Annotated in this window: 45 protein-coding genes and 3 pseudogenes (2 of these 48 only partly in view); 33 read left to right on the plus strand and 15 right to left on the minus strand. The window is 41.3% G+C overall.

Translation table 11 applies throughout. From position 1 onward, the window contains the following. Nucleotides 1-466, minus strand: the 5' portion of a protein-coding gene (locus tag IGJ28_RS15665) for a hypothetical protein (protein ID WP_252711451.1). It extends 311 nt beyond the left edge of the window; 466 of the gene's 777 nt are visible here — the first part of the coding sequence; the start codon lies at nucleotides 464-466; its stop codon lies off the left edge, out of view. A 168-nt stretch (nucleotides 467-634) separates the two neighbouring features. Between IGJ28_RS15665 and IGJ28_RS15670 the strand changes: the two genes are divergently transcribed. From IGJ28_RS15670 to IGJ28_RS15685, 4 genes are all read left to right on the plus strand, one after another. Then, a complete protein-coding gene (locus IGJ28_RS15670; protein ID WP_438845479.1) occupies nucleotides 635-1,120 on the plus strand; it encodes a sigma-70 family RNA polymerase sigma factor in 486 nt (161 codons plus the stop codon). Between the two features lie 360 nt (nucleotides 1,121-1,480). Further along, nucleotides 1,481-1,639, plus strand: coding sequence for a hypothetical protein (locus IGJ28_RS15675; protein WP_311824627.1), 159 nt, complete (start codon nucleotides 1,481-1,483; stop codon nucleotides 1,637-1,639). A 26-nt stretch (nucleotides 1,640-1,665) separates the two neighbouring features. Beyond that, the gene (locus IGJ28_RS15680; protein WP_113849529.1) at nucleotides 1,666-2,487 is read left to right on the plus strand and encodes an ABC transporter ATP-binding protein; all 822 of its coding nucleotides are present in this window, start codon (nucleotides 1,666-1,668) and stop codon (nucleotides 2,485-2,487) included. Further along, nucleotides 2,484-3,281, plus strand: a complete 798-nt coding sequence (locus tag IGJ28_RS15685; RefSeq protein ID WP_252711450.1) for an ABC transporter permease subunit — start codon at nucleotides 2,484-2,486, stop codon at nucleotides 3,279-3,281. The genes IGJ28_RS15680 and IGJ28_RS15685 overlap by 4 nt, the downstream gene beginning before the upstream one ends. A gap of 90 nt (nucleotides 3,282-3,371) precedes the next feature. On the opposite strand, the gene add is transcribed toward IGJ28_RS15685, so the two are convergent. After that, complete coding sequence (add, locus tag IGJ28_RS15690; protein WP_176333464.1) at nucleotides 3,372-4,394, minus strand: adenosine deaminase; 1,023 nt, start codon at nucleotides 4,392-4,394, stop codon at nucleotides 3,372-3,374. Between the two features lie 336 nt (nucleotides 4,395-4,730). On the opposite strand from add, the gene IGJ28_RS15695 reads away from it, so the two are divergent. From IGJ28_RS15695 to IGJ28_RS15715, 5 genes are all read left to right on the plus strand, one after another. Beyond that, entirely contained in the window at nucleotides 4,731-5,237 is a 507-nt protein-coding gene (locus IGJ28_RS15695) for a hypothetical protein (RefSeq protein WP_252711449.1), read from the plus strand. Continuing rightward, nucleotides 5,221-6,567, plus strand: a complete 1,347-nt coding sequence (gene celB / locus IGJ28_RS15700) for a PTS cellobiose transporter subunit IIC (RefSeq protein ID WP_438845480.1) — start codon at nucleotides 5,221-5,223, stop codon at nucleotides 6,565-6,567. The genes IGJ28_RS15695 and celB overlap by 17 nt, the downstream gene beginning before the upstream one ends. Nucleotides 6,568-6,717: 150 nt before the next feature. Beyond that, nucleotides 6,718-7,449, plus strand: coding sequence for a GntR family transcriptional regulator (locus IGJ28_RS15705; protein ID WP_231437812.1), 732 nt, complete (start codon nucleotides 6,718-6,720; stop codon nucleotides 7,447-7,449). 700 nt (nucleotides 7,450-8,149) lie between these two features. Beyond that, nucleotides 8,150-14,413: an Ig-like domain-containing protein gene (locus IGJ28_RS15710; protein ID WP_438845481.1), complete on the plus strand. Its 6,264-nt coding sequence runs from the start codon at nucleotides 8,150-8,152 to the stop codon at nucleotides 14,411-14,413. Nucleotides 14,414-14,744: 331 nt separating this feature from the next. Continuing rightward, a complete protein-coding gene (locus tag IGJ28_RS15715) occupies nucleotides 14,745-15,458 on the plus strand; it encodes a demethylmenaquinone methyltransferase (protein ID WP_081131681.1) in 714 nt (237 codons plus the stop codon). A gap of 173 nt (nucleotides 15,459-15,631) precedes the next feature. Here the strand turns inward: IGJ28_RS15715 and IGJ28_RS15720 are convergent, their stop codons facing one another. From IGJ28_RS15720 to IGJ28_RS15740, 5 genes are all read right to left on the minus strand, one after another. Then, on the minus strand, nucleotides 15,632-17,440 hold the full coding sequence (locus IGJ28_RS15720) for an FtsX-like permease family protein (RefSeq protein ID WP_438845482.1): 1,809 nt from the start codon (nucleotides 17,438-17,440) through the stop codon (nucleotides 15,632-15,634). A 12-nt stretch (nucleotides 17,441-17,452) separates the two neighbouring features. Beyond that, nucleotides 17,453-18,205 (minus strand): ABC transporter ATP-binding protein, encoded by a 753-nt coding sequence (locus IGJ28_RS15725; protein WP_252711447.1) that lies wholly within the window; start codon nucleotides 18,203-18,205, stop codon nucleotides 17,453-17,455. Nucleotides 18,206-18,212: 7 nt separating this feature from the next. Then, the gene (locus IGJ28_RS15730; protein ID WP_003126104.1) at nucleotides 18,213-18,578 is read right to left on the minus strand and encodes a YxeA family protein; all 366 of its coding nucleotides are present in this window, start codon (nucleotides 18,576-18,578) and stop codon (nucleotides 18,213-18,215) included. A 242-nt stretch (nucleotides 18,579-18,820) separates the two neighbouring features. Beyond that, a complete protein-coding gene (locus tag IGJ28_RS15735; RefSeq protein ID WP_081131678.1) occupies nucleotides 18,821-19,168 on the minus strand; it encodes a hypothetical protein in 348 nt (115 codons plus the stop codon). Further along, nucleotides 19,165-20,466 (minus strand): DUF1576 domain-containing protein, encoded by a 1,302-nt coding sequence (locus IGJ28_RS15740; RefSeq protein WP_113849535.1) that lies wholly within the window; start codon nucleotides 20,464-20,466, stop codon nucleotides 19,165-19,167. Before IGJ28_RS15740 ends, IGJ28_RS15735 begins: the two co-directional genes overlap by 4 nt. Before the next feature lie 506 nt (nucleotides 20,467-20,972). Between IGJ28_RS15740 and IGJ28_RS15745 the strand changes: the two are divergent. Beyond that, a pseudogene (locus IGJ28_RS15745) lies at nucleotides 20,973-22,759 on the plus strand (oligopeptide ABC transporter substrate-binding protein). 257 nt (nucleotides 22,760-23,016) lie between these two features. Here IGJ28_RS15745 and IGJ28_RS15750 read toward each other — a convergent pair. Next, nucleotides 23,017-24,192: an AraC family transcriptional regulator gene (locus tag IGJ28_RS15750; RefSeq protein WP_208774104.1), complete on the minus strand. Its 1,176-nt coding sequence runs from the start codon at nucleotides 24,190-24,192 to the stop codon at nucleotides 23,017-23,019. 189 nt (nucleotides 24,193-24,381) lie between these two features. Between IGJ28_RS15750 and IGJ28_RS15755 the strand changes: the two are divergent. The 7 genes and pseudogenes from IGJ28_RS15755 to IGJ28_RS15785 all read left to right on the plus strand — a co-directional run bounded on the left by IGJ28_RS15755 (nucleotide 24,382) and on the right by IGJ28_RS15785 (nucleotide 33,983). Then, a pseudogene (locus IGJ28_RS15755) lies at nucleotides 24,382-26,582 on the plus strand (glycoside hydrolase family 3 N-terminal domain-containing protein). A gap of 20 nt (nucleotides 26,583-26,602) precedes the next feature. Continuing rightward, nucleotides 26,603-27,949, plus strand: a complete 1,347-nt coding sequence (locus IGJ28_RS15760) for a PTS sugar transporter subunit IIC (protein ID WP_438845483.1) — start codon at nucleotides 26,603-26,605, stop codon at nucleotides 27,947-27,949. A gap of 38 nt (nucleotides 27,950-27,987) precedes the next feature. Further along, nucleotides 27,988-28,869, plus strand: coding sequence for an ROK family protein (locus IGJ28_RS15765; RefSeq protein ID WP_171917363.1), 882 nt, complete (start codon nucleotides 27,988-27,990; stop codon nucleotides 28,867-28,869). A gap of 4 nt (nucleotides 28,870-28,873) precedes the next feature. Continuing rightward, a complete protein-coding gene (locus IGJ28_RS15770; RefSeq protein ID WP_176333471.1) occupies nucleotides 28,874-30,238 on the plus strand; it encodes a glycoside hydrolase family 1 protein in 1,365 nt (454 codons plus the stop codon). 3 nt (nucleotides 30,239-30,241) lie between these two features. Further along, nucleotides 30,242-31,222, plus strand: coding sequence for an alpha/beta hydrolase (locus IGJ28_RS15775; protein WP_103299601.1), 981 nt, complete (start codon nucleotides 30,242-30,244; stop codon nucleotides 31,220-31,222). After that, nucleotides 31,219-32,919: pseudogene (locus tag IGJ28_RS15780) on the plus strand (DUF4091 domain-containing protein). The gene IGJ28_RS15775 and the pseudogene IGJ28_RS15780 overlap by 4 nt, the downstream one beginning before the upstream one ends. 176 nt (nucleotides 32,920-33,095) lie before the next feature. Beyond that, entirely contained in the window at nucleotides 33,096-33,983 is an 888-nt protein-coding gene (locus IGJ28_RS15785; protein WP_003126107.1) for an SDR family oxidoreductase, read from the plus strand. Nucleotides 33,984-34,119: 136 nt separating this feature from the next. On the opposite strand, the gene IGJ28_RS15790 is transcribed toward IGJ28_RS15785, so the two are convergent. Continuing rightward, entirely contained in the window at nucleotides 34,120-35,640 is a 1,521-nt protein-coding gene (locus IGJ28_RS15790) for a helix-turn-helix domain-containing protein (RefSeq protein ID WP_252711445.1), read from the minus strand. A 216-nt stretch (nucleotides 35,641-35,856) separates the two neighbouring features. Between IGJ28_RS15790 and IGJ28_RS15795 the strand changes: the two genes are divergently transcribed. From IGJ28_RS15795 to IGJ28_RS15805, 3 genes are read left to right on the plus strand one after another with little or no spacing between them, the layout of a single operon-like run. Then, a complete protein-coding gene (locus tag IGJ28_RS15795; protein ID WP_081131666.1) occupies nucleotides 35,857-36,432 on the plus strand; it encodes a WxL domain-containing protein in 576 nt (191 codons plus the stop codon). A 14-nt stretch (nucleotides 36,433-36,446) separates the two neighbouring features. Then, nucleotides 36,447-37,469: a DUF916 and DUF3324 domain-containing protein gene (locus tag IGJ28_RS15800; protein ID WP_021149999.1), complete on the plus strand. Its 1,023-nt coding sequence runs from the start codon at nucleotides 36,447-36,449 to the stop codon at nucleotides 37,467-37,469. Nucleotides 37,470-37,474: 5 nt separating this feature from the next. Then, nucleotides 37,475-39,637 (plus strand): L-type lectin-domain containing protein, encoded by a 2,163-nt coding sequence (locus IGJ28_RS15805; RefSeq protein WP_438845484.1) that lies wholly within the window; start codon nucleotides 37,475-37,477, stop codon nucleotides 39,635-39,637. Between the two features lie 71 nt (nucleotides 39,638-39,708). Here IGJ28_RS15805 and IGJ28_RS15810 read toward each other — a convergent pair whose 3' ends face one another. Further along, entirely contained in the window at nucleotides 39,709-39,885 is a 177-nt protein-coding gene (locus IGJ28_RS15810; RefSeq protein ID WP_005471055.1) for a hypothetical protein, read from the minus strand. A 333-nt stretch (nucleotides 39,886-40,218) separates the two neighbouring features. Between IGJ28_RS15810 and IGJ28_RS15815 the strand changes: the two genes are divergently transcribed. The 3 genes from IGJ28_RS15815 (at nucleotide 40,219) to IGJ28_RS15825 (ending at nucleotide 43,424) form a co-directional block, all read left to right on the plus strand. Then, on the plus strand, nucleotides 40,219-42,051 hold the full coding sequence (locus IGJ28_RS15815; protein WP_252711443.1) for a heavy metal translocating P-type ATPase: 1,833 nt from the start codon (nucleotides 40,219-40,221) through the stop codon (nucleotides 42,049-42,051). A gap of 356 nt (nucleotides 42,052-42,407) precedes the next feature. Continuing rightward, nucleotides 42,408-42,797 carry a DUF7006 family protein gene (locus IGJ28_RS15820; protein ID WP_003126117.1) on the plus strand — a complete coding sequence of 130 codons (390 nt, stop codon included), beginning with the start codon at nucleotides 42,408-42,410 and terminating at the stop codon, nucleotides 42,795-42,797. Between the two features lie 249 nt (nucleotides 42,798-43,046). After that, entirely contained in the window at nucleotides 43,047-43,424 is a 378-nt protein-coding gene (locus IGJ28_RS15825; protein WP_021149994.1) for a hypothetical protein, read from the plus strand. A 109-nt stretch (nucleotides 43,425-43,533) separates the two neighbouring features. Here IGJ28_RS15825 and IGJ28_RS15830 read toward each other — a convergent pair whose 3' ends face one another. Continuing rightward, nucleotides 43,534-43,965, minus strand: a complete 432-nt coding sequence (locus IGJ28_RS15830) for a MarR family winged helix-turn-helix transcriptional regulator (protein ID WP_003126119.1) — start codon at nucleotides 43,963-43,965, stop codon at nucleotides 43,534-43,536. A gap of 57 nt (nucleotides 43,966-44,022) precedes the next feature. After that, nucleotides 44,023-44,433 carry an Ohr family peroxiredoxin gene (locus IGJ28_RS15835; protein ID WP_060814084.1) on the minus strand — a complete coding sequence of 137 codons (411 nt, stop codon included), beginning with the start codon at nucleotides 44,431-44,433 and terminating at the stop codon, nucleotides 44,023-44,025. 234 nt (nucleotides 44,434-44,667) lie between these two features. Between IGJ28_RS15835 and IGJ28_RS15840 the strand changes: the two genes are divergently transcribed. Together IGJ28_RS15840 and IGJ28_RS15845 are read left to right on the plus strand one after the other, a co-directional pair. After that, nucleotides 44,668-44,880: a hypothetical protein gene (locus IGJ28_RS15840; protein WP_060814083.1), complete on the plus strand. Its 213-nt coding sequence runs from the start codon at nucleotides 44,668-44,670 to the stop codon at nucleotides 44,878-44,880. Then, nucleotides 44,877-45,833, plus strand: coding sequence for an SPFH domain-containing protein (locus tag IGJ28_RS15845; protein WP_060814082.1), 957 nt, complete (start codon nucleotides 44,877-44,879; stop codon nucleotides 45,831-45,833). Before IGJ28_RS15840 ends, IGJ28_RS15845 begins: the two co-directional genes overlap by 4 nt. A 146-nt stretch (nucleotides 45,834-45,979) precedes the next feature. Here IGJ28_RS15845 and mprF read toward each other — a convergent pair whose 3' ends face one another. Beyond that, entirely contained in the window at nucleotides 45,980-48,526 is a 2,547-nt protein-coding gene (gene mprF / locus IGJ28_RS15850; RefSeq protein ID WP_003126123.1) for a bifunctional lysylphosphatidylglycerol flippase/synthetase MprF, read from the minus strand. Nucleotide 48,527: 1 nt separating this feature from the next. After that, nucleotides 48,528-49,253, minus strand: a complete 726-nt coding sequence (locus IGJ28_RS15855) for an alpha/beta fold hydrolase (protein ID WP_003126124.1) — start codon at nucleotides 49,251-49,253, stop codon at nucleotides 48,528-48,530. A 639-nt stretch (nucleotides 49,254-49,892) separates the two neighbouring features. Here IGJ28_RS15855 and IGJ28_RS15860 point away from each other — a divergent pair. Next, nucleotides 49,893-50,762 carry a cation diffusion facilitator family transporter gene (locus IGJ28_RS15860; RefSeq protein ID WP_003126126.1) on the plus strand — a complete coding sequence of 290 codons (870 nt, stop codon included), beginning with the start codon at nucleotides 49,893-49,895 and terminating at the stop codon, nucleotides 50,760-50,762. A 152-nt stretch (nucleotides 50,763-50,914) separates the two neighbouring features. Next, nucleotides 50,915-51,079 (plus strand): hypothetical protein, encoded by a 165-nt coding sequence (locus IGJ28_RS15865; protein ID WP_003126127.1) that lies wholly within the window; start codon nucleotides 50,915-50,917, stop codon nucleotides 51,077-51,079. A 253-nt stretch (nucleotides 51,080-51,332) separates the two neighbouring features. Here IGJ28_RS15865 and IGJ28_RS15870 read toward each other — a convergent pair whose 3' ends face one another. Next, a complete protein-coding gene (locus IGJ28_RS15870; protein WP_081131659.1) occupies nucleotides 51,333-51,653 on the minus strand; it encodes a DMT family transporter in 321 nt (106 codons plus the stop codon). A gap of 439 nt (nucleotides 51,654-52,092) precedes the next feature. Between IGJ28_RS15870 and IGJ28_RS15875 the strand changes: the two genes are divergently transcribed. From IGJ28_RS15875 to IGJ28_RS15900, 6 genes are all read left to right on the plus strand, one after another. After that, nucleotides 52,093-52,584 (plus strand): GNAT family N-acetyltransferase, encoded by a 492-nt coding sequence (locus IGJ28_RS15875; protein ID WP_081131658.1) that lies wholly within the window; start codon nucleotides 52,093-52,095, stop codon nucleotides 52,582-52,584. Between the two features lie 135 nt (nucleotides 52,585-52,719). Beyond that, entirely contained in the window at nucleotides 52,720-54,018 is a 1,299-nt protein-coding gene (locus tag IGJ28_RS15880) for a PTS sugar transporter subunit IIC (RefSeq protein WP_081131657.1), read from the plus strand. 271 nt (nucleotides 54,019-54,289) lie between these two features. Further along, a complete protein-coding gene (locus IGJ28_RS15885) occupies nucleotides 54,290-54,541 on the plus strand; it encodes a hypothetical protein (RefSeq protein WP_216661509.1) in 252 nt (83 codons plus the stop codon). After that, complete coding sequence (locus tag IGJ28_RS15890; protein WP_208774092.1) at nucleotides 54,538-55,632, plus strand: DUF871 domain-containing protein; 1,095 nt, start codon at nucleotides 54,538-54,540, stop codon at nucleotides 55,630-55,632. Before IGJ28_RS15885 ends, IGJ28_RS15890 begins: the two co-directional genes overlap by 4 nt. Nucleotide 55,633: 1 nt before the next feature. Continuing rightward, nucleotides 55,634-56,749, plus strand: coding sequence for an amidohydrolase/deacetylase family metallohydrolase (locus tag IGJ28_RS15895; protein WP_113849548.1), 1,116 nt, complete (start codon nucleotides 55,634-55,636; stop codon nucleotides 56,747-56,749). After that, nucleotides 56,730-57,671: the 5' portion of a DgaE family pyridoxal phosphate-dependent ammonia lyase gene (locus IGJ28_RS15900; protein ID WP_252711442.1), read on the plus strand. The gene runs 171 nt beyond the window's last position; the window shows 942 of its 1,113 coding nt (coding positions 1-942); its start codon is at nucleotides 56,730-56,732; its stop codon lies beyond the right edge, outside the window. Before IGJ28_RS15895 ends, IGJ28_RS15900 begins: the two co-directional genes overlap by 20 nt.

The raw sequence follows: 57,671 nt of genomic DNA on the forward strand, positions 1-57,671 counted from the left end.
AAGCGGACAAAGTCATGATTTTTCCAGGGTTCACCCAAATCGTGTCTTTTTTGGTCGCGTTTGTTAGGGGTAGCAAGCTATATTCACTAGTCGCACAAGGAATCTTGTATTGACGTTTGATATTCGACTGGCTGAATAAATGGTACAGTGTATCTTTGAAAAGCGCGTACTCATAAAAATGGAAATGGAGAAGAATCTGTTTGATGATAGGAAATGGCGGCTGTGGAAGAAGTGAACAATAGTCTTGATAATTGATCAAAGAATGCGTGCGATCATCACGAACAAAAGGCAGAATGGCAAAAATTTCTTTCTCGAAGTCAATTGTCATGGTTGGACGGATCAAAGCAGCAAGTTCCTGGCAAGTGGCCTGATCACTAGAATTGAGGAATCGTTTACATTTTGGATCAAAGGACAGACGATAAGGATCAAGTTTATTCGAACTTATAGGGGAGTAGCATCTCTTCATAGAAAAACTCCTTCATTTTAGATACTTCAACTATAAAATTATCTGACTATTTTTGCAATAAAAAGTGCACAATTCAAATGATTTATTGATTTTTGATAAAAATAGTCACTTCCTCTTTTTGCTATGGTTAATGTACCCGCGGGAACACCAAGCAAAAGGAGGAATACAATGAAAGAATGGCACACACTGATGGCTTCTTATGAGCGCCTCTTTTACAAAGTGCTGATTCGGGCGGGCATTTTCCCCAGTCATCCAGATTTTGAAGATTATTTGCAAGAGTTGCGACTCATGCTCTTTGAGCGCGCACGAAGGTATCCTGATGAAGGGATCTTTTGCAACGAAAATGAAGTGAATTATCTATTTGGCTTTTTGCTATGGCGAGTGATTGATTTACAACGAAAAAGTAATCGTCAAAAACAACTGATTCAAGCAATCGCATCAGAGCAGGAAGAAACGATTGATCTGAAAGAAGACATCGACAATCATCTATTGCTGATGCAATTCTGGGCATTTCTGAAACCGAAAGAACGACAAATGTGGCTTGATTGGGTCAATCAAGAGGGATCAAAACAGTCTCGCTATTATTATCGTCAGAAGTTGAGAGCCCGTTGGCAGCAATTTATTCACGAGGAGACGACAAACAGCAAAAAATAGGTGTTTTATTTAGTCAGAATAAAAGTGAAGGCCCCAGACAGGAGCTTTCTTACTCGTTCCTCTTGTATCGTGCAGCTTCTTTTTGTAAACTGAAATCAAGGAACAAAAGGCACCTTTTGTCTAAACTGTTTTCGCATTATCGACAGGTAATGACAGTTTTTCTTGGTACTTGATAAACTCCTTTTATGTTGACCATGATTTGGTGCCTTAAGTTCTAATTGAATGAGAAGCGTCTTTTTTTCAAATCATATTAACAGCAATCGTCGAATAAAGCGGTCTTCGAATGGAAGAGGCCGCTTTTTTTCGTCAATTCGCGACTTAAAAAGACGCTTTTTTTGGTCAGACTATTTCTAGAATACGGTGGATATTTTGGTAGTCAAAAACAGCAACATAGGCTATACTTTGGCTATCATCATACGATATGTATGGCAAAGACCGATTGCCTTGACTGATCACTTGCAAAGCGGGAGTATCAAAAAGCAAGTGGGGCAAACCAGCAAACGATTTGCTAGTGAATAGACGTTGGTCAATAGGAGGAATGAATGATGGGGAAAATTGATATTTCCAATCTGACACGAGATTATGGCAATGGCAAAGGAATTTTTGACCTGTCATTTTCTGTGGAAGCAGGAGCGTTTGGTTTTCTGGGTCCTAATGGCGCTGGGAAGACCACAACGATCCGTCATCTAATGGGGTTCATCAAACCTCAAAGCGGCAACTGTTTGATCAATGGGATGAATTGCTGGCAGCAACGAGAACAAATCCAAAGAAATTTAGGCTACATTCCTGGCGAAATGACTTTTTTTGATGATATGACCGGAAGCGAATTTATTAAATTTATCGCAAAGTATCGGGGAAATACTGAAAATGGACGGGCCAAAGAATTACTTGATCGATTCGAGTTAGATCCGAACGGCAAGATCAAAAAAATGAGTAAAGGGATGAAACAAAAAATTGGCATCGTTGTGGCTTTCATGCACGACCCAGAGATCTTGATTTTGGATGAGCCTACTAGTGGCTTAGATCCCTTGATGCAGTCACGTTTTATTGATTTAATCACTGAAGAAAAAAAGCGCGGCAAAACCATCCTCATGTCTAGCCACATGTTTGAAGAAGTTGAGCGGACCTGTGATCGAATTGGCATCATTCGTGCCGGAAAATTAGTTGCGTTGGATTCCACCGACACATTAAGAGAAAAACATCTGCATCGTTATACCGTCACTTTGCCAAATGAACAACTGGCGGCAGCCTTTGCAGCAGATTTCAATGGAGAAATCGATCCGGCACAACCTAGTCAAGTTCAAGTCAGTACGAGTCAAACATTGGAACAGATCTTTATGGATTATTATGGAGGTGAAGAGAAATGATCAATTTCACCCTTTACAAACGCGAATTACGCCGCAGCATCCTGACGCTTGTGATTTTTGGTGCCGTCATGACCCTCTACATCTCAATCATTGTCAGTATGTACAATCCAGAAATGATGCAGTCTCTTGAAGAAATGCGCAAGATGCTGCCAGAATTGATGTCGGCAGTCGGCATGAAAGCCGGCGCTAACTCATTATTGGGTTTCATGTCTTCTTACCTCTATGGTTTTATTTTGATCATTTTTCCAATGGTATTCTCGATTCTTCGAGGGAATGCATTGATTGCCAAATATGTGGACAGTAATGCGATGGTGGCCCTTCTGGCAGCACCCATCAAACGGAGAACGATTGTCATGACGCAGATGTCGGTTCTTTTAACGGGTATTTTCTTTTTGATCATCTATAGCACTGCATTAGAGATCCTTTGCGGATTACAATTTAAAGGAGAACTCGAGATTCCCAAACTGTTGCTGCTGAATGGTGGGTTGCTTTGTTTGCAGTTGTTTATCGCAGGAATCTCTTTCTTAGCTTCTTGTGTTTTTAATGATTCAAAATACAGTATTGCTGTCGGCGGTGGGATACCAGCATTAATGTACGTCTTACAGATGCTTGCCAACACCGGCGGAAATGCAGAAAAAGTAAAGTATTTTACTTTCTTTACATTGTTTGATCCAGATGCTTTGATCGCAGGAGATCGTAGTGGTCTCATCGGAATCTTTGTCCTATTGATTGGAGCGTGTATCCTGTTCGTGGCATCGGGCATGGTCTTTTGTAAGAAAGATCTTCATATTTAGTGAACAAGCAAAAAACAATCACTCCAATCCTGTATTTGGAGTGATTGTTTGTTTTACCCTTGTGCAGCTTTGCCTGTATAAGAATAAAAATTAATTGTTTTTCTCCGCGACAAAAGCATCGACTTCCGCTAGATACAACTTCTTCTCTTCTTCTGGTAACCAAGCAATCTCAAAGGCATTTCTGACCAATTGAATGATTTGGTCCTCTGTTAGCTGATAATTTTTGCTCAATGCATAAAGGTCGTCAGAAATATAGCTTTGGAAATAAGCTGGGTCATCTGAATTGATCGTCACTTTGACGCCTTTTGCCAATAACTCGATGATTTCTTTTCCCTTCATATCATCCACGACGAAACTGTTGGAGACAGGGCAACACGTCAATCCGATTTGGTGCGTCCGCACATAATCGACTAACCGTTCATCTTCTACGATATTTGTTCCATGATCGATTCGTTCCACTTGGATTTCTTCAATGACTTGGCGAATGTGTTCGATCGAATCTTCCTGATCAATGTCGCAGTGCATCGTCAAATGAAATCCAACGGCTTTTGCTTTTTCAAAGACTTTTTTGAACTTCAGTGGTGGATTGCCTTTTTCATCCGAATCAAGCCCGATCCCCAAAATCTTATCTTTAAAAGGTAGTGCTTGTTCTAAGGTTTCTGCTGCTGATTCAGCAGAAAAATCCCGTAAGAAGCACATAATTAGTGCACTTCGTACACCAATTTGTTCACTTTCTTGTGTCGCTCGATAATAGCCGTTGATGACGGTTTCAAAAGAAATACCGCGAGAGGTATGGGCTTGCGGATCAAAAAAAACTTCAGCATAAGTGACGTGATGTTCGGCAGCTTTCTTGAAGTAAGCCATTGCCAATTCATAAAAATCTTCTTCTGTTTGGAGGACATTCATCGCTGGATAATAAATGTTCAAAAAAGAAGGCAAGGAGTCGAACTGATAACTTGCTTCCACCTCTTCGATTGTTGATTGACCAATATCAATTTGATTTTTTTGTGCCAATCGTAATTTCAAATCAGGCTCCAATGTTCCTTCTAAATGCAGATGGAGTTCAGCTTTGGGAATTTCTTTGATAAATTCGTAGGTTACTTCTTTTGCCATAATTTTCGTCTTTCTCCTTTTAAAGTAAGTATTTTACACCAAAAACCTTTTTTTATAACTTGAAAAGCGAACATCTTGTTGAATCAACATTCCTTTTATTCATTTTTAACATAAAATCCCCGTTTTCACAAGAGCAAAACTTTGCTGGAAGATACCTGAATAGTCCTTAAAAAGTTGTGCGAATATAGACGATTTTCTTCAGGAGTTTATTTTTTACAACCAAACATCAAAAAGTAATCGCTTGCATGATTTTTGATTTATGCTAAAATTAACTTGTTCGAACAAGTTTGGTTATTATTCGCGATAAAAATGATGAGAGAGGAGTGGATCATAACTATGAGAGGACAAAATCAGTCGTCCGGTGCCAATGCGTACGCACAAAAAAATATGCGATTTAACCGCTATCTGATTTTTCGCTATATGACAGCAATTTTTTTCTTTATCAATCTTTATTGGGCGTTGTTTAGTCTGGCAAATTGGACAGTGATGGGTCTGGTACCGGTGTTCTTGCTTTTGGTCGATGGCGCCATCATCTTTGAGCAGACACAAAAATATTGGCAGACATCAAATCGATTGCACTTGACTAAAGTTGGTTATTGGATTCAAACAGGGGTCAACATTACTGGTATCCTTTTTATCCTGTTAGGGTGGCAAGACGGATTTTTCCCATTTTTGAATCTTGCGGCCAGACCGATTTTACTGGTTAGTCTGACTCTGGGATTGATTTGTTGTTTATATATGGAACGAAAAGCATGGTTGATCGAAAAAGATCGGGATAGTTACTTGAACTATCTGCGGACATTTGAGAATAAAGGAGGAAAAATAGATGAACACAGAAAATAGTAAAATGTTTACCTTTCTGGATAAGTACTTAATGGGACCAATGGGGCGAATCTCGCAATTTCGAATCGTCCGTGGGGTGATGGCGGCCGGGATGGCTTCGATTCCGTTTACGATCGTTGGTTCAATGTTCCTGATTATTAGTGTCTTACCTCAAAGTTTTCCAGCTTTAGCATCGATTTGGGCGGCTTCTTTTGATAAGATCCAAAGTTTATATATGCTAGGAAATACTGCAACAATGGGGATCTTGGCCTTATATTTCTGTATTGTTTTTGGTTATGAATATACCAAGATCCAAGCGCAGGAAGAAAAAATTTCGTTAAGTCCTGTAAACGGGGCTTTGTTGTCAATGATGGCATTCTTCATGTGTTTATCTCAATTAGTATTTGAAGGCGGAGTAGCGACTCTTGTGACCCTTATTTCCGATGATCAAAAAATCATTGATGGTTGGGAAATGGCGGGTGGTGTGACACGTTTAGGAACGACTGGTATTTTTACTGCAATTATTATGGCTATTATTGCAGTGAAAATTTACGCGTTTTGTGTCAAGAGAAATATCTACATCAAAATGCCTGATACTGTACCAACTGGTGTTTCAAGTTCATTTACTGCATTGATTCCGACTGCGTTGATTGCTTTAGTCGTGATCGTGATCAACGGTGCTTTAGTAGCTTTAGGGACCGATATCTTCAAAGTCATTGCGATTCCCTTTAGTTTTGTTTCGCAATTGACGAGTACGTGGGTTGGGTTGTTAGTCATCTATTTCTTGATGCATGCATTGTGGATCGTCGGGATCCACGGAGCAACGATCGTGACCTCATTCTTGACGCCCATCGTTCTTTCCAACATGGTTGAAAACCAAAGCGGTGCAAATATTGCTTTTGCCGGTGAATTCAATAATAGTTTCGTGACCATTGGCGGTTCAGGAGCGACACTGGGCATGGTGATCTTCATCGCCTTCTTTGCTAAATCGGCACAACTAAGTGCATTAGGTAAAGCCGCGATCGTCCCATCATTCTTTAACATTAATGAACCAATTTTGTTTGGGATGCCAGTTGTTTATAACCCATATACGGCAATTCCTTTCTTTTTGGCACCAATGGCCTCTATGTCGGTGGCATATTTTGCAATCAATTTAGGGTTTGTCAATCCACCGATTGCCCAAGTCGCTTGGCCAACCCCAATTGGTCTTTCAGGGTTTATTGGTTCAGGTGGTGATTGGCGTGCCTTTGTACTGGCATTAATTTGCGCTTTGGTCGCCTTTCTAATTTGGTTCCCATTCATCAAAATGTATGATGGCAAACTTTTTGCACAAGAACAAGGAAAAGCTTGACCGAAAGTGCAAGTTTGAATGAACAGACCCCAGCTAAGGCATGTTTAGCTGGGTTTTCTTTTGTCATCATGAGATGAAAGAAAGATTTCCACTAAGGCAGTGGCTTTTGCGGTAAAATAGGAATAGTACAACATTTGGGGGAGAAGTGGAATGACAAAACAATGGACGATCGATTTATTAGCGGCAGATTTAATTGCCCGAATCGAAAAAAAGAGTTTAGCTGATCGCAACGGAAAGTTACCTAGTGAGAAGGAAATGATGGAACACTATCAGGTCTCTCGGTATTCCTTAAGGCAAGCACTAAGCAGATTGAGTAAACGCGGCTATATTTATCAAGTTCAAGGGAGAGGCTCCTATGTCCACGATCAATTGACGCAAGAGCAAAAAGCAGTCCAAAGTGATCTTGGGTTTACCGAAGATCTTGCTAGAGAAGGAAAACTGATTCAAACCGTTCAAGCAACGCAGCGTTTGGTCTCGTACGCTGAGATCGACTTTTCGCCAAGCCACCAGCGATTTTCTGATAATCAGCTTTTTATTGAAGTTGAACGATTTCGCACACTGGATGATCAGCCGTATTTGATTGAGAAATCCTATTATCTGGCAGATATCGTTGGTCAGATCCCAGAATCTGCTATGTACGGTTCCATGTTTGAATATTTTGCACAAGAAAAGGGAGTGACTGTCAGTTTCATCGATAAATTTATCCGCTGTGAATTACTGACTGCTAAACAAGCTGCTTTTTTTGGCATGAACGCGGGGAGCCCTAGTTTGGTTGTTCGAGACGACAGTTACTTGCGAGAAGGTGATTTGATGGCCTTCTCAAAAATCTTCTATGACTATCGAGAAACAACGTTGTTTATGCATAAGAAATTACAAGATTGATCCTTTAGAAGTAGCTCATAAAATGGTCTAAGCCACCAGAAATCATTCACGATTTCTGGTGGCTTATTTGTTTGAAAATTGTTTTAAAAAGGAGAAAGCGGTGAAAATCGCCTTTTTTAAGGAGTTTTTTTCTGTTTTTTTTTAAAGATTTAAAAAAAACAGAATACTGTTCAGAAAATAATTCTTATTTCACTTTTTTACAAAATAAATATTAGAAGAAAAGATGGAAGCGTATTCTGAGAACATTAAAAAGTTTCTAATTTTTGTTAATAAAAAGGAGTAAAATCAAAAAAATCTCTTTTTAATGATTTTTTTGCGAAAAGAGGAGCACAAGTAATAAATAATTAACGATGGCGATAAAAATAAAAGGTTTTTGTTATTTTACTTCCAATAAAATGTTTTTTTAATTATTCATGGTGTTAATAATTTGTTGTATAAAAATAAAAATGCTAGAATTTGCTTAAATAACTGAATATTTTAGTTATTTAATCACAAAAAAGCACGGAAATCGTTCTGGTATGTTGAAAAATGTAATTGAGATTTTTTCGAGTATTTGAATGGGTGTTTTTTTATTTTGCAAACGTTTTTTGTTTGTGATCTCTTTCTCCGGATATGTGATCATAGCGAACATCAAAAGACGAATGCCAAAGTTGGTTGGTCACTTTTGTTGGTTGTATTTATTTGAATAGGAGGAGTAAGAATGAAGGGCAATGACTATAAAAAAATAATGAATTCAAGGAGAAAAAGACGCGCAATAAACAAAAAATCGCTACTAGCGAATTTAACGGTCAGCGGGATGTTACTGACGAGTTCTGTGGTTGTTCCCACTACGTTGTTATGGGCACCAAAGACCGCAGAAGCATCATTGGTTTCTGCTGAGATTTTTAGTAATGTCCAAGCATCAAATGATTCTGGAACAAGTGCTGCAACGCCATATTCAAATCCTGGAGATACCAACCCAGTCAACTTTACCATCAGCGGATCGAACGCGGTGACGCTTGACGTCTTAAACGGTGATAAAGTAGCAATCGTTGGTGTGCCAAAAGGGCTGACTGGCTTTGTACAACCAAATGGCAATGCCCGGGTATCAACAAATATCACTCTGCAACTTGAAGATATTGCCGCTATCCAAACACTGATTGGAACGCTTACGCCTGCTGTTGACACATTGGTAGGAACGGTGGATGCTCTTGTGAATCAGAACTTAGCGGATGCATTAGGGATTCCAGAAACGATTAATGGCTTTCCAAATTTATTGTATCAAGCAGCTTCCATCGTTGATATCAGTCAAGTAGTATCCGTCAATCTAGATGACATCTATGAACAATTGGATTTATTGAATCAGTTAGGACAATTTGGACAAGCCGATTTTGAAGTGCCTGCTGGATTGACAGATAATGAACGTGCCTTGATTGCCAATGTGGATGACGGCTTATTTATTGTGGTCAACCAACGCATCCAATCCATTTTGGAGAACTTGAAACAGGCGCAAATCCAAGTGAGCATCTTGGGCGGAGCAAGTAACATTCCTGGGATTGGCTCATTGATCGATGGCGTCAATACACTTGTCCAAGAAACAGTCAACACAGCTAAAGCCACTCTGAATGTTACCGTCGATGCTGCACAAGCTGTGTTGAATGGAACGACAGATCTTGCTGATCAAATCGCATCGGCATCTGTTTTAGGTCAAACGACAGTTGTGATGCCAACGACCGTGACGACACCAACGACTTCAGAGCTGATTGCAAATGGTATGACGAATCCGTCGAATCCATACGAAGCTCGATTTGCAGGTACTTTTTCTCAATCTAATCTACTCACACTTGATTTATTTACAGATGAGGATGGCAATAATTCCATCTGGTTAGCAGCAGAACCTGCAGCAGAACAAACGGAAACACCAACCATCGATCCTGTTGCGGCTGGTGATACCACTATCAGCGGAACAGCAGAACCAGATTCAACAGTAACAGTGACTATCGGAAATGAACAGCCAGTCACAGCAGTGGCGGATGCCCAAGGCAACTGGACAGCTGAGGTACCAGAAGTCTCTCAAGGGGAAACAGTGACCGTTGTGGCAGAAGCAGATGGCAAAGATCCAAGCGAGCCAGTGACAGTGAACGTCGCAGGTTTGACCGTTGCAGCCTCTACAGCCTCCATTAGTGGCAATGAAACAGATGGCTATCCAGTCATTGGGAAAGCAACACCGAATGCAGCGATTGAGATCACGAACGCTCAAGGAGACGTTGTCGGCAGTGGAACGATTGACAGTGATGGCAACTATCGCATCGTAATTGCCCCCGATCGAGTCGCCCCAGAAGAAAACTTGAATGTCAAAGCAATCGTGACGGCTGGTGGTCAAGACTACAGTAGTCCAGAAACAGCAATTACTGTTCCAATCGATGATACAGCGGAACAAACAACAGCGCCGGCGATTGACCCAGTGACGGCTGGCGATACTACGATCAATGGCACAACGGAACCTGGAGCAGCAGTCTCAGTCACAGTCGGCGAAGAAGACCCAGTGACAGCAGTGGCAGATGACCAGGGAAATTGGACAGTTGAAGTGTCAGAAGTGACGGAAGGTGACACGGTCACTGTAGTAGCCACAGCTGACGGAAAAACACCAAGTTCGCCAGTCAGTGTGAGCGTTAGCGGTTTGACGGTTGAGGCACCGACGGCAACGATTAGCGGTAATGAGACAGATGGCTATCCAGTAATTGGACAAACGGTTGCTGATGCTGCCATCGAGATCACGAACGCTCAGGGAGTTGTTGTCGGCAGCGGAACCGCAGATGGGGAGGGCAACTATCGGATTGTGGTTGCGCCAGATCAAGTTGCCCCTGAAGAAAACTTGAATGTTACAGCAATTGTGACTGCCGGAGGGCAAGACTATCGTAGTGGAGCAACACCGGTTGTTGTGCCAGCCGATACTCAAGAAAACCAAACTGAAACGCCGTCGATCGATCCGGTGAACGCCGGGGATCAAACGATCAGCGGTACAGCTGAACCGAACGCCAATGTAGTGGTAACTGTCAGCGGAGAAGAGTCAGTGACGGTCGTTGCGAATGACCAAGGTGATTGGACTGCGAATGTACCGGAAGTTTCTGAAGGCGAAACAGTGACTGTGGTAGCTACTGTTGGTGACAAAGAGCCAAGTACACCCGTCAGTGTCATCGTCAGCGGAATAAGTGTTTCTGCACCAACTGCATCAATCACTGGTAACCAGAGAGATGGTTATCCTGTAGCTGGTCGAACAACTGCGAATGCAGACATTGAAATCACCAATGCCCAAGGAGAAGTCGTAGGTAGTGGTACTGCCGACGGTGATGGCAATTACCGGATCGTGATTGCTCCAGATCAAGTGACACCTGAAGAAAACTTGAATGTGGCAGCAATCGTGACTGCTGGAGGTCAAGAGTATCGGAGTGCCAATACACCAGTGACGGTTCCAGCAGCCAGTCAAACAGAAATCCCAACCATTGATACGATAGCAGCAGGAGATACAGCAATCAACGGTACAGCAGAACCAGGGGCAAGCGTCACAGTGGCTGTGGATGGAGAAGAGCCATTAACAGTCGTTGCGAATGACCAAGGTGATTGGACTGCGAATGTACCGGAAGTTTCTGAAGGTGAAACAGTGACTGTAGTAGCTGCTGCTGACGGAAAAGAACCAAGTATACCTGTGAGCGTCACGGTCAATGGATTGACCGTCAATGCACCAACAGCCTCTATTAGCGGCAACACGTTGGACGGTTATCCGGTTACGGGTAAATCTGTGGCTGACGCTGCGATCGAGATTACCAATGCGCAAGGAGAAATCGTAGGTAGTGGCACTGCTGATGGGAATGGCAACTATCGCATCGTGATTGCACCGGATCGTGTGTCACCAGAAGAGGATCTGAATGTGGCAGCAGTCGTGACTGCCGGAGGCAAAGACTACCGCAGCGGCAATACACCAATCATTGTTCCAGCAACGGTTCTTACAGAAACACCGACTGTCGATCCAGTTAAAGCAGGAGATACAGTGGTCAGCGGGACAGCAGAACCTGGAGCAACAGTCACGGTCAATGTGAGTGGCGAAGGGCCAGTGACTGTCAATGCCAATGAAGAAGGCAATTGGACAGCAAACGTACCGGAATTGTCAGAGGGAGATACAGTGACCGTCGTAGCTACAGCTGACGACAAAGACCCAAGCGCACCAGTGACAGTAAGTGTTAGTGGTTTGACGGTCGCAACACCGACTGCAGCAATTAGTGGGAACGAAACCGATGGGTACCCAGTAGTTGGTAAAGCAGTAGCTAATGCAGCGATCGAAATCACCAACGCCCAAGGAGATATCGTGGGTAGCGGCACTGCAGATGACGATGGCAATTACCGTATTGAGATTGCGCCAGATCAAGTCACACCAGAAGAGAACTTGAATGTCACAGCAGTCGTCTCTGCTGGCGGGAAAGATTACCGTAGCGGAGCAACCACAGTAGTTGTGCCAGCCGATAATCGTGAAAATCAAACAGCAACACCAACGATTGATCCTGTTAGTGCTGGTGATACGACAGTCAGCGGAACGGCAGAACCGGGTTCAACAGTAACTATTACAGTCACCGGAGAAAACCCAATCACTGTCGAAGCAGATGATCAAGGCAATTGGACGACGGATGTGCCAGAGGTTTCCGAAGGTGATACTGTAACCGTTGTGGCAGAAACGGATGGGAAAGATCCAAGCGCACCGATCAGTGTCACTGTTGGAGGAATCACTGTTGCTTCACCAACCGCGTCAATTAGCGGCAATGAGATCGATGGTTACCCAGTGACTGGTAAAGCAGCAGCGAATACAACCATTGAAATCACCAATGCGCAAGGAGATGTGGTAGCTACTGGCACCACTGATGGTGATGGCAATTACCGGATCGTAATCGCTCCAGATCAAGTAGCTCCAGAAGAAAGTTTGAATGTGACGGCAGTCGTAACCGCTGGCGGGAAAGACTATCGCAGTGGAGCAACACCAATTACCGTGCCTTTAGCAAACCAAACGACCACGCCAACGATTGATCCCGTCACAGCCGGTGATGAGACAATCAGCGGAACGGCAGAACCAGGTTCAACCGTCACCATCACCAATGGCGACAAAGATCCCGTCGTCGTTGAAGCAGATGATCAAGGCAATTGGACTGCTGAACTACCTGAAGTTTCCGAAGGGGATACCATAACCGTTGTGGCAGAAACCGATGGGAAAGATCCAAGTGCACCAATCACAGTTACGGTGGATGGACTGACGGTTACCGCACCAACCGCATCAATCAGCGGCAACGAGATTGACGGTTATCCAGTTGTTGGTAAAGCAGCACCTGATGCCACAGTTGAAATTACTAACGCGCAAGGGGATGTGGTAGGGACTGGCACTACTGATGGCGACGGCAATTACCGAATCGTGATCGCTCCAGATCAAGTAGCTCCAGAAGAAAACTTGAACGTCGCAGCGATCGTAACAGCTGGTGGGAAAGACTACCGCAGCGCCAACACGCCGATCACTGTACCAGAAGACAACCAAACAGGAATCCCAACGATTGATCCTGTAACAGCCGGAGACGATACAATTAGCGGAACAGCAGAACCAGGTTCCACTGTCACCATCACCAATGGCGACAAAGATCCTGTAGTCGTTGAAGCAGATGAGGAAGGTAACTGGACCGCTGAAGTACCAGAAGTTTCGGAAGGCGACACTATAACTGTCGTGGCAGAAACCGATGGCAAGGATCCAAGTGCCCCAATCACAGTAACAGTGGATGGCTTGACAGTTGATGCACCAACCGCATCAATCAGCGGCAATCAGACCGATGGCTATCCAGTTGTTGGGGAAACAGTGGCTAATGCAGTGATTGAAATCACTAATGGACAAGGCGAAGTTGTGGGTACCGGCACAGCCGATGAAGAAGGCAATTACCGAATCGTGATTGCGCCAGAGCAAGTGGCCCCAGAAGAAAACTTGAATGTCGCAGCAATTGTGACCGCTGGTGGCAAAGACTACCGCAGTGGTAATACACCAATCACAGTACCTATGGAAAAAACGGCTACGCCACTCATTGATCCAGCGATTGCCGGGGATGAAACAGTCAGCGGAACCGCAGAGCCAGGTTCTTCAGTCATTCTGACCATCAATGAAGCAGCACCAGTGATGGCGCGAATTCTGGGTGGGTTGAACACCACCCGTGCCTTTGCCGCACCACTTGAATTAAGAGCGGATGAAGCTGGCAATTGGCGTATCAATGTAGCCGAGCTATCGGAAGGAGATGTGTTGACGGCTACTGCACAAACTGATGGGAAATATGTCAGTGATCCGATGAGTATCGTCGTTAGTCCCGTGACGGTTGCCGCACCTACTGCAACAATCAGCGGCAATGAATCATCTGGGTATCCGGTTACGGGGAAAGCTGATCCAAATGTAACCATTGAAATCTCTAATGCTCAAGGAGAAGTGGTGGGCACTGGTACGACAGACAGTGAAGGCAATTACCGGATCGTAGTAGCAGCCAATCGCGTCGAACCAAAAGATAATTTATATGTTGTTGCTAGTGTCGTTGCTGGTGGCAAAGAATACCGCAGTGCAGCTGCTACAGTCACAGTCCCGGTTGCTGGAGTTGACGGCGGTAATACTGGCGGCGGCAATACTGGCGGTGGTAACACTGGCGGTGGCAACACTGGTGGCGGTAATACCGGAGGTGGTAACACTGGTGGCGGCAATACCGGAGGAAATAATATCGGTAATGTCAATAACGGTGGAATCAATATCATCGGCAATGGGAACATCAGCGGTGGCAACAACATCAATAGTAATAATAGTGGAGGCAAATACTTGCCGCAAACTGGCAGTGAAAGTACTTGGTTTGCATCAATGATCGGTGCTGCACTGGTTGCGATCGGTAGTCTTGGTTTCTTCAAATCAAGAAAGAAAAAAAATCAGTAACTGCTGAAACTGGACCAAAGCAAATAATTGCTGATCTATAAGAGAAAGCTCTTGCGATGTGTCCATGTCGCAGGAGCCTTTTTTTAGAAATGTTCCTGAATCTATATAGCCTTTCTGCTGCGTTACCACCAATTCTACTAATGGTTTGAAGAGTTACGAAAACTGAGAGCGAAAAGAATAGAGACGTTAATAGAAAATATGCAGATTTAAACAGGAATTTTTTCTTTTTTGACTATCCATGCTACACTAAATTTTGTAGTAAATGGAAAAAGCTTTCAATCGTTTGGTTACGCAGGTTGCGTGATTGGAAGGCAAAAGGATGGTGTAGAGGTTGATAGGCGACAAAGGCAAGGAAGCACGTGTCCATCACGTTTTTGAGCGTGTTGCGGAGAACTATGACCAGATGAATACCGTGATTTCTTTTCAACAACATAAACGCTGGCGAAAAGATACGATGAAACGGATGCAAGTCCAAGCAGGTAATGATATCCTTGATGTCTGCTGCGGAACAGGAGATTGGACATTGGCACTGGCAGAAGCAACAGGATCTACTGGGAACGTGATCGGCATTGATTTTAGTGAGAATATGTTGGCTGTGGCAAAGAAAAAAGCAGCGGAGCAAAAGACAAAGATCGAATGGATGCAAGGAAATGCAATGGCACTTCCTTTTGCAGACAATACGTTTGATGTTGTGACGATCGGGTTTGGTCTGAGAAATGTTCCTGATCTTGTAACCGTTCTAAAAGAAATGCAGCGGGTCGTAAAACCTGGCGGAAAAGTGGTTTGTCTGGAAACATCACAGCCCACTTTAATTGGTTGGCGGCAGCTGTATTATGCGTATTTCCGATTCATTATGCCGCTGTTAGGAAAACTGTTTGCTAAAAGTTACCAAGAATATTCTTGGTTGCAAGAATCAGCTAGAGATTTTCCTGGCAAAGAAGAATTGTCTCACTACTTTCAATCAGCAGGACTGACTAATATAGTTGTCAAAAGCTATAGTGGAGGTACTGTAGCCATGCATCTCGGATATAAACCAACCAACTGAATCCAATAAAAAGCATGTGTTGACATAGAAGCTGTTAAAGGGATGTTGCTGAGAAAATCAGCTCATTTTCGAAAACAAAGACCAGTGCTTCAGATCAAAATAAAAACCAACGTCAGTTCACACTGGACGTTGGTTTTTTGCTGTCTATTTCACTGTGTTCATTTTGCGGGTGCTTATTGTTTTCTGGTATTTTTTAAAACGATATTGGTGTAGAGCCATACCGTTAAAAGATAATAAACGGCATAAAGGGCAACAAAGATCGCAAATGGTAACCAGATCTGATCATAGGGATCACTCAATAGCATTTTAAACATTTGCAGTCCGAATAGTACGTGAACGATTCCTAATAATCCTGGGACTAAGAAAAGCACGCCGATCTCTTTGCGGATCGATTTTTTCAGAAGCCCATTGCGAGCACCGATTTTTCTAAGCATGGTGTAGCGCATAATATCACTATTAGCCCCTGAAAGGATTTTGAACATCAAGCAACTAGCTAACATTGTTAGAAAGGCAATTCCTAAGAAGAAGCCCATGAATTCAAATCCTGAGAAAATGCCGTTGAATGTGTCATAAGCATCCGCTCGTTGCATAAGATTACTTTCTCCAGCGAGTGAGGGGTTGTTCTTTTGATTCAACTTAGCAAGTGCTGTTAATTTTGGTAAGATCGCTTGAAAATCTTTGACTTGAATCATTTGCAAAGTGGTTTCAGGTGCATTTACTTGGGCAAAGGCTGCAGCAGACAACAGTTTGATTTCTTTTGTCCGCTGTTCTGGTAATTCGAAGCTACGCAATTCATCCTGTTTCGCCACATCAGCGGCAATGGCTTGCCCATCCAATGTACGATAACCAGCCCTTTGACTAAGATCTCCCTGTTCTGTAACGATCAAAGGATCTTTGTCAAATTCTTCTTGAATGTAATAAACGGCTGTGTCATCCTCTTTTTGGCGATAGCTGACATTCAATGTTGGGTGTAAATCCGCAATTTTTTGTTGGTCGACAGTTTGGGCATTATTCAGAACCAAGTCATAAGAGGTCATCGCTTTGGCCATTTTAGGGATTTCATTTCTGAAACCAAGGCCAACGGTTAATGCGCCCAGTGCTAATGCGAACAGCATGGATACTAACGAAAGCATCTGCGTATAGTCACGGATACGGAAGTTTAACTGAGACAAAGTGAAATTATTCAATTTTTTCAGTGCGATGGCATCTGATTTCTTTAATAATGTCAAAATCAATACGATCACAGAGCGGAAAACTAGATAGGTTCCCAAAACGATCGTGACTAGGGCAATCGCAATACCCATAATTTGAAATTTCATTAGATCGCTCATAACATAATAACCGATTCCAAGAAAGATGATCCCCAAAAGGGTTTGAACCAATAAGAATGGGAATTTTTGCTTGATTTGTGCAGGTGTACTAGTTTCTCTCAATAAATCCAAGATGGCTTTTTTGGCAATGGCTGAAGCATTGACGATTGCTGCAATCAGGAAGAGAATGGCAAAAAAGACCAGTGTGATCACAAGTGCTTTTACATTGAATGGCGAAAAATGAGTAATCTTTATATTTAACTGTTGTACTAAAAGATCATTGACAATTTTCGTCAATCCGATACCTGCTAAAGCACCAGCAATGGTTGCAATAATCCCTACAAAAAATGTTTCGATGAAGATCATTTGGGCGATTTTTCGTCCTTTTGCTCCTAACATCATAAACATGGCATAATCCTTCTGCCGCATCGACATTAAGAAAGAATTGGCATAGAGAATGTAGGCAAATGTGATGATTCCTAGTAAGACCGTTCCAAAGTGAAAGATAATGACAACGACACCAATCGTCGAATTGTTTTTCAAGAATTCTTCATTACTAGCCATTGATTGAAACATATAAAAGATGGCAGAAGCCATAACCAGACCAGAAAACAAGACGATGTAGTCTTTTAAGCGGCCTTTGATACCAGTAAGTGATAATTTCCAAAGCATACCATTATCCTCCTACTGTTCCAGATTTCCTAAGATGACTAAGATCTGACGATAAAAGTCTTCTTGGGTTTGATTATTTCGTTTGATTTCTTGATGGATCTTACCATCTTTGATAAATAAGATTCGCTTGCAATAACTTGCCGAAAGGGGATCATGTGTTACGAGTAAGATCGATACTTGGTCATTTTTGTTTAAATCATCCATCATGTCTAATAAATCCTTGGCACTTTTTGAATCCAAGGCACCTGTTGGCTCATCCCCAAACAAGATCGTTGGTTCGGTGATTAATGCTCGCGCAGCGGATACCCGTTGCTTTTGACCACCAGAGATCTCGGAAGGATATTTATCCAAAATTTGGCTGATGGATAAGCGATTCGCGACTTGTTGAATGAGCTGTTTGATCTTTTTCGGCCGTACGCCTTGTAAAGAGAGAGGCACAGCAATGTTTTCGGAAGCCGTTAGATTTTCTAGTAGATTGAAATCTTGGAAGATAAAGCCGATTTCTCTACTGCGAAAATCTGCCAATGCATCACCGCGTAATTTTGTGATATCTTTTTCGTTGATGCGGATGTTTCCGGAAGATGGATGGTCCAATGTGGATAAAATATTCAACAACGTTGATTTACCAGAACCGGAAGCACCCATAATACCAATAAACTCGCCTTTATCAATCGCAAAGCTGATCCCTTTTAGGGCTTCGGTTTTTTTCTCATTATTTTTGCCGTAAACTTTCGTTAATTCGTTTGCTTCAATAATTTTTGCCATTTGTTCATCACCGTTCACTTTCTAATTGTTTCAACGCTTTTTCAGGAATAGCATTCTTTTGCACTTCTTCATAGGAAGTCACGCCCTTGTTTTGATTCCAGGTAATTTTTAAGTAAGCGTCTTTTTTCAAAGGACGATCTTTCATCCCTAAGAATTCCAGATTTTTCTTCTTTGCGTCTTTGTCGTAACCAGGTAGTTCATATTTATATTCGATCACTTGATTGCCTCGATCGTCTTCGGTTTCGATCTTTTCGCCATCGGTCGTGATCTGAACATAGTAACTTTGGCCGCCCATGATGACTTTCTCAGCAATTTGTAACCCGGCAAACAAAACGATTATTAGGATACCCAGGCCGATCCAAAATTTCTTCATCTATTCTCACTTCCTTTAATTTGTAAAGTCTAAAGAGAATTATAGCGGGCGTAAAAACAATTGTAGTGTGAAAAACCTATCAATAAACTTTCATTTTTGTCATGAAAGCAATTTCATGATGTCCTTCTTTGTATTGGGAACTGTTAATCAAAGGTTCACCTTTTCAACGCATTCCGTGTATCAAGAGACCGTTGTAAACGAAAGACCATGGCATCTCCTTCATCAAAGAGATCCCATGGTCTTTAATATTTTTTTCGAAACAATGTAATGATCAAACGATCCTTCTCGTAACTGATTGTTGCTTCATCGATCAACAATCCTAATAAATAAAAGTCTTTTTCTTCATGAATCGACTGGTGCCCGCCTAAAAGTTCAATATAATAACTTTCTAGCGCAATGTCTCGTGGGGTATTCAACATTTCCGCAAATTGGGCTAAATCACTGGGCTCTTCTGGACAGGTCCCAGCAATAATGGCTCGAAATCCTGTTTTTTCGAAAGACATCTCAGTAGTGATATGAGGGCAGTCGTGGGAAAGAAAGTAGGTGACCACTTCATCCACGATCCGCCGTGCTTGTTCCTTTTCTATCATTGGTTCATCCGCCTTTTGATTTGGTTGATCTCATCTAACAAAGGTACCATAGCTGCCGCCACAAAGCCACTGGAAAAACCATTATTATAAAGATTCAACCCGCCATGTAAGTAGGTAATATTGCTTACTAACGCCGCATGGGCAATACCGGCAAAGATTCCTGCAATTGGTCCATAGTAGCCGCTGATTGGTGCTAAACTTGTTCCAAAAATCGCAGTCAACAGCAATTGAAAGGTCGAAGTCTCAGTGGTAAAACCTAAACGTGTGGCAAGAACGACCCCAATCAAAATCGGCAGACTATTTTTCCAGTGATTTCCGAAAGCACTAAAGCCAACCACTGTCAGAATAGCACCAAGTAATGGGCCTGATAGCTGGCCCCCAAGCAAGTAGATGAATACAAGCAGCAGCATCCCCATGATCGCCATGTTCATCAGTGTGACCCCTAATGCAAAAATCGTGACGAAGTCTGTCACCAGTTTACCGGAAACATCGAATAGATGAGCCAATCCTTGGAAAGAACGGTGATTCAATAAATAACCGGTTAAAAAGAGCAACCCGCATAAGCCGCACAAAAAGAAGAGTAAAAAGGAACTGTACTCAGTCGTCAAATACGTTTGTTCGGTAATGTCACGTCCAAATAGACGCGTGAAACTTGTAAAGAACATGGTCACGATTCCGGTGGCAAAGCCAATGTTATACAAAGAGAAGCCTTGATGAAAGTGTAAGAATTGTGCGGCCAGAGGCGGCAATAAAATGCCTAAGATAATTCCAATAGTATAGCCTAATAGAACGCCGGTCATTAATGGGAAACCCATCCCAAAAGCCAAATAACTGATGACAGGTGAAGCTGCACTCCCGAATAGACCAACAATCGAGTACTGTCCAAAGGGCTTTTTTTGAATCCGTGCATAAAGATAAACGCCTAACGGGATCGGAATCGAATTGAATAAATTTTTCCCGAAAAAAGAAAATCCGGAAATGGTGAAAAAGGCAGCAATCATTGGTCCGGTGATACTGTTTCCTTTTGTTTTGGTGGTTAGGATACTTACCAAGGTCAACACGCCGCTATTTAAAAAGGCACTGCCTAAGTTGCCGATGGCAAAGTAATCCGAAACGAGATTACTAGGAGAAGTCAAAATCCGTAGTGAACCGAACCATAGATCACTTATCGGTGTACTCAGGACACCAATAGCAATCAAAAGGATGCTGTAAGCAATCAATAATCGTTGTGTCAACAATTGCGAAATCGGTGCAAAAGACTTATTCGTTGTTTGATAAAAGATTTTTTTATTTGCCATAAATCCTCCTTTTTTTTTATGTTAGCATAGATCGACTGGATTCGGGATACTTTCAGTCATTCAAAAAAGTTTTTTTGTTGTTTTTTGAGATTGGTTAGTGAATACGCTAAAAAGCGCTGTACATTTTTTATTTCTGAGAAAAGATAGGATAGACCTGGCACGGATTTGCATAAAGATGAGCTGCTCAATTTCGAAAGCTTATAGTGTTATTGAATGATTGGCAGAGCTAATTATGACTGAAAAAAAGCGCATCTTTCAATCAAATATTTCAGTGATCGATGAAAATAATGACATATAAAAAATGAGGAAACTTGCTATAATCAACACTAATCTCTCTTTATTTTTTAATTTATGCGCATCTAGAGAGCAATCTTATTGGTCGACGGGGAAAGTCGCCTTCTTTCACAGGTTAACTGTTTTAGCAGTATATGAATAAATAGAGATTAGTCTGAGAGAAGGAAAAACGAATAAGTGGACGATTATCGGGTAAGATTAAGGAGGAAGCTATGAAAAAATATCGGTTTGGCTTAATTACACTTATGTCAGTCTTTGTTCTGGGCGCCTGTAGCCAAGGAAATAACAAAACGGACTCGACAGGGGCACAGGGAACAGAGGATACAACAGCAAACAATGTAGAAAATATGCCACTAGAGGTCAAAAATGATGGTGATCCTATCGAAGGAGAAACCCTGGATGTGGCAGTTGTGATGGATACACAGTTTCAGGGCTTATTTCAATGGGAATTCTATCAAGATACCTATGATCGTCACTTTATGTCTCCAAGTCATGAATACTTATTTTTAAATGACGATGACTTTAAGATTGTGGACGGTGGCCCTGCGGATTTAGAATTGGATCAAGAAAACAAAATTGCCACCATTACACTAAGAGACAACTTGAAATGGTCGGATGGAGAAGAAGTAACTGCAGAAGATGTGATCTTTGCTTATGAAGTGATTGGCACGCAGATTACACAGGGATTCGTTATGACAATGATTTCACGAACGTGATCGGTATGGAAGAATATCATGCTGGTGAATCAGACACAATTTCTGGAATTACTGCTGTCAATGATAAAGTTGTTCAAATCGAATACAAAGAAGTTCACCCGGGTATGATGCAATCAGGCGGAGGCGTCTGGATGTCTGCATTAGCAAAGCATACCTTTGAAGGAATTGAAATCAAAGACATGGAATCAAGCGATCCGGTTAGGAAAAATCCTATTGGTTTTGGTCCGTATGTGATGAGCAATATCGTGGCCGGAGAAACAGTAGAATATGTTCCCAACGAATATTATTATGGGGAAAAACCAACTTTAGATAAGATCGTTCTTCGAGGTGTACCGTCTGCTTCCATCAATGAGGCACTGAATGCCAAGCAATATGATATAGCACTGTCGATGCCAACTGATACTTTTGATGCTTACAAAAATACTGATGGGTACCAAATGCTTGGTCGTTTACAGCAGTCTTACACTTATCTTGGCTTTAAACTGGGAACATGGGATGCTGAAAACAAAACGGTTGCTTATGATCCTAATTCTAAAATGGCGAACAAAGCATTGCGTCAAGCAATGGGTTATGCAGTAGACAACGATGCAATCGGTGAACGTTTCTATCATGGATTGCGCACCAACGCAACCACATTGATCCCGCCAGTTTTCGGTTCTTTGCATAACGAAGAAATCAAAGGGTATACGTTAGATTTAGATAAAGCCAATCAGCTACTCGATGATGCTGGCTATATCGATACCGATGGCGATGGGTTCCGTGAAGATCCAGACGGTAATAAACTAACGATCAATTTTGCTTCTATGTCTGGCGGAGAAACTGCTCAACCATTAGCCGATTACTATGTACAACAGTGGAACGAGATCGGTTTGGATGTTCAGCTTTCGACTGGACGCTTGATTGATTTCCAAGCATTTTATGACAAATTGGAAAATGATGATCCAGACATTGATGTTTTCATGGGTGCTTGGAACACCGGATCTGACCCTTCGCCAACAGGATTGTGGGGACCAAATTCGCCGTTCAATTATACGCGCTATCAGTCAGATAAAAATACCGAGTTGCTAGCTGCCATCGACTCGAATGCTTCGTTTGACGAGGACAAACGGAAAGAAGCTTTTGATGCATGGCAAGAATATGCCTTTGAAGAAGCATTTGCGATTCCAACATTGTTCCGAAGTGAGATCCTGCCGATCTCTGACCGCGTGACGAATTTTTCATGGGCTTACGATGTCGATCATAATCCATGGGCTGCGATTGGTGTGACGGATAGTTCTCGGTAAAGCAGAGTTAGAATAAATAGAAGGAAGTAAAAAGCAAAAAAGTAAAAAGGATTTCGCTATAAATGAATACCCGGAGGACTAAGTAGCCGTGTTCTGGCAATGCCAGAGCATCGTGGCGCAGACTGTAGGTTTGCGCTACTGCTACTAAGTCTTTCGGGTATGTTTGTTCATTATTCTGTTTAACGCTGAGAGAAGGTTTTCAATGGTTGAATGACAGGAAAGATCCTATCGATCTAGCTGATGCGATTTGAGTGAAGTCAGCTTAGGGCATGAGCGTAATGAATATTTTTAAATTCTTTTGGGGTTGTCCCAGTGATTTTCTTGAAACTTTGAATAAAGTGGCTTTGACTGGAGAAAGCCAATAATGTGCTGATTTTTTCATAAGAATGATCCGTAAATAAGAGTAAGTGTTTGGCTTCAGCAATTTTCTTTTCTTGGATATAGTTATGGATTGTTTTGTCCATTTCTTTTTTGAATTGACTGCAAAGATGGGTCTTATGCTTTTGAGTAATATCCGCTAAGTCATCGATGGTGATTTTTTCATAGAGGTGGCCATCGATATAGTTGACGATCGTTTTGACCAGCAACGATTTTTGGGCGAAAGGATAGCTGTGCAACAGCTCCATAAAACGATAGGTCGCTTCTTTGATATACCGCAGGCATTCATCCGCCGTGTGAATGTAGATCAATCCTTGGATCAATGAATCCGATAATCCGAATGCTTGATTGACTGGGACGCCTTCATCGATACTCATGCGGGTGACTACAGCCACAAAAGCAGAAAATTTTAATTTCAAGCCTTCCAATTCAAAAGGGGACAAAGAGACACTATAAGTTTCCTTCATCTTTTTAAAGACCCAAGCAACTTTTTCTGGTTCATTCCGCTTGATATAATCAAGATAGCGTAACTCAAAATGATAAGAGTCAAAAGTTGATTCATGGACACGCCGGTCGTACAGATTGGCTTCTAAATTGAAGTCTGTCTGGATCGATCGATTACCTGGCTCTGTTTGGTAATGCCAGCGCAATTGTTCTTGAGTTAAAGGCTGATTCGCAAACAAGGTATGCACTAATTGAATGTATTCTTCAAATGAATATTTGTCTTCTTTAGAGTAGTGAATATTGTAATGGTATTCGTGTCCTAGAAAAACACAGGAGTTTTCTGGTGTCCCGATCACGCCGCAAGGACCAACCATTAAGTAAAAACGCTGGCCTTCCAATTGAAATTGAAAACAACCTAGCATATATTTTCCAAAATGATAAAGCGTTACGGATTGTTCATCAGTTGCTTCTAAATAGCGACTGATGGGCTTTTTTGTCTGCCATGAACTTTCTGGATGCAACCAAGTACCATTTTCATCTAATAAGATCATAGGAATAAGATATTTCCGGTATAAAAGATCCATCGCAAGTTTAATGCTTTCTATATTCATGTGTTGACCACCTTATCTATTCGTTCTACATAATAGTTCTACCTAGTAGTTCTATCTCTACTCAAAGTATAATCAAAATTTTTTAGCATGCAACGAATATTTTGCTATGAACGCTATTTTTTTAGTATAAAATCTGTTGACTTCTTTTTATAATACATTATGTTAAAACGCTTACAGAAAGGAAACATAATGGACACAAGAGAATTAAGAAAGTTATTTATGCAATTATCACCTGAAGAAAAAGTTGCCCAGACAGTCCAGCTTAACGGAAGTTTGGTCGTGGAAAACGATGTAATGAATACAGGTCCGATGCAAGATTTGGGTTTACCAGAAGAGTTGAACTTTTACGAGGTTGGTTCGATTTATAATGTAAATGATTTTGCAAAATTAAAACGATTGCAAGAAGAAACACTGAAGAACAGTAAGCATAAAATCCCCTTACTATTCATGTCAGATGTGATCTACGGATTTCGGACGATCTTTCCGATTCCTTTAGCACAAGCTGGATCATATAATTTTGATTTGATTCAACAAGCCGCTGAAATGACAGCGAAAGAGAGTTATCTGAATGGATTGCACGTGATTTTCTCACCAATGTTGGACTTATCTCGGGATCCTCGATGGGGTCGAGTGATGGAATCGCCAGGAGAAGATGTGTATACCGCGAAACAATTTGCCAAGAGTGTTGTGACTGGCTACCAAGGAGATTGTAGCAAGGGTGTCCCTGAGAATCATGTCGCAGCTTGTATCAAACATTTTGCAGCTTACGGTGCTCCAGAAGGTGGTCGAGAATAAACACTGTCGATATGTCCAACCAGCGTCTATTCAATGAATACTTGCAGCCGTATCAAGCGGCGATCGAAGCGCAAACGATGTTAGTCATGACGGCTTTCAATGTGTTGAACGGCGAACCGTCAACTGGCAGTAAGTGGTTAAATCGAGAAATTTTGCGGGAACGTTTTGAGTTTGATGGTGTTCTTGTCTCAGATCACGCGGCAATCAAAGAACTAGTTCCACACGGCTATGCTGCGGATGACAGAGAAGCAGCCAAAAAAGGATTGGAAGCAGGCGTCGATTTTGATATGATGACTTCGGTCTACGCCACACATCTACCGGAATTAATTAAAGAGCCTGCCTTCGCAGAATTATTGGATGAAGCAGTTTGGCGTATTTTGGAATTAAAAAATAAATTGGGACTTTTTGAAGATCCTTACCGAGGCTTGCAGAGTGAGCAAACTGGTGAAATCTTAACAGAAGAAGCCAAAACTTTAGCAGTCAAGCTCGTTGAAAAAAGCAGCGTACTGCTGAAAAACAATGGCAGTCTTCCTTTACAAAAAGACCAAAAAATCGCTGTGATCGGACCTTATGGAGAAAGCCGATTGACTTTAGGCTTCTGGGCATCCGTCAGTGGAAAACCGCAAGATGCTGTTCCGTTAAAAGAAGGATTATTGAAGAACTTATCCACCGAGCAAGTTCAATTTGCTCGTGGCTACAATTTGTTTGACTCTTATGACGGGTTTGGTCTCCTCAAAGCTGGGATTGAGATGCTGAATGGTCCGATCGAGCCAGCTGATCAATTGTTGACAGAAGCCGTGACAGCCGCAGAAGCAGCCGATGTGATCGTCTTGACGTTTGGCGAACAGTTTTTAGAAAGCGGGGAAGGCGCTTCTCGAGCGAATCTGCACCTGCCGGAAAAACAAGTTCGCTTGATCAAAGCGCTGAAGGAAACAGGCAAACCAATCGTTGGTGTACTATACACAGGGCGCCCGCTGGTCTTGACAAATGTGGAACCACTATTCGATAGTTTGTTACTCGTTTGGTATCCCGGAATCATGGGGGGCATCGGTATCGCAAATCTATTGACAGGAAAAGCGAATCCCTCTGCACGGTTGACAATGACTTTCCCAAGAAGTGAGGGCCAGATCCCTATTTATGGGGCCCAGCTTCCGACAGGACGTCCCTTTAAAGCGGCTAATCCAACAGATCGCTTTATCTCTAAATATCGGGATGAGTCAAATGACCCATTGTTTGCGTTTGGTGAAGGGCTTAGCTATAGCTCGTTCCAAGGAAAATGGCTGGGCAGTGAAGTCAATGAGCAAACGATCAACTTAGAATGTCACATCAAGAATGATTCTGATCGCACGGCTGACACAGTTGTTCACGTTTATTTGAATCAACGACCAGCAACGATCGTACGTCCCATAAAACAATTGGTGGCTAGTGAATTTGTTTCGTTGGGACCACTGGAAGAACGTTCCTTAAATATCGAACTATCGCTGACAGATCTTGTCTTTTATGATAATCAAGGACAAAAACATTTTACTAAAGGAAACTATCAGCTCGTTTTAGCGATTGATGGAAAAGAAGAGTCACTAACTGTGACAGTATAAGAGAAGGAGTGTAAAAAAACATGGAAAAATTAGAAGCAATTTTAAGTAGCAAATTATTGCCAATGTCTCAAAAGCTACAACGAAATAAAGTGTTAGCTGCATTGATGGAAGGATTTATTCGTACCAGTCCGATTACGTTGGGGATCGCCTTCATTACGATCGTCGGGAACTTCCCAATTCCTGGTTGGACAGACTACTTAACGAAAATCGGTATTTTTCAACATGTCGAAGCCATCACTAATGGTGCTACTGGCGTCTTTGCATTGTATGTTGTCTATAGCTTAGCGTATTCATATGCCAAACAGTTAGGTTCCAATGAACGGAACTCAGCAATTATTTCATTAGCCAGCTTTATCATGCTGATGCCTCAAACGATCGCTACAACTGTGATGCAAGATGGTCAAGCCGTAGAACAAACGATTGGCTCATTGAAATTGGACTTCTTAGGAGGCCAAGGACTCTTTATTGGTATGTTGACGGCATTATTGGTTACTCGTTTCTATGCCTTTCTTTCTAAGAAAAACATCATGATCAAATTGCCAGACAGTGTACCACCAATGGTGACACAATCTTTGGCTCCAGTCTTTGTCGTTACGATCATCTTTGTTCTCGTCTTTATCATTCGCGTATTATTTGGCTTAACGGCGTCTGGATCAATCTTCCAATTCTTTATTGATGTGGTGAATGCGCCGTTGAATTCATTGGTCGCTAGTCCACTGTCCATCATCATTATTATGGAAGTTTTGGCGGTGCTTTGGTTCTTCGGTATCCACAATGCTGTGTTACAAGGACCTCTTGGGGCAATCAGTATGACAATGGTCGTTTCAAATATTGCGGCATACCAACAAGGACAAGAACTTCCTTATCTCGTTCCATCAGTTATCTACATGGGCATGTATGCGGCTGGGTTCATGGGCTTTGTCACATTCTTCATGATACGCAGCAAATCAGCAAAAATGAAACAATTAGGTAAATTATCCTTTATCCCATCGATTTTCAATATTACGGAACCAATCATGTTTGGAATGCCGATTATTTTGAATCCGATATTCTTTATTCCACAAGTATTTACTCAACTGATCGCTGGTTTTGTGACATGGGGACTAACTACAACGATTTTGCCGATCAATTTGAATCCAACAATGAGCTTATTGCCATGGACGACACCAACATTTATTAAAATGCCATTCTCAGGTGGCGTCAACTACACGATCTTGATGGTGATCTGTATGTTGATTGGTATCGTTATGTGGTATCCTTTCCTGAAAATTGCGGACAAGAAAGAATACGAATTAGAACTTGAATCAGAAAAGATGAAAGCACAAGAAACAGAAGCAGAAATGACTGCAGAAGAAATTCAAGCATAGTCAAGTTTGCTCAAGCGTAATATAAGGAAGTGGGAAGAATGAGTTATTTAAGTATCGATATTGGCGGCACAAAAATCAAATCAGGATTGGTCCAGCAAAATATCGTCATAGAAAAGAACAATTTCCCAACACCTCAGTCTCTCGAAGAATTTTCTGAATTGCTGGAAACGATCATCAACAGCTATTCAGAGAGCCACTCATTTAAAAAAATCGCTTTTTCAGTACCAGGTTCGGTCAACGAATCCGGTACTGTCTTCTTTGGTGGCGCATTGCCTTATCTAAATGAAGTCAACTTAGGTCAGCTAATTGGAAACTTCGATCTTACGGAAGATTACCAAGTATCCGTCGAGAATGATGCCAAGGCAGCCACATTAGGAGAAATGACTTGGGGGCATTTACAAAATGTATCCAATGGAGCAGCGATTATTTTAGGGACCGGCGTGGGTGTTGGACTGTGTATCAATGGTCAGCTTTACAAAGGGAGTCACTATCAAGCAGGAGAAGTCAGCTTTATGATCCGAGACCGGCGCATTACAGGTCCAGATTCATTTGTTGGCGTTGGATTGTCGGCGGTAGCGCTGATCCAAAAATTATCTGAAACCTTGCAAGTAGCTAACGACGGACCAATCGTGTTTCAGACACTGACAGATTCTGATAACCAAATGGCACAGGATCTCTTTCTTGGTTATTGCCATGAGGTCGCCGTTCTCTGTTTTGACATCCAATGCCTATTGGATATCGATAAAATCGTGATTGGCGGCGGGATCAGCCAACAGCCAAAACTAATTGAAACCATCCAAAGCTGCTATCAGCGGCTACTAAAAGCAGCACCAATCATTGAACAAACATTACGACCAATCAACATCGAAGCGGCCAAGTTTCAGGCAGATGCAAATTTGATTGGCGCGGTAAAGGGGTAAATGTATGAGTAAATTTCCAAATGATTTTTTATGGGGGGCATCAACCAGTGCCTATCAAATAGAAGGGGCTTGGGACACTGATGGAAAAGGTCCTTCTGTCCAAGATGTCAAAGAGATTCCTGCTGGAACCACAGATTTTAAAGTGGCTTCGGATCATTACCATCGCTATGAAGAAGATGTCAAATTGTTCAAAGAACTAGGCATGAAAGCCTATCGTTTTTCTATTTCATGGAGTCGTGTCATGCCAAATGGCGTCGTTAATCCAGAAGGTTTGGCATTCTATCAGAAATTGATCGATTTATTGCTTGAAAACGAGATTCAGCCGGTCGTTACTGTCTTCCATTTTGATTTACCGGTTTATATCGCAGAACAAGGTGGCTGGGAAAACCGGGAAACGATTCAAGCTTTTGCAGACTACTGCCAAGTGCTGTTTGAACACTTTGGTGACAAAGTACCATTATGGCAAACCATCAATGAACAAAATGTGATGGCATTAGCTGGTTCTGTCATCGGTACAAGCCAAAAGAGTATGAAAGAAAAATTCCAAGAAAACCATCATATGCTAGTAGCACAAGCGTTAGTCACGAAGCAATTCCATGCCGGCGATCACATTGGAAAGATTGGTCCAGCGCCAAATATTGCCAGTGTATATCCAGCTTCGGATAAGCCTGAAGATCAGATGGCCGCTTTATACATGAGTGCCTTGAGAAATTGGTTGTTCCTTGATGTGGCCGTTTTTGGGAAATACAATCACAATGCTTGGCACTTATTGGAAACCATTGGTGCCGCACCAGAAGTTACGGCAGAAGATCGTCAAATCCTTCTTGACGGCACTTGTGACTATATTGCATTGAATTACTACAACACGATGACCGTCAGCAGTTATTATCAGAAAGAAAATAAAATCGATCAGCAATCAGGCTTTGGAATTCCAGGGTTCTTCCAAGCAGTTGAAAATAAAAATCTGCCAATGACTGAATTTGGCTGGCCCATTGACCCAGAAGGGTTCCGTTTCACATTGAATGAAGTTTATTCTCGCTATCGGTTGCCGATTTTGATCACCGAAAACGGTATCGGTGCCAAAGACGTTTTAACAGAAGATGGACAGGTGCACGATCAATACCGCATTGATTATCTACAGCAGCATATTGCTCAAATGGAATTAGCCGTCAAAGATGGCGTCGAAGTGATTGGGTATTGTCCTTGGAGTGCGATCGATTTGATCAGTACCCATGAAGGCATCACGAAACGTTATGGCTTCATTTATGTCAATCGCACAGAAGATGATTTGTTGGATTTAGCCCGAGTGAAAAAAGATAGTTTTTACTGGTACCAACAAGTGATTGCACAAAATGGATTAGGAGAGTAAGTTATGTACATGCAAGAATACTCTTTCGATGAAGCAGCAGGGGCAGGATTAACCGTCTACCTTCATGAAGAAAAGCCTGAGTTTGCCCGCGTCGGCAAACGACCATTCATTTTAGTGATTCCCGGAGGAGGCTATTCCTTTTGTAGCGAACGGGAAGCGGAACCCATTGCATTGAATTTTCTTGCTCAAGGATACCATGCGGGGGTGCTTCGTTATCATGTCGGGGAGTTTCGCAGTTTTGACGCTTCCTTACAAGATGCGCAAGAAGCACTAGCTAAAATCACCGAATTGAGTGCTGGAGCATGGCCTTCGATCGATGCAGAGAAAATCGCCGTGATTGGTTTTTCTGCCGGTGGTCATCTGGCAGCTGCATTATCAACGCTTTCTGAGAGAAAACCGAGTCTTTGTATTTTAGGTTATCCTGCGATCTTACAATCTTTTGCAAAAGTCATGCAGATCAAGGCCCCGTCATTAGAAACTTGTGTGACGCCAGAAACGCCGCCTACTTTTGTCTTTTCGACGTTTGAAGACAATGTGGTACCAATTGAGAATTCACTTTTATATCTGCGGGCGTTGGAAGAAAATGATGTGCCTTTCGAAACGCATCTTTTTCAAAAAGGCAAACACGGTCTTTCATTGGCAACGGAGCGTTTCGGTAATCGAGAAGAAATGGTCGATCCCCGTTTTGGACGCTGGTTTAACGAGTGCGTAGAATGGATGGAGATCAACTGGGCGGAATCATCGACAGGTGAAATGCCAGCTGCGCTTGTTGAATGGCCCATTGCAGCCTTGATCAAAGAACCGAAAAATCGCGCCTTATTAGTCAACAGTTTTCCTAGTTGGCAAGAGAAGAGTACCTTCAAAATCGTAAAAAACTTCAGTTTGCAACAGTTGACTGCCATCATTCCGGAACGCTTCTCACAAGCACAATGTGATCAGTTAGTTGCGCAGCTGGTGGATCCAAGGAGAGGAGAAATAGAATGAAAGCCTGGCTCGTTCATGAAAGTTATAAAGCAGCCACGACACCTTTTGCTGAGGTGCCAGCTGAACTATCAACGGTGAAAGGGTGCAAAAATAGTTTTGCCGCTTGTCAACTGTTACTGCATGATGGCAAGCGAAACCACTTTGTTTTAGGACGTGAATTTGCGATCCCTGACGAAATCGAGATCCCTATGTACCGGATCGAAATTACTAGCGAATTGCCGGTTACGAGTCAATTTGTCGGCTATTATACTGGACAGCAGGAAATCGATTTTGCAGATAAATTGCTGGATCAAACAGCCAAAACCTATCCAGGAGATCGGATGGCTACAGTTTATTTAGAATTCCCATTGGATCAGTCCATTACAGCAGGCAGCTATCCAGTGGAGATCACTATTTACCGCGCCCAATTGGCCGGCGCTGATTCACTTGTTTTAAGCAAAAAAATCACGGTGGAAGTTTCCGCATTTGAATTTCCGGCAGATTACCGCGATGGCTTTAACTTAGATGTTTGGCAACAGCCATCGATTCTTGCGCGAACTTATGATGTACCGCTATGGAGTGAACAACACTTCTGTCTGTTAGAGGAAATGGCAGCAAGTTTGGCCAAAATCGGTCAAAAGGCGATTACTGTGATTGCCGGTGAAATTCCCTGGAAAGGTTGGTTTAATTATATCGTCAAAGACTATCCTGCGAATCTCTATGAGTATTCAATGATCAACGTCAATAAGACAGAATCAGGGGCTATCACCTGTGATTTTTCTGTCTTGGATCGGTATTTGAATTGTTTCTTTCAAGCAGGGATTGATCAAGAGATCGATGTTTTTGGTCTGTTAGGTGTTTGGCAGCCGCCTTTCTTCCCGGTAGTGCCTATTGATTATCCGGAGGCATTAGTGGTTCGTTACTTAGATGAAGCGACTGGCAAAATGATGTTTATTCAGCAGAAAGCAGATTTGCAAAACTACATTGGACAAGTTTTTGCCCACTTTAAAGAGCTGGGTGTCTGGAAAAAAGTCCGGATCGTTTCCGATGAACCAAAAAAACATCAGATCAACCTGTTCAAAGAGTCGCTTGCTGAATTAAAAGCAATCGATGAGACGCTGCAAGTCAAAGTCGCTTTTGACAAAGAGGATGTCTTGACGGAACTTTTGCCATTGGTTGATTATCCAGTGACTTCTTATTACTGTACCTGCAATCATTACCAAGAGTTGAGTCAAAGTCATTCAGGAAAAACCCAGTATTATGTCTGCAATTACCCAGACAAGCCGAATACATTCCTCCATAGTCCATTACTTGAAACTCGCGTTCAAGGGATCTTGGCCCACCATTTTAAAACCGCTGGGCTTTTACGCTGGGCTTTTAATTGTTGGCCGGAAAACGCGCGGGAAGATATTCGCTACAATACGAGTTCGCTGCCGATCGGCGATATGTGCTTGATCTATCCAGCTTACTCCGGACATTTTGCACTGTCGCTACGCTACAAACAGTTACAGCGGGGAATCGAAGATTTCTATCTAGTCAAACAAGCTGAAAGACAGCAGCCAGAACAGACAGCAGACTTACTGGATACTTTTTTGACAAATCCCAATAGTCAATAATGGATGGTAGATAGTCACCAAAGTCAGCCAGATCTGTTCCTACAAACAGCATCTGATTATGAGGCTCTCCGTGACTCGCTATTAACAATAATCGCAAAATAAATTAAAGGACCACGAATCCTTAAGGATTCGTGGTCCTTTTTTCAAAAATTGCAAGAAAAACGCATTTTTCCATGAAGTGAGCGTTTCGTTTTTCATTTCATGAACATTCCTCTACACTTTTAAGTAAGGTCATGTTTCTACATGACGAGCATGAAAAAAATAAGGAGGAAATGAACATGTCAAAAAAAATCAATGATCCATTAACGAAGTACTATAACGGCACATTTGAAAAGCAGGAACAGGAAGCACCAGCGGTCCAAGGAAAAATGCAGCCAGTACCAGATTGTGGTGAAACTAGCTACAATGGTTCAGGACGATTAGCAGGCCGCAAAGCATTAGTCACAGGCGGGGATTCTGGCATCGGTCGTGCAGCAGCCATTGCCTTTGCTAAAGAAGGCGCGGATGTGGCTATCAACTACTTGCCTTTTGAAGAAGAAGATGCCCAAGAAGTGAAGACTATCATCGAAGAAGCAGGTCAAAAAGCTGTATTGATTCCTGGCGATTTGAAAGACGAATCTTTTGCGCGTCAGTTGGTTCATGATGCAGCGAAAGCGCTGGATGGTTTAGATATTTTGGTCTTGAATGCAGGTATGCAACAAGCGGTCAAAGATATTAAAGATTTGACCACCCAACAAATCACGGACACATTTACAACGAATATCATCTCCATGTATTGGACAGTTCAAGAAGCCCTGGATTATTTACCGGCTGGCGGCAGTATCATTACCACTACTTCCATCCAAAGTGCAGAACCTAGTGCTCATCTGTTAGACTATGCAGCAACCAAAGGAGCGATCACTTCATTTAGTAAAGGATTGGCAGCACAATTGAGTTCAAAAGGTATTCGCGTGAATACTGTAGCACCAGGACCAATCTGGACACCACTACAAATTTCAGGAGGACAACCACAATCAGCGATCCCTGAGTTTGGACAAAAAGAATTATTAAAACGGGCTGGCCAACCCGTTGAATTAGCGCCAGTTTATGTTTTCTTAGCGTCAGATGAAGCCAGCTATGTCACAGGACAAGTCTATAGTGTAACAGGCGGAAGCTTCTTTGCTTAAAACCCGTTGTTAAAAAACGCTTACGACAATAAAAAATGCGAAGTAAGAAATACAGAGGCCTTGCATTGCTTTAGCAAGGAACCCATCTGATATTTCAGCTTCGCTTTTTTTATGGAATCATGATAAAAAATTTGTTTCAACAAGAGGATTTGCAAGTGAGGGCAAACATTTTTTTGGTAATTACTTGATTGATTTTTGCAAACAAAGATTCCCATTCATACATATTAAGTATATCTGAGAGTAGCAGAAGCTTTTCCGTTATCGCTACTTCTTCGTAATTGTCGGTAATAATCAAGTCCGCCCCTTCGATATCTTTAGTGAATGAGACCGACTTCTCTGAGTAGATGGATCGGATACGGGCTTCTATCAGCATTTTGGTTCGATATTGAATCGTTGTTCGAATGTAAATCCGAATAGTTGGACTTTCATGCATGGTGGTTTCCAGATAGAGTAGTTGGGCAAGATAGCGCAATTGTTTACGGTGAAAGAATTCTTTGTCTAAATCATTGTTTGGAAAGGTATTGACATGTTCTGTTAACAAGTGAGCAATTGCTGCATAAGTTTGACTATTGTTGTCAATCGAACTTTCATCGGGCAAGTTATAGTCTAAATTCCAAACTTTCAGCAAATCAACATCGATAAAAATCGATAGATTAAAAAATAAGAGACAACTGTTTAGAAGTTGGTCAAATGAATCTTGCTTCATAGTCGGCACAAATTTTTGTCGCCAATCTTCGATCATATCAATAAAAAAATGAACGAGAGGCTTTTTTGATTGGTAAACCAGCGCAATACTCTCTTGAATCTTTTGGCGATCAACAACTGCAGGAAGGAAAATATGCAAAAAGAAATTTAAATACAAGTATTCGGCTTGAGCGATCCGTTTATCTAAATTAGTTTTGGAGAAAAAGAACGAATCGAGAACTTCCATCGGCAAAAAGGAGTAAAAGTTCAAGAGTGCTTTAGCTTTTTTCTCGATTTCAGGCAAATATTTCTTTTGAGAAAGTCGGATGGTAATTGTTTTCCAAAAGGCAAACAATTTATTTTTAGTCAACTGATCTAAGAGAGTAGCATCAAAAAAGCTGTTGAATCGCTCGAATTCTGTTATATATTGATCAGATAAAAGCTGAAACTCGGTTGGTGCACTTTGCGTAAGAAAACTATAAATAAAGATGCGGATATCCAACTCTCTTCCAGCAAGTTCGACAATATTTTCTTCATTGGAATAGATTGAGAGGTGAAATTTCTTTAATATTAGACTGACTTTTTTTATCAGACGATACATGTGAGATTGGCTAACGTGAAGATCCGAACATAACTGGGACATTGAAGAATCTGTATGCCCAATAAGGTACTGAACCAGTTGATATTGTGGAGAACTGAGCAAGTAATGATAGACCAGCTGTGAATAAGAAGGTTCGGCACTATCTCCATTTCTTTCGATACAATATTGGTTGTAGGAATTTTTGGCGAGACAAAGGTTGACGGACAGATATTTAAAGTCTTCATTCAAAAAGTAGATATGTTTTTGTAAGCTTTTGATGGGGATTTTCAATACTCTTGATAATTTTAATAAGCTGATTCCATTGGTGTTACATACTGCTTTGAATATATCAAGCTTTTTTTCCTCTGCGGGAGAAATGAACTCTCGGTACATCAGTATTCTCCTTTTTTGCTCCATTTTTACGCAAAATATGAAGCCTATTTGTAAGGTTTTGTGATCCGTTTTTTTGGTACTTTTGATTATACTAAGTACAAATGAGAAGTCAATGTGAGGCGATGAAGAAACAATCATTTTTTTGTGGTTGAAAAAATGAAAGTATTGCCAGAAAATTGGCATCTTGTTTAATAAACAAAAAAGAAGGAATGACTTATGAAAAAAATGGTGTTGGCATTAGGTATTTTAGGAATAAGTAGTTTAGGGGTCCCAGTGACTGGTTTAGCTGCGGAAGCAAATCCATCTACTTCAATGACCAGTGAAGCATCACTAACCATCAATCCAGGGATTTTGTCCCTTGATAGTGTTTCAAATTTTGATTTTGGTACTGGGAATATCGCAGATTTCGCTCAACAAGAGAAAGTGATCACCACGGTATCAAATGAAACGTCATCTGTTTCTGATTTTCGTGGTCCAAACACAGTTGGTTGGCAATTAACAGCAAAATTATCAAAAATCTCGAATGCCGATCAAAAAGAATTAGCAAATGCAAAGATTACACTAAAAGGTACCGAAACAGCAGGAGATGCAGCTTTATCAGCAAATGCTGAATTGGTTGCTGGAGCTACCGATCCTACTTCAGTAGCAACCGCAGATGGCGCAACTGGGTTAGCAATCAATACCTTTGATTTTTCGACCACAACGTTGACCGTTCCCCAACAAAATGTTTATGGTGGTGACTATACAGGAACGATTACGTGGACATTATCTAATTCTTATCAAGCACAGTAATAGGATGGATGACAATGAGAAGACTTCTTCAGAATGCAGTATGGATCTTTTTATTTATCAGCTTTGTTTATTTTCCTGTGACTCGTGGTTATGCTGAGACCACCAGATTTACTGTTATACCAGAACTTCCCCAAAATCAAGCAAGTGAAGCAACTTATTTCGATTTGCTGGTAAATAAAGAGACTGTTCAGGAATTGATTATCGCCGTACACAATACGAGTTCCGAAGAGATAACGATCACCGCTGATGCACTGAATAGTTATTCTGCTTCCACTGGAATCATCAGTTATCAACGAAAGAAAACGGCCGAAGACTATGGAGGTAAGTCTTTTACTAGCTTTGTTTCAAACCCCATTCAAGAAGTACGCCTAAAATCTGGTGAGGAACGAAAGGTGATTTTTACACTTGATTTAAAGGAAACAGTGTTTGACGGAGAAATCTTAGGGGCTTTTTTGTTCGAAGAAGTCAAACCTCAGGAAACTGCTCACGAAGCTGATGCAAGTTTGGAATCAAACTATCAGTTGCAGTTAGGGGTACGAATGCGTCAAAGTCTACAAGAGTTGCCAAAGCCAGATTTAAAACTAGTTGAAACTAAAGCAGTCGAAAAAAATGGCAAGCCAACTTTAAAAAGCAGTATCAGTAATATTCGTCCCGTCGCATTTGGGAATATTTCCGTGAATACGACGATACGTGACAAGAATCAAGCTATCGTCGGTGGCTTTAAGTCAGAAAATTTTCAATTCGCACAAAACTCTGTCTTAGATCTCTATAGTGAATTTGAACAAGAAGAACTCAAACCGGGCACTTATACGATTCGCATCGAATTATCCTCTCAGCGAGGCACATGGGTTTTTGATGATAAGGTCGTTATCGATCGTCAAGCAGCAAAAGCTGTCAACCGAACTACGATATATGCAGCGGCTATCGCTCAAAGAAATTTTCTGTTCTATCTATTGATTGCTATAATCATTCTATTGATTGCAATCATCCTTTTCTTGTTAGTGAAGCGGCGTAAAAACTCCGATGAAAGTGAGTGAGAAGAATGAAAAAAATGCTAAAATCTTTTTGTTTATCGCTTCTTTTTATAGGAACTTTTTGGCTGTTGCAAGGACAGCAAACAGTCTTTGCGGCGGTCACTGCGCCGGACTTTGCTACTTTACCAATTAATCAAGTAATGATCTCTACTGCAGGTAAAGCAGGTTCATTACAAGGTGTAGAAGGGCATAACTACGTTCAAATCAATGACACAACCATAAATTCTAGCGGGGCAGTTTGGTTCAACAATCCGATTTCTTTCACACGAGATTTCCATTTGGAAATGGCTTTCTATATTGAGAATACGGCTAATGATAGCGACGGACTGGCTTTTGTGATGCAAAGTAGCGGGCCTCAAGCACTAGCTTCAGAAGCTGGATCAACAATTGGAGTTTGGTCGAATATTTCTGGAACAGACCCACTTAGTCAAGGTGCAATCGCAAATAGTATCGCAATTGAATTTGATACATATTACAACAATAATGGCGGTATCCTTGCTACTGATCGGATGATGGATCGTGATGTGACAACAAAGGGACACCATATTGCTTGGTCTTACCCTGGTTCCGATGCTTCTTATACGACAGACGGCTGGCTGATGGTGGATAAAGTCTTAAATCACTATAACACGGTTGGCGTTACGGACATTTCCGATGGAAATTGGCATACCTTTATCGTGGATTACAATGAATCTACGCAACAGTTTCATTATGCTGTTCCAGATTTTAATGTAGATGTATCGATTCCTGTCGATGATACTTTTAAAAGCAATCTTAATTTAACAAATTCGGCGCCAGTTTATTTTGGTTTTACCGGTGCCAATGGCGGATTTGCCCAAAACAAAGCAGTCGCTTTCGTGGATGTTCAAGGTCTAGTCGAAATTGATATGCGGACGGGCGTCTTCCAAAGAGAGCCAGATCAGTTTATGCTGGACACGGGAACAGTAATGGATAAACCAATTGAAGTGGATGCAAGTAAAGAGATTACTTATGCAACCTATATTGATTTTAAACAAACAAGCGATCTATCAAGTTTGAATCCAGGGATTAAACTCAAACTCACACTTCCAGATAATGTATCTGTGAAAGATACTGTCTATTTTGGTAAACCAGAAGATACCATGATCAACGGTTTTCCTGATGGGGGGTCCCCAATCGAATATATAAGAGAGACAGGACAAATAAGTGTAGTATTGCCGAAATTGGAAAAAGGGAATGCCTATATTGTTCATTTTAGGGTCAAGTATAGTGGGACCCCTATAGATGCGAATATTGATGAAGTAATACCAGTTGAGACTACCTTTAGTGGAAATGCTTTTATATCCAGTTTTACTTCAGGAGGAGCCGCTACCCATTTTTATACGGTAAAAGGCAAACTCCCACCAACATTGACCAGCGGACAAGCCACAATGTCAGAAGCGCAGAAAACTGCGCCGATCCTTCGACAAAATCGAAATGCCTATACTGACATCTCTGTGGAAGATAGTAATTCTACGCAGGCGCAATTATTTATAAGTGATTTATTTTCACAAGAGAAGGAATTACAGGAAGAAGACTTTACTCTAAAAACAGTTCTTGAACGAACAGATTTGTCAGATCCCTTTCACTACACTTTAGAGTCAGAGACGAGTGATCTTTCCCCAGGGACTACCTATTATTTTGCAACATATATCGTTGACACAGAAGGCAATTCATCAGCAATCCATTACTTTGCCATTGATTTTCGAGGAATCGTCGAATTAAAATCAGTCCCAGAATCTTTCAAAGGAACAACAGTCACAATCAACGAGTTGGCTCGAGCAATGGATTCTAATGGCTTGGTATCAATAAAAGTTCCAATTGCAACAACCAGCAAGCCTCTCGCAATCAGCAATACGAGTGAAGGTACATGGAAATTATCGGGACAAACCACCCCATTTATGAATAGTGGCGCCTCATTGGCTGATGAAGTCCAACTAGTTCTATACGATTCTACTGATAATTCATTGTTTTGCACCATTACTTCAGATAAAAAAGTACTTTTTGAGCAGACGCCTAGCGATAAAGATCTCTCTCTCGATTTAAGTCAGTATAATTGTTATTTACGGTTTGCCCCTAAGATAGAGACCCTTTCCCCAGGAACCTATCAAGGAAAAGTCAATTGGCAGTTAGACAGCACGATCACAGACTAATGCACGTTGGTCAGAAAGACAGACAAAAAAACGCCATTTCGGCGTTTTTTTGTCTGTCTAAGGATAAGAACTCAGCTTTCCCGATCTTTGACTACTTTTAGTACTAAAGAAAGGGCAGCCAAGGCAAAACTGCCATACTTGACAAATTTCTCAAGTGACTCGATTTTTTGTTTTTTGCTTTGTTTGCAAGCAGCACATTTCGTTTCAGCGCCATCTAGTTTTTTTCCGCACCTACAGTGTTTTTTCATTTGATCCGTCTCCTTTACAATTTTATCGATGTTTCATCAATCTCTTACTATCAATTATACATGGACAACGGGTTTATGTCCGAGATAACGCTGTTCTCCTCTCAAAGCAATCAGTGACCGCGGATAGCCTATTTTCTTGGGTATGAATGATTCGGGAGATTTGACGTGCTACCTTAAAACACCAGCAATAGGTTTATCTACAATGAGGCGGATGAACTTTGAAAACGGCTTGAAAGCCTGCTACGTTAACGATTCTCTTTCTCATTTAACGGTTTTTTGTTTCATTTCATTCCTGCAAGTGGTACGCTTTTGGTGAAAGGTGAGGTGGATAAAATGAATCGTTTAAGTAAATTTTTGATTGCCATCGGCGTAGGAGCTGCGGCGTTGATCGCTGAATTTGGCTTTGATCGACCTCCCATTGCTTTTGGTTTGATCGCGATCATCGGCGGATTGACAGCGTTGACGATGTTGATCGACATGATCCAAACATTGCGTTCAGGAAAATATGGCGTGGATCTGTTAGCGATCACAGCCATTGTTGCTACACTTGCTGTTGGCGAATATTGGGCCAGTTTAATGGTTTTGATCATGCTGACAGGCGGCGATAGTTTGGAAGAATACGCCAGCAAACAAGCCAGCCGAGAACTTCGGCAACTGTTGCAACGTTCTCCACAGACCGCCCATCGGCTGAATGATAAAAAAGATGTTCCGGTTGAAGAACTAGCTATTGGTGATCTGGTCATCGTCCGCCCGGGAGAAATCGTTCCCGTCGACGGCTGTGTCACTGAAGGAAATACCCTTGTCGATGAATCATCCTTGACTGGTGAGTCACGACCTGTAGAGAAAAATCCTGGTGATGAATTGATGTCTGGCTCAGTCAATGGGGAAACTGCGATTACTTTTGAAGTGACGAAAAAAGCAGCAGATAGCCAATATCAAATTCTTGTTCGTTTAGTCAAAGAATCTGAAGCAAAACCTGCGCGCTTTGTTCGTTTAGCGGATCAGTATGCCGTACCATTTACGTTGGCAGCCTATGTGATTGCGGGGATTGCTTGGTTTGTATCAAAAGATCCTGTCCGCTTTGCGGAAGTCCTAGTAGTGGCGTCACCTTGTCCATTAATCTTGGCAGCACCAGTAGCTTTAGTAGCAGGCATGAGTCGCTCAAGCCGCAATGGGATTGTCATGAAAAACGGCACCACGATCGAAAAATTAGCCAAAGCAAAAACGATCGCTTTTGACAAAACAGGCACATTGACAGAGGGAAAGTTGCACGTTGAAAAAATAACTGTGACTGCTGATCAACTATCGGTCGAAGAGCTTTTGCGCATTGCAGCTAGTGCTGAGCAGGATTCCACTCATATTCTCGCCCGCTCTCTGGTTGCTTCTGCTATGGAACGAAAGCTGACTTTGCTGCCAGTCACCAACTTGAAAGAAGTGGTAGGGCAAGGGATCGAAGCAACAGTTGCTGGACACAAGATCAAAATCGGTAAACCTGAATTTGTTGGAGCAGTTGGTGTAGATGAAGCTAAAACCAATGTTTGTGTTGGGAAAGATGACCAATGGATAGGAACGATCTTTTTTGAAGATACATTACGCAAGGAAGCCAAACAAACGGTTGAGCAGTTGCGTCATCAAGGATTGAAAAAGACGATCATGTTGACAGGTGACCAAGCATTCGTTGCTCGGAAGGTCGCAGCTGAAGCAGGGATCGAAACCGTTCTAGCAGACTGCTTGCCGGCAAAAAAAATTGCCGTTATAAAAGAAACAGAACCAGCTGAACGCCCGATCATCATGGTGGGGGATGGGGTCAATGATGCCCCAGCTTTAGCAGCAGCTGATATAGGCATTGCTATGGGAGCCCATGGTACTAGTGCTGCAACGGAAGCAGCAGATGCGGTAATACTACAAGATGATCTCAGCAAGGTCTCTCAAGCCGTACAGATTTCTCAAGACACGATGAGAATCGCCCGCCAATCCGTGTTGCTAGGAATCTTCATTTGTATCGTTTTAATGTTGATTGCCAGCACGGGTGTGATCCCAGCGTTGTTTGGCGCTTTGTTACAAGAAGTGATCGATACAGTATCCATTCTATCTGCACTTCGTGCTAAGAATGATCATTCTACTAGCACAGCATCATCTCTTTCAGTCAATCATCAAGCACATTAATAGGTGCAGGTCCGTGACTAAGAGCAAACAAACCTGATAACTGTGATTTTTGTGATAGCAGATGCAAGACACTTAGATTATCTGGCTATGTTTGCCTTATAAGTTACGGGCCTTTTTGATTCTTAAAGCAGGTCCGTAAAAATCCTCCTTTTTTTTAATAATACTACCGTTATATATAACAAATTTTTCTTAGCTAAAATCATTGTTTTGTTGAGTATAATTCAGCTTCACTCGTACTTTGTGATGTTATTCTCATTTTTTTCTTCGTTATTCCCTCAAAATGAGAATAATTTTAGCCGATTTTATGATATATATATACGTAGGAAGTTTCAGTAGATTGACTGTGAACTGTCCGCATGAAAGGATTGATAATTCGCGTGATTGATTTAATGCTCTATAAAGAAACAGCCGACTATTTGGAGAAAGTGATCGATAAAGAGGTGCTTGACCTTGTGGAAGTAGAGTACCCTAAGGTATATACTTACATCCACCAATTGATTGATTCTTTCAAATGTGCTGTCCAACAAATAGATGGTTCAAATTTTTGGGAACTTTTTCCAGAAATACTTGGGTATGATTCACGGTTTGTTTTATTGAACTCATTGATTCTAGTAAGAGATGAATTCTTGACAGAAGAAGAAATCATCCAAATGATCGAAACCGATTATACTCATTTAAATAAAGAATCTTGCGGTTATTCTTTGAAAGATCAGGAACATGAAAGCCTTATCTTCAATATCAAATAAATGATTTCCTAAAATCGCAAGGAGCAGCCGACCAGCATCAGTGGTCGGCTGTTTATTTGTTTAAATTTACGCTTTATTTATTCAATAATCTTAAAAATATTTTGAAAAAATGGTAAATATAGATTATCATTGATGTATGAATAAAGAATAACTGAAAAATCTTTTCAATTCAGCGTTACAGTTAGACTGGATTCAGGAAATTAGCTATATAACATTGTTCATGGAATGAGCAAAGAGAAAGGGGCATATATGGATTATTTGAATTTTTCAAAAAAAGAGTGGGAGATTCTGATTTGTTTTTGGAATGCTCAGGAACCACTATGTTGCAGTGATTTTAGTGAGCGTTTTAACTTGAATCGCAACACTTCGTTATCAGTCATCAGAAAATTAGTCAATAAAGGCATACTGGAAGTTGCGAGCATCAAAATGAGCGGTTCGGTTTTAGCACGTCGTTTTCAACCCAAAGTGACTGAATTAGAAGTACTGCAGTCGATTCTTAATCAAGATCAGATTTTTGCTATGCTTCAGGTGGCGATTGGTCGTCTCGAAGAAAAGCAGTTAGCGATGTTAATGGACAAAATTACTGCTAAAAAACAAGAGCTTTCAATGCCAAAAGATCATCAGTGATCTTGCTTGTCCAAAGAGAGCCAACAAAAAAAGATCTGACTTATGGACTGCGCTTAAGAAGTTAGTTTTTCGGCTAACGTTTCGAGCAATCCGGTAAGTCGGATCTTTTTTAGCTAGTTTTCTGAAACTGATGCAGCATTTTTGTCGTCAAGCGATGTAAATCAGCTAGTTCTGTAGGAGACAATGGCAGGAAGTCTTTGACTTTACTGGGAATATTCACCGCAGAATCATGGAGCAGCTGCCCTTTTCCTGTCAATGACACATTTAAAGAACGTTCGTCCTCTTGATTGCGAGTTCTTGAAAGATAGCCTTTCATTTCGAGTTTCTTTAAAACCGGAGTCAAAGTTCCAGAGTCCAGACACAGAGAATCGCCCAATTCTTTTACTGTCAATGTTCCTTGCTCCCATAAGACGAGCATCACGAGATATTGCGTATAGGTCAAGTCCAGAGGGTCCAGTAATCCTTTATAATGCTTGATAATTTCTTTCGAAGCGGCGTATAGAGGAAAACATAGTTGGTTTTCAAGTGCTAAGTCATTCATGTCCTCACTCCTTTTTATACTGACGCTTCTTATCATAGCTTTTTTGTATCGGAAAGTCTACTCACTAACAGCTTTGACGGTTACTTCAATATTGCCGGCTGTTGCTTTTGAATAAGGACATACGGTATGAGCAATTTCTAGTAATTCTTGTGTTTCATCTAATGAAAGACCTTCTACAAATCCTTCAATCTCTACTCCTAGAACAAAACTACTTTCATTTTCGGCATAAAGTGAAACTTGTGCACTTACGGTTGATGCGCCATCAATTCCTTTACTTTGCTTTACAAGTTCAAGAGCACTGTTGAAACAAGCACTAAAACCAGCGGCAAAAAGTTGTTCTGGGTTAGTGGCATTTTCGACCCGTTTACCAGGTGCTGCGATGGATAATTCGAAGGAATGATCAGGACTATGAACTTCTCCTGAACGGCCACCTGTGTTGATCATCTTTGTAGAATACATTTTTTTCATCTAACTTCACTCCTGTTTTTTTGATTTTGTACAATTAGATTGTACGCAATTTAATTGTGGAAAGCAATTAAGTTGCTTGCAAAAGCAGGTTTTTATATTTTTACTTGTTTTTACATTAAATTGAAAGTAAAAGTTTAAATAATTACTGTGTAGCAAGGCAAAACATGATATGATGATAGCACAGAATCTAAGGATAGTTGGTTAGTGAAGAGGGTGACTAAAATCGTAGAATATATGGAAAACCGCGCAGTCGGGAAATATTTTCGTTCCGCGACAGATCATTATGCCGGATTCATTCGAATCTTTGGTACGTATACTGAATATCGGGTTGTTGCCGGTATTCCAGCAGAGAATGTGATGCTGGAGATCATCGGCGTTGAAAATGGGATCTTGCTGACACAAGTGAACAATACATTATTTGAAAATGGAAGAGGGTATATTCAATGATCATCGTACAAATTATCTTAATCGTTCTTGTCATAGCGATCGTGATTTGGCTGTTGGCAAGCACTGCTGTTATCGTTCGACAAGGTGAAGTAAAAGTAGTTGAGAGTTTTGGGAAGTATGTTAAGACACTTGAACCAGGTCTACACTTTTTAGTCCCTATTTTATATACAGTCAGAGAACGAGTATCACTTAAACAGATTCCTTTAGAAATTGAACCGCAAAGTGCTATCACGAAGGATAATGTTATCGTTCAAATTGATGAAGCCATCAAATACCATGTCACAGATGTCCGGGCGTTTGTTTATGATAATGAAAACTCGGTCGTTTCTATGATCCAAGATGCGCAATCCAATTTGCGAGGAATCATTGGGAAAATGGATCTAAATGAAGTTCTCAACGGAACAGAAGAAATCAACGTGGCGTTGTTTACTTCCATTAAAGATATCACAGCGGGGTATGGGTTGGCGATCGACCGAATCAATATTGGTGAGATCAAAGTTTCGCAAGAAATCATTGAATCAATGAACAAACTGATCACTGCTTCACGGGATAAAGAATCCATGATCACGCGGGCACAAGGGGAGAAATCTTCTGCTGTCTTAAGTGCGGAAGCCAAAGCTTCTCAAATGACGATCGATGCCCAAGCCCGAGCGGAACAAACTCAGATTGATGCGGAAGCTCGTGCTAAACGTGTACGGATCGATGCAGACGCCGAAGCAGAACGAATTGCTAAAATTACTGAAGCAGAACGTAAACGGATCTTAGCCATCAATGAAGCAATCAAAGAAAGTCAATTAGACGAACGTTCACTCTCTTACTTGGGCATTGAAGCCTTTAAAGATATTGTCAACAGTAAGACGAATACAGTCATTCTACCATCAAACATGACAGAATTAGGCAATATTCCAGTTGTGAAACAACTCTGGGAACAAACAGACAAAACCAGCGAATAACAAACTAACTGAATCAACCAACATAAATGAGCTCCACCCATTGTTTGATAAACATGGCTGGAGCTCGTTTTTGATTTGTTGAACAATAGTTTGATTACTGGATAGTTGTTGTCTTATTGGTACTTGTGGCGTAGTCTTTGTTTATCCTAAAGAGAAGACGTAGTAATAGTTCGATTGTCTACTATCAACAATGCGATCATCACATAACCGATCCAACTATCTCTGGAATAGAGAATATAACGAGGAGACCAATAAGCTGCATACTTGCTCTTGTACTCCCGCAATCCCTCAAAGGAATAAAAGTGAGAACCAAAGTTATAGATCAAATAGGCGATCCGTTCTTGAATGAAACTGCTTCTGAACGTCCCTACATTCGCCAGCGGGGCCATCCCTAAGTCGAACTGTTCGAATCCTTGGTTTTTAAAATAATCGAAGAGATTGATGAACAAAAAGTCCATTGTGCCATTAGGTGCTTTTTCAGGATCATGACGCATTAAGTCGATTGACCCACAACCTGTCTGATAAGTAGGCATAAAAGAAGCAAATGCCACAATTTCTTGCTGTTGGTTCTTGACGACAGCGATTGGGACGGTGCTCAAGTAATCTTCAGAGAAAAATCCTAATGAGAAACCTTTCTCTTTGCGACCATCTAGCCAGCGATCAGAAATATCTCGTAGCTTGGCAAATGTTTCCGCATTGTACGGTGGTTGTAGGACATCGAAAGTAAAGCCTTCTTTATTGATTTTGTTGTTTAATGCCCGTTGACCCTTCATTTTTTTGCCAGACAAGGTGAAATTCTGTAGGTCCACGAAGGCTTTCTCACCAAATTTGATGAAGTCATAGCCAAATTCATGAAGAAGCATGACCATTTCTTCACTGCTTTCATAGAAGACAGGCAAATAATTCCACTGATCCATTTCTGTGATAAAGGCTTCTAGTGCAGCAGCAAAATCCTCTTGCTTACCAGCTGGGTCCCCCATGACCAAACATTTATTGTTATAGGTCGTAAACTGGAAAAAGACGGTAGGATCGGTCTCGTTCGGATAGAAATAGACTTCTTTATCTTTCAAAAAGACAAGATGGCTATCACTAGTACCACCGTAGGTCTCTAAAAGAGTCAAGATTTTTTCATTCTCAGGTCTCTGTCCAATTTGATGTTTGGGTCCCATTAAATAGCGTGAGAAAAGCAAGACCGCGATAGCGACGATCATGATAGCCAGAAAGCCTTGCAACCATAACTTTTCAGAAGGAAACAAAAGAAAATCAATGGAACGATGGGCGGGATGACGATTTAAATGGGGCATGTTATAGACCCCAATAATCACATAAAGGACAGTCAAAGATCCCATCAAAAGGCCATCGATCGTCAGCCATTCCCAAGAATAAACCAGTTGCTTACGAAATAGTTCACTTTTGGAAAGGACCATAATCGCCAATAAGAAGAGCAAGAAACACATGGTTGAAAAGCGGAAACCGGCTAAGACCGCATAGCCGATCGTTGCTGCAATCAACAGCAATGTTGGAAAATAAGCGCGCGAAACACGAGCTGAAACCCCACGACCAGCAATGATGAAAAGATAACCTAAGAAAATACTTGGGTATTGCATGACAAAGTTCAAGCGAATCGGATTAAGATGTGCTAACCATTGAATGTGGTCAAATGCTTCCGGAATCGTTGCTGACAAAACCAGCATCGTACCAGTCAAATAGAGCAACAGTACTTCAATCTTATGGAATACTTCTAAAAGCAATCCTTTAGGAATACCAGAAAAGCGTGTGTTGAGCGTTACACTGACATTTTTAGAGAACAAAAGCACCCCAATCAAAAACGGAATGATGTAATAGAATAGCCGGAATAGCAGAAGCCACGCTACGACACTTTCTCGGGGAATATTCAATGAACCCATTCCCATGATCATCATGACATCAAAGGTTCCTAATTCTCCGGGAATCATTGATACGATCCCTATCACAGATGCAGCAATAAATAATGGCAGTATTTGAAAAATATCCACAGAGATCCCCATCAGCATACCGGTGGTGATAAAGGCCGTAAATACCCCTACCCATTCCAATAATGAAACCAAAATCAGTTGACCGCGGTCAGAAGGGGTCAGACCGCCTAAATAGCCATTCTTCTTCGACAAACTTAAGACATAGACCACTGGAAAGTACAAACTTCCTCCCAATAGCCAAATCCAATATTGCTGCAGATAATCAGTTGTTGGCCCAAAGACGACGAACCCTAATGCCAGTAATGATAAAAGCGATAACCCAGACATAAGATAAATAAAAATTTTCGAAATTGCTTGAGCAACATCTTTGCCATTTTTTTCTTTGCCATAGAATTCGGAGCGAAGACCAATGCTGATAAAACCGCCGAATCCTACAAGATTATTCATGGTATTGATGATCCAGCTTGTTTCACTTAAATAACGGGCAGAAAGCTTTTGTCCTAAGAGCCGATTTAAGATAATGTCATAACCAATCATTGGCGCAATACAAAGCAAACTAATCAAAAGCATCAATGCAACACGCCAAACCGCTAATTCGGAAAACAGTGTCGTCAATTGATCGACGGAAATCGTCTTGCTTAAGGAAAGCAATTCACCTAAAACGATCACTGCTACAGCGATCAAAAAGAGTCCTTTGAACAAGGAGAGATGGTTACGAATCCATGTAAAAAGTTTCATTTTATTGTCCCACCTTATCTAAGAAAGAAAGAACTTTCTGATTGAATATATTTGGATTTTTGCGAGCAAAACTATGTCCTTGTCCCTTTACTACCATGAAATTGGCATTCGGAATATGATTGGCTAGATAAAATGAATGAGACAATTTGATTGAATCTCTTTTTCCTACCAAAATCAGTGTTGGGACAGTAATTTTTTTTAAATCGGTGGCTGATAAACCGATGTTACGAAAGAGTAGTGCAAGAATCGGTAAAAAACCACGCATGCCTTTATCGAAAGGCGCGCAAAGCCAAACGACTGCATATTGGATCAGACTGCCGATCCGTGCAAACAGCCGAACCCCTTTAGGATCCGTATTGCCGGAATTTAAAATCAGACAACTCACTAATTCCGGATATTTAAAACAAAACACCATAGCTAAATTTGCGCCATCACTAAATCCTAGAAGAGCTACCTTTGACAGGTGTTCTTTTTGAATAATGGCATACAAGTCATCAGCCATCAAGAAAAAATCAATTTTTTTGCGGGTATTCGTTGATTTGCCATGCCCACGGCTGTCTATCAAGTACAGCTGATGTTTCTGACTTAATTCAGCTATCTGATTAGCAAAGTAAGCACTGCTCCCGCCATTGCCATGCAATAAGAATAATGGCTTGCCTTTTCCAATTTTCTCATAGTAAAGGACCGAGCCATCTTGCATTTTGGCATAACACTTTTCAGATTCCATTTTTTCACCTACTTTCTTTGAGTATACCTTGAAGCCCGCGATTGATAAAATCAAATGGTGATTTTTCACTAGAAATAATCATCGTTTATTCATTTTTGTCTTAGAAAACTGCTATCTTATTATATTAAGAAATCAGACAGATGCTGCTCTTTAGATTCATTTCTAGCCATATCTTAGGAGATCACTTCGAAATGGAACAGAAAACTTTGCCAAAATAGAAAATTTTCACATTTTCCCCCGTATTTTTCCCTCTTATTTCTTTAGAAGGAAACTATAGAAGAAAACCATAGAAGAAAACCATAGAAGAAAACCATAGAAGAAAACCATAGAAGAGAACTATAGAAGAGAACTACGCAAAGCAGCAAGGACACCCCATAGTGTCTCCCATTCAGTGACAATGGTTTTCATTAAACGGGGGGAACAATGAATGATTTAAAGCTTGTTTAACATGTCTAAAGGAAATCAACAAGGTGCCTTCTGAATTTTTTTTCATTCAGTTTGACCTGCAAGATGCATTCGTGGCGCAGAAAGCAAATGTTTGTTATTCCTAAAAGATTATATCTCTCCAATAATTACTGCAAAGTTTCAGGAATTCAGTTATTATTTTCAAGTTGTTATCTTGATGCTGGAGGGAAATAAATGAGAGAGACTAGATATGAAGAATTGAAGCGAGCAGAAAAGGGCGCTCTGCTTAGTATCATCGCCTATCTATTGATTTCATTCGTTAAATTATTGATCGGTAAAATAGCTGGGTCGGAAGCTTTATGGGCAGATGGTTTAAATAATGCCACCGATATAATCGCTTCAGTGGCTGTTTTGATAGGTCTACGCTTAGCTCAAAAACCGGCTGATGAAGAACATAAGTATGGACATTGGAAAGCAGAGAATGTAGCAAGTTTGATTACGTCATTGATCATGCTTGCTGTAGGGCTGCAAGTACTTTATTCCTCTGTCTGGTCCTTGATTCAAGGGGAGACAGAAAGTCCTGATGTGCTTGCGGCAATTATAGGTGTGGTCTCGGCTATTCTCATGTATGGTGTGTATACCTTTAATCGAAGATTGGCTGCACAAGTAAAAAGTTCCGCACTGCTTGCTGCTGCCAAAGACAATCGCAGCGATGCTTGGACCAGCATCGGAACCGCCATTGCCATTTTTGCCGCTTCTTTTGGCTGGGGGTGGCTTGATAGTCTAACAGCGATCGTTGTCGCTGTTCTGATCCTAAAAACGGCCATTGATATTTTTAAAGAAAGTGCCTTCTCATTGTCAGATGGTTTTGATCAAACATTGGTCAACGAGTACGAACAAGTCGTAGCCGATTTTCCGGAAGTAAAATCTGTCAAGAGTATTCGCGGCAGAATGTATGGCGCAAATGTGTTTCTTGATATTGTTATTACGATGGACAAATATTTGACAGTTGAAAAAAGTCATGCAGTAGCTGATGCCATAGAAGCATTGCTGTCTGATCGTTTCAATGTCTATGATACAGATATTCATATTGAACCAGATTAATCGCCGATTTATTTTTAAGGGTCATTTTGTGTTGTGTAAGTTAAAAAAAACAGTGTAAACACCACGTTTCTAGCATGTAAACATCCCGTTGCTTCTTTTTTTATTGAAAGAATGGCAAACTATTCTTATCAGAAAAAGAAAGTAGGGATCGTATGGAGACGATAAATATCACTGACCTTCAAGCAAAGAAAATTAATGAAGTGGGACAACCTGTCCTTTTAGAAATTTGTAAAAATTATATTTTATCAGTAGAAGATAGACAGATACTAGCTCTTCTTCAGAAACAAATTACAGAAAAAAAAGCTGAACTCGTTTGAGATTCAACTCGTTTTAGTCAAGTACAAAAAGAAAAGCAGCAGTTTGATCCATCAATGATCAAGCTGCTGCTTTTTTAGCCTTTGAGAAAAGAAAGAATGAAGGTAATCCAACTTTTCTTTTGTCAGAGAAGATCAGTAGTCTGATGATATCCTAGAGGAAAGCAAAAGTAGAAATAAGAAAGATTTCGGTAGAAAGAAGTGATTCGATTTTTATAAAAGTCTTTTAAAAGACTTCAAAAAAACCTTTTTGAGGTTAGTGACCGCTAGTCATTTTAATGCCTACAATACTGATCAATAATAATCCAACAAAAAGCCAAGTGGCTGGGTTTATCTTGTCATGGAACAATACCACACCAATGATGACTGAACCCACCGCACCGATCCCAGTCCAGATAGGGTAGGATAAACTCATTGGCAGTTGTTTGATTGCTTGCGACAAAAAGAAAAAACTGGCGATCATACCAATAATGGTGTAAATCGTAAAATTGATTTTTGTAAATCCTTCACTCCATTTCATCGTTGTGGACCAGAATACTTCTAGTACGCCAGCTAATAATAGTTCGAGCCAAGCCATTCTATTTCCCTCCTTTTTGATTATTTAGAAAACAAAAAGAGGAAGACCATTCCTTCTAAGACCTACTGGAATGATCGTCCTCTTTTAACTACCCGGTGGCAGTCTCTATTTTCTTGTAACCAGTATAGCACACTCGGATTTTTTTGGGGAATGAAAAAAACTTATCGAAAAAATGAGGGGTAGCACTTTCGGATAAAAATTGAAAGAAAGAGAAACTGTTCCAGAAAATGAGCTGGTCCTGTTTCTCGTCATCGCATCTAATTTTTCCTAACAAACTTGATGCGATCAGCAGAACTTTCTGATGGTGCTAAATCTTTCTTTCAATTGCGGATAGACAACATTATCAATAGTTAAGACAAGGAAAGACTTTTCTATTTATTTAAAAAACATTCCGATATAATAAAGATATGTAGGGATACATCTTTGAAAGGAGTCCACCATGAAAATTACATTTCAACCAGTCCGATCTTTAGAGGAGATTCAAGAATTAGAGCTTGTCGTTAAGGAGATTTGGTCAGAAGTCTTTACACCTATCATCGGGTCTGCTCAAGTCAGCTATATGCTAGAAACTTATCAATCTCCAGAAACGATCCAACAAGAAATCAAAGAAGGCGCCGCTTATTTTATTCTTCGATTAGAAGATGAGATTATTGGCTACACAGCTTACGAAGAAGAGGCAGACCGTCTGTATTTGAGTAAACTTTATTTAACACCTGCTATGCGAGGAAAAGGCGTCTCCAGCAAAGTATTTGATTGGGTTGAATCTTTAGCCGCTGGCAAAACACTCTTTTTGAACGTCAATAAAGGCAATCAACAAGCGATTGCCGTCTACGAACACCGGGGTTTTGTCCGGGTCGGGGAACGAAAGGTTGATATCGGTCAAGGTTTTGTAATGGATGACTATATCTACGAAAAAACATTCAAACAATGAAAGACATAAGCTTTTTTCCATCGCTCAGTTTGTGGGAAGAAAGCTTATTTCCTATTAAAAAAACGTTTACACACCTTTTTCACTGTGTTATATTGTCCTTGTAAAGATTATAATGTTATAATCAGGAGGGCTAAAATGAATGGATTTGTAGGGTTTATTGAACAAAAGTTAATGCCAGTGGCAAATAAGGTAGGTATGCAGCGACATATGGTGGCCATACGTAAAGGAATCATTGCCACATTACCATTGACGATCGTCGGTTCCTTTTTCACGATATTATTGAATTTTCCTATTGAGTCAGTTGCAGCATTTATTGAACCATATCGTGAAGTTCTAGACATTCCGTTTCGCTATACAGTTGGTCTGCTTGCACTTTATGCGACCTTTGGTATCGCATCTTCATTGGCAAAAAGTTACAAACTAGACTCATTGACAGCAGGTATTTTGGCAACAATGTCCTTTTTGATCACGGCAGCACCACCAATTCGGGTTCTTGAATCGGTAGAAGGTGTGATCGATGCTGGACGTTTCATCAATGTTGCTAACCTTGGTTCTGGATCACTATTTGGTGCAATTGTCACAGCTATTTTGTCAGTGGAAATCTATCGCTTCTTTATTGTCAAAAATATCACGATCAAAATGCCTGATGGTGTACCGCCTGAAGTGACCAATTCCTTCATGGCATTGATTCCCGGGGGAGCGATTCTTGTTTTGTTTTGGGTCATTCGTCATATCATCGGTTTTGATATCAATGGCTTCTTAAGTAACCTTTTGATGCCGCTGAAAGATGTTTTAGCAGGAAACAGTTTGTTTGGCGGCTTATTGACAGTTTTCTTGATTTGTTTCTTTTGGGTTCTTGGAATTCATGGACCAGCAATCATGGGTCCGGTGATCCGTCCTTTCTGGGATATCTCGATTGCAGAAAATATGGAAGTTTTTCAATCATCCGGCAATGCGCATGAATTACCAAACATCTTTACAGAACAATTTCTGCAATGGTTTGTTTGGATTGGTGGGGCAGGAACGACGCTTGCGCTGGTTGTCTTGTTTTTATTCTCAAAATCAAACTATTTGAAACAATTAGGACGTCTTTCGATTTTGCCAGGTATTTTCAATATCAATGAACCGGTCATCTTTGGAGCTCCGATTGTGATGAATCCGATTCTTGGGATTCCGTTTCTTGTAGCACCTTTGATTACAACGACAATTTCGTACTTTGCTACGACGACAGGGATCGTTCCAATGATGGCTGCCCGTCTAGGATTTGCCATTCCAGCACCCATTGCTGCTTGGATGAGTACAAATTGGAGTGTTGCCGCTGGAATCTTAGTTGTGGTGAACTTTTTGATCACATTGGCGATCTATTACCCATTCTTTAAAGTCTTTGAAAAACAGCAATTAGAACGTGAAGAAGAACAAGCGACTCAAGAATGAAGGGTCTCTTTATCAAGAAGTCAAACGAGACGATGGGATAGGAGCAAAGAACGATCCATAAATGACAACCAAATGAGCTCTCTGGGAAATACCGAGTTCTTCTAGGTGAACAGAAACAATTCTACGGGATCATCCCAGTAAACACCTCAATCCCAGAGTGCTTTCTAGATGGTTCTTTTGAGTGAAGCAATTAGGGTTCATTTGTTGCTTAAACAGTGGTTCATGCGCGAGGATCCGCGTTTGATGATCGAAAGGAGACTAAGTGCATAAAATGATGCTGATGTATGCATGTTTATTATTTATCGGATTACAAATTTGGCTAACCAGACATGGAGCATTTATCCAGCAGATTCGCTTCCGCACACTGATAGCCGGATCCTTATTAGTATTAGTCATTGCCGTTATGCTATTTGGCAGGACAACGATTGCCCCGGTGATCTTGACAACACTGACTGTTGGTTGCAGTACGTTGCTGATCACAAAATTTTCTCAAATTGGTGCGCAGAAGGAGTGGACAAAATGAAAAGACAACTAGGAATCTCTATTTATCCAGACCACAGCAGTAATGACGAAGACAAAGCTTATTTAGAATTGGCTCAACGCTATGGATTTAGTCGAATTTTTATGAGTATGTTAGAAGTGACAGAAGGCAAAGAAATTGTTCGCAAGAAATTCACAGAATTATTAAGATTTGCCAAATCACTTGGCTACGAAACGATTTTGGATGTTGCACCGGCAATTTTTGAAGAGCTGGAAATTTCTTATGATGATTTGACGTTTTTCCACGAATTGGGTGCGGATGGCATCCGCTTGGATTTAGGTTTTGACGGCAGCAAAGAAGCAATGCTGACTTATAATCCGTTTGGATTGGCGATCGAGCTAAATATGAGCAACGACGTCGCTTATTTAGACAATATTTTGACGTATCAAGCAAACTTGCCTTTCTTATATGGCTGTCACAATTTTTATCCTCAGGAAGGTACCGCATTACCGTATGAGTTCTTCGAAAAATGCAGCCAGCGTTTTAAAGCCAAAGGAATTCGAACTGCTGCTTTTATCACTTCACAGTCTGGAACGATCGGTCCATGGGATATCAATGACGGATTACCGACATTAGAGATGCATCGGCATTTACCTGTAGAGATCGCAGCAAAACATCTCTTTGCAACAGGATTGATCGATGATGTAATCATTGGGAATGCCTATGCCTCAGAAGCAGAACTTGCAGCACTTGGCGCAATCAATCGTTACCAAACAGAATTTTCGGTGACTTTTACACCGGAGAGCACTTCATGCGAACGAAAGATCGTTCTGAAAGAGCAGCATTACCGTCGAGGGGACATTACTGATCGGATGATTCGATCAACAGAAGTCCGAAAAAAATACAAGCAATTTGATAACCCAGCCCACGATAATCTGGAGGAATTCCAACCTGGAGATATTGTGATCGGCAACGATGATTTTGGCAAGTACAAAAACGAATTACAGGTGGTGTTGACCCCTCATTGCGATCCGCGAAAAAATAAAGTTGGATCAATTGTCGCAGAAGAACGGCTGTTGTTGTCGTATATTCATCCGTGGACCAAATTTAAATTTACCGAGAGGAATGATTAACATGTTGGATATGATTATCCGCCAGGCACGTACACTCAATGAAGAGATTTTCGATATCGGGATCAAGCAAGGGAAAATTTGCCAGATCGCAAAAACGATCGAAGAATCCGCACAAAAGGAGTGGACACTTCTTCCGAATCAGTATCTTTCGGCAGGCTGGATTGATGATCATGTCCATTGTTTTGAAGAAATGAGCTTGTACTATGATTATCCCGATCAGATCGGTGTGGCAAAAGGTGTAACGACAGTAATCGATGCGGGGACTACTGGCGCCGAAAATATTCATCGTTTCTACGAATTTGCACAAGCAGCCAAAACGAATGTCTTTGCGCTTGTCAATATTTCAAAATGGGGCATCGTCGAACAAGATGAATTAGCCGATCTTTCTAAGATCAAGGGGGATCTGATCACAAAGGCCCTAAATGAATTTCCTGACTTCATCGTGGGGTTAAAAGCGAGAATGAGCAGGACAGTGATTGGCGAAAATGGCATCACTCCATTGAAATTAGCCAAAAATATCCAAAAAAAACACCCAGGCCTACCATTGATGGTTCATATTGGTTCAGCACCACCAGATTTGGCTGACATTTTGTCTTGTTTAGAGAAAGGTGACGTTCTGACCCACTGTTTCAATGGCAAGGAAAATGGTATTTTAGATCGTCAGTCAAATACCATCAAATCGTTTGTTTTTGATGCTTATGGCAAAGGTGTTGCTTTTGATATTGGTCATGGTACAGATAGTTTCAATTTTTCGGTGGCAGAAAAAGCCTATACCGCCAATTTGAAAGCTGCTTCTATCAGCACCGATATTTATATACGTAACCGTATGAAGGGTCCGGTATATGATTTGGCTACTACTATGGAGAAATTAGCCGTTGTCGGTTATAGTTGGCAAGAAATCATCGAGAAAGTAACATTGGCACCAGCTCGTCAGTTTCAACTAAAAGGAAAAGGTGCCATCGAAGAAGAAATGGATGCTGATTTCACGATCTTTGAATTCAAAGAAGCAGCCAAAGTACTGATTGATTCAAATGGGAACAAGCGAAGTATTGATCGACAGATCATTCCGCTAAAGACTATAATTGGAGGACAAGTATATGACATTGAATCTGACTAAACTTGGCTTGAAGCAAGTCATCAATGCTTCTGGTAAAATGACGATTCTCGGTGTTTCTAAAGTGAGCGAAGGTGTCTTAACAGCCCAACGCTTTGGTGGGGAACACTTTTTTGAGATGAGCGAGTTAGCAGTCAAAACAGGGGCCTATTTGGCCAAACTACTTCAAGTTGAAGATGCTCAAATCGTCTCTTCAGCTTCTGCTGGAATTGTTCAATCTGTAGCAGCAGTCATTGGACAAGGCTCATCATTCCATCTTTACCATCCTTATTCAGAAAAGATTCAGCGTCGAGAGATCATCTTGCCGAAGGGACACAATGTGGATTATGGCACACCTGTTGAAGTGATGGTTCAACAAGGTGGAGGCCAAGTTGTTGAGGCAGGCTATGCCAATATGTGCTCTGTTGACCATATTGCTCAGATGATCAGTCCCCAGACAGCTGCGATTCTCTATATCAAAAGTCATCATACAGTACAAAAAAGTATGCTTTCAGTAAAGGAAGTTGCTCAAGTCGCAAAACAGTCGGGCATCCCTTTGATCGTGGATGCGGCAGCGGAAGAGGATCTTTTCAGGTACATCCAGGAGGGTGCCGATTTAGTGATCTACTCCGGAGCCAAGGCTTTGTCTGGGCCAAGTGCTGGTTTAGTGATCGGTCGTAAAGAACTAATAGAATGGGTGAGACTGCAATCTAAAGGCATCGGGCGTTCCATGAAGATCGGTAAAGAAAATATGATGGGGCTTACGCAAGCAGTAGAAGAGTATCTGGCTGAAGGAAGTGAGTCTGGCGCTTCCATGAAGCATCGTTTGGAACCCTTCATCGCAGCGCTCAATCAAATTACTGGCTTGTCTGCAGATATCGTCCAAGATGGTGCAGGGCGAGACATTTATCGCGCCCGGGTTCGGGTCCAAAATGGGCCATCGGCG

This window comes from Enterococcus sp. AZ091 (assembly GCF_051714805.1).
In the GTDB taxonomy this organism is placed as follows: domain Bacteria; phylum Bacillota; class Bacilli; order Lactobacillales; family Enterococcaceae; genus Enterococcus_D; species Enterococcus_D gallinarum.

What these genes read in the sequence shown, in the direction of transcription:
- IGJ28_RS15880 (WP_081131657.1), top strand. Translation starts at nt 52,720, where the DNA reads ATGAATGGATTTGTAGGGTTTATTGAACAAAAGTTAATGCCAGTGGCA.
- IGJ28_RS15805 (WP_438845484.1), top strand. Translation starts at nt 37,475, where the DNA reads ATGAAAAAAATGCTAAAATCTTTTTGTTTATCGCTTCTTTTTATAGGA.
- IGJ28_RS15770 (WP_176333471.1), top strand. Translation starts at nt 28,874, where the DNA reads ATGAGTAAATTTCCAAATGATTTTTTATGGGGGGCATCAACCAGTGCC.
- IGJ28_RS15890 (WP_208774092.1), top strand. Translation starts at nt 54,538, where the DNA reads ATGAAAAGACAACTAGGAATCTCTATTTATCCAGACCACAGCAGTAAT.
- IGJ28_RS15840 (WP_060814083.1), top strand. Translation starts at nt 44,668, where the DNA reads ATGGAAAACCGCGCAGTCGGGAAATATTTTCGTTCCGCGACAGATCAT.
- IGJ28_RS15865 (WP_003126127.1), top strand. Translation starts at nt 50,915, where the DNA reads ATGGAGACGATAAATATCACTGACCTTCAAGCAAAGAAAATTAATGAA.
- IGJ28_RS15835 (WP_060814084.1), bottom strand. Translation starts at nt 44,433, where the DNA reads ATGAAAAAAATGTATTCTACAAAGATGATCAACACAGGTGGCCGTTCA.
- IGJ28_RS15845 (WP_060814082.1), top strand. Translation starts at nt 44,877, where the DNA reads ATGATCATCGTACAAATTATCTTAATCGTTCTTGTCATAGCGATCGTG.
- IGJ28_RS15855 (WP_003126124.1), bottom strand. Translation starts at nt 49,253, where the DNA reads ATGGAATCTGAAAAGTGTTATGCCAAAATGCAAGATGGCTCGGTCCTT.
- IGJ28_RS15735 (WP_081131678.1), bottom strand. Translation starts at nt 19,168, where the DNA reads ATGATAGAAAAGGAACAAGCACGGCGGATCGTGGATGAAGTGGTCACC.
- IGJ28_RS15705 (WP_231437812.1), top strand. Translation starts at nt 6,718, where the DNA reads ATGACAAAACAATGGACGATCGATTTATTAGCGGCAGATTTAATTGCC.
- IGJ28_RS15775 (WP_103299601.1), top strand. Translation starts at nt 30,242, where the DNA reads ATGTACATGCAAGAATACTCTTTCGATGAAGCAGCAGGGGCAGGATTA.
- IGJ28_RS15720 (WP_438845482.1), bottom strand. Translation starts at nt 17,440, where the DNA reads ATGCTTTGGAAATTATCACTTACTGGTATCAAAGGCCGCTTAAAAGAC.
- IGJ28_RS15885 (WP_216661509.1), top strand. Translation starts at nt 54,290, where the DNA reads ATGATGCTGATGTATGCATGTTTATTATTTATCGGATTACAAATTTGG.
- IGJ28_RS15695 (WP_252711449.1), top strand. Translation starts at nt 4,731, where the DNA reads ATGAGAGGACAAAATCAGTCGTCCGGTGCCAATGCGTACGCACAAAAA.
- IGJ28_RS15685 (WP_252711450.1), top strand. Translation starts at nt 2,484, where the DNA reads ATGATCAATTTCACCCTTTACAAACGCGAATTACGCCGCAGCATCCTG.
- IGJ28_RS15820 (WP_003126117.1), top strand. Translation starts at nt 42,408, where the DNA reads ATGAAAGGATTGATAATTCGCGTGATTGATTTAATGCTCTATAAAGAA.
- IGJ28_RS15710 (WP_438845481.1), top strand. Translation starts at nt 8,150, where the DNA reads ATGAAGGGCAATGACTATAAAAAAATAATGAATTCAAGGAGAAAAAGA.
- IGJ28_RS15785 (WP_003126107.1), top strand. Translation starts at nt 33,096, where the DNA reads ATGTCAAAAAAAATCAATGATCCATTAACGAAGTACTATAACGGCACA.
- IGJ28_RS15725 (WP_252711447.1), bottom strand. Translation starts at nt 18,205, where the DNA reads ATGGCAAAAATTATTGAAGCAAACGAATTAACGAAAGTTTACGGCAAA.
- IGJ28_RS15860 (WP_003126126.1), top strand. Translation starts at nt 49,893, where the DNA reads ATGAGAGAGACTAGATATGAAGAATTGAAGCGAGCAGAAAAGGGCGCT.
- add (WP_176333464.1), bottom strand. Translation starts at nt 4,394, where the DNA reads ATGGCAAAAGAAGTAACCTACGAATTTATCAAAGAAATTCCCAAAGCT.
- IGJ28_RS15825 (WP_021149994.1), top strand. Translation starts at nt 43,047, where the DNA reads ATGGATTATTTGAATTTTTCAAAAAAAGAGTGGGAGATTCTGATTTGT.
- IGJ28_RS15670 (WP_438845479.1), top strand. Translation starts at nt 635, where the DNA reads ATGAAAGAATGGCACACACTGATGGCTTCTTATGAGCGCCTCTTTTAC.
- IGJ28_RS15870 (WP_081131659.1), bottom strand. Translation starts at nt 51,653, where the DNA reads ATGGCTTGGCTCGAACTATTATTAGCTGGCGTACTAGAAGTATTCTGG.
- IGJ28_RS15790 (WP_252711445.1), bottom strand. Translation starts at nt 35,640, where the DNA reads ATGTACCGAGAGTTCATTTCTCCCGCAGAGGAAAAAAAGCTTGATATA.
- IGJ28_RS15830 (WP_003126119.1), bottom strand. Translation starts at nt 43,965, where the DNA reads ATGAATGACTTAGCACTTGAAAACCAACTATGTTTTCCTCTATACGCC.
- IGJ28_RS15730 (WP_003126104.1), bottom strand. Translation starts at nt 18,578, where the DNA reads ATGAAGAAATTTTGGATCGGCCTGGGTATCCTAATAATCGTTTTGTTT.
- IGJ28_RS15750 (WP_208774104.1), bottom strand. Translation starts at nt 24,192, where the DNA reads ATGAATATAGAAAGCATTAAACTTGCGATGGATCTTTTATACCGGAAA.
- IGJ28_RS15815 (WP_252711443.1), top strand. Translation starts at nt 40,219, where the DNA reads ATGAATCGTTTAAGTAAATTTTTGATTGCCATCGGCGTAGGAGCTGCG.
- IGJ28_RS15810 (WP_005471055.1), bottom strand. Translation starts at nt 39,885, where the DNA reads ATGAAAAAACACTGTAGGTGCGGAAAAAAACTAGATGGCGCTGAAACG.
- IGJ28_RS15740 (WP_113849535.1), bottom strand. Translation starts at nt 20,466, where the DNA reads ATGGCAAATAAAAAAATCTTTTATCAAACAACGAATAAGTCTTTTGCA.
- IGJ28_RS15680 (WP_113849529.1), top strand. Translation starts at nt 1,666, where the DNA reads ATGGGGAAAATTGATATTTCCAATCTGACACGAGATTATGGCAATGGC.
- IGJ28_RS15795 (WP_081131666.1), top strand. Translation starts at nt 35,857, where the DNA reads ATGAAAAAAATGGTGTTGGCATTAGGTATTTTAGGAATAAGTAGTTTA.
- IGJ28_RS15800 (WP_021149999.1), top strand. Translation starts at nt 36,447, where the DNA reads ATGAGAAGACTTCTTCAGAATGCAGTATGGATCTTTTTATTTATCAGC.
- IGJ28_RS15895 (WP_113849548.1), top strand. Translation starts at nt 55,634, where the DNA reads ATGTTGGATATGATTATCCGCCAGGCACGTACACTCAATGAAGAGATT.
- IGJ28_RS15760 (WP_438845483.1), top strand. Translation starts at nt 26,603, where the DNA reads ATGGAAAAATTAGAAGCAATTTTAAGTAGCAAATTATTGCCAATGTCT.
- IGJ28_RS15765 (WP_171917363.1), top strand. Translation starts at nt 27,988, where the DNA reads ATGAGTTATTTAAGTATCGATATTGGCGGCACAAAAATCAAATCAGGA.
- IGJ28_RS15875 (WP_081131658.1), top strand. Translation starts at nt 52,093, where the DNA reads ATGAAAATTACATTTCAACCAGTCCGATCTTTAGAGGAGATTCAAGAA.
- mprF (WP_003126123.1), bottom strand. Translation starts at nt 48,526, where the DNA reads ATGAAACTTTTTACATGGATTCGTAACCATCTCTCCTTGTTCAAAGGA.
- celB (WP_438845480.1), top strand. Translation starts at nt 5,221, where the DNA reads ATGAACACAGAAAATAGTAAAATGTTTACCTTTCTGGATAAGTACTTA.